General features: G+C 50.1%; 38 protein-coding genes (2 of these 38 running past the window's edge). 15 read left to right on the forward strand and 23 right to left on the reverse strand.

Annotated elements, in window-relative coordinates; genetic code table 11:
• Together MJO52_RS13090 and MJO52_RS13095 are read left to right on the forward strand one after the other, a co-directional pair.
• Positions 1-450, forward strand: the 3' portion of a protein-coding gene (locus MJO52_RS13090; RefSeq protein ID WP_252082100.1) for a peptidylprolyl isomerase. The gene continues 60 nt to the left of window position 1, outside the view; the window shows 450 of its 510 coding nt (coding positions 61-510); its start codon lies beyond the left edge, outside the window; it ends in the stop codon at positions 448-450.
• Positions 451-485: 35 nt separating this feature from the next.
• On the forward strand, positions 486-1,211 hold the full coding sequence (locus MJO52_RS13095; protein WP_252082101.1) for a UDP-2,3-diacylglucosamine diphosphatase: 726 nt from the start codon (positions 486-488) through the stop codon (positions 1,209-1,211).
• 32 nt (positions 1,212-1,243) lie between these two features.
• On the opposite strand, the gene MJO52_RS13100 is transcribed toward MJO52_RS13095, so the two are convergent.
• The 4 genes from MJO52_RS13100 to MJO52_RS13115 all read right to left on the reverse strand — a co-directional run bounded on the left by MJO52_RS13100 (position 1,244) and on the right by MJO52_RS13115 (position 5,669).
• Positions 1,244-2,173, reverse strand: a complete 930-nt coding sequence (locus MJO52_RS13100) for an NAD-dependent epimerase/dehydratase family protein (RefSeq protein ID WP_252082102.1) — start codon at positions 2,171-2,173, stop codon at positions 1,244-1,246.
• Positions 2,170-2,997 (reverse strand): glycosyltransferase, encoded by an 828-nt coding sequence (locus MJO52_RS13105; RefSeq protein WP_252082103.1) that lies wholly within the window; start codon positions 2,995-2,997, stop codon positions 2,170-2,172. The genes MJO52_RS13100 and MJO52_RS13105 overlap by 4 nt, the downstream gene beginning before the upstream one ends.
• Positions 2,998-3,071: 74 nt before the next feature.
• The gene (locus MJO52_RS13110; protein ID WP_252082104.1) at positions 3,072-4,376 is read right to left on the reverse strand and encodes a condensation domain-containing protein; all 1,305 of its coding nucleotides are present in this window, start codon (positions 4,374-4,376) and stop codon (positions 3,072-3,074) included.
• An 18-nt stretch (positions 4,377-4,394) separates the two neighbouring features.
• Entirely contained in the window at positions 4,395-5,669 is a 1,275-nt protein-coding gene (locus MJO52_RS13115; protein WP_252082105.1) for an NAD-dependent epimerase/dehydratase family protein, read from the reverse strand.
• A gap of 393 nt (positions 5,670-6,062) precedes the next feature.
• On the opposite strand from MJO52_RS13115, the gene MJO52_RS13120 reads away from it, so the two are divergent.
• Complete coding sequence (locus MJO52_RS13120) at positions 6,063-7,214, forward strand: saccharopine dehydrogenase NADP-binding domain-containing protein (RefSeq protein WP_252082106.1); 1,152 nt, start codon at positions 6,063-6,065, stop codon at positions 7,212-7,214.
• Positions 7,215-7,315: 101 nt separating this feature from the next.
• On the opposite strand, the gene MJO52_RS13125 is transcribed toward MJO52_RS13120, so the two are convergent.
• Positions 7,316-8,599, reverse strand: coding sequence for a condensation domain-containing protein (locus MJO52_RS13125; RefSeq protein ID WP_252082107.1), 1,284 nt, complete (start codon positions 8,597-8,599; stop codon positions 7,316-7,318).
• Positions 8,600-8,962: 363 nt separating this feature from the next.
• Here MJO52_RS13125 and MJO52_RS13130 point away from each other — a divergent pair, with 363 nt between their 5' ends.
• From MJO52_RS13130 to adiC, 4 genes are read left to right on the forward strand one after another with little or no spacing between them, the layout of a single operon-like run.
• Complete coding sequence (locus tag MJO52_RS13130) at positions 8,963-10,660, forward strand: FMN-binding glutamate synthase family protein (protein WP_252082108.1); 1,698 nt, start codon at positions 8,963-8,965, stop codon at positions 10,658-10,660.
• A 27-nt stretch (positions 10,661-10,687) separates the two neighbouring features.
• Positions 10,688-12,400, forward strand: coding sequence for a thiamine pyrophosphate-dependent enzyme (locus MJO52_RS13135; protein WP_252082109.1), 1,713 nt, complete (start codon positions 10,688-10,690; stop codon positions 12,398-12,400).
• Between the two features lie 48 nt (positions 12,401-12,448).
• Entirely contained in the window at positions 12,449-14,755 is a 2,307-nt protein-coding gene (locus MJO52_RS13140; protein ID WP_252082110.1) for an Orn/Lys/Arg decarboxylase N-terminal domain-containing protein, read from the forward strand.
• A complete protein-coding gene (adiC, locus tag MJO52_RS13145) occupies positions 14,752-16,248 on the forward strand; it encodes an arginine/agmatine antiporter (RefSeq protein ID WP_286037022.1) in 1,497 nt (498 codons plus the stop codon). The genes MJO52_RS13140 and adiC overlap by 4 nt, the downstream gene beginning before the upstream one ends.
• Here the strand turns inward: adiC and MJO52_RS13150 are convergent.
• Positions 16,238-16,705, reverse strand: a complete 468-nt coding sequence (locus MJO52_RS13150) for a putative molybdenum carrier protein (protein WP_252082112.1) — start codon at positions 16,703-16,705, stop codon at positions 16,238-16,240. The genes adiC and MJO52_RS13150 overlap by 11 nt on opposite strands.
• 79 nt (positions 16,706-16,784) lie before the next feature.
• On the opposite strand from MJO52_RS13150, the gene MJO52_RS13155 reads away from it, so the two are divergent.
• Positions 16,785-17,240: a DUF2269 domain-containing protein gene (locus MJO52_RS13155; protein WP_252082113.1), complete on the forward strand. Its 456-nt coding sequence runs from the start codon at positions 16,785-16,787 to the stop codon at positions 17,238-17,240.
• Positions 17,241-17,286: 46 nt separating this feature from the next.
• Here MJO52_RS13155 and MJO52_RS13160 read toward each other — a convergent pair whose 3' ends face one another.
• The 3 genes from MJO52_RS13160 to MJO52_RS13170 form a co-directional block, all read right to left on the reverse strand.
• Positions 17,287-18,264 carry a hypothetical protein gene (locus MJO52_RS13160; protein WP_252082114.1) on the reverse strand — a complete coding sequence of 326 codons (978 nt, stop codon included), beginning with the start codon at positions 18,262-18,264 and terminating at the stop codon, positions 17,287-17,289.
• A 58-nt stretch (positions 18,265-18,322) separates the two neighbouring features.
• Entirely contained in the window at positions 18,323-18,949 is a 627-nt protein-coding gene (locus MJO52_RS13165; protein ID WP_252082115.1) for a malonic semialdehyde reductase, read from the reverse strand.
• Between the two features lie 73 nt (positions 18,950-19,022).
• Positions 19,023-19,484 carry a DUF3429 domain-containing protein gene (locus tag MJO52_RS13170; RefSeq protein WP_252082116.1) on the reverse strand — a complete coding sequence of 154 codons (462 nt, stop codon included), beginning with the start codon at positions 19,482-19,484 and terminating at the stop codon, positions 19,023-19,025.
• 67 nt (positions 19,485-19,551) lie between these two features.
• On the opposite strand from MJO52_RS13170, the gene MJO52_RS13175 reads away from it, so the two are divergent.
• Positions 19,552-19,812: a DUF3081 family protein gene (locus MJO52_RS13175; protein ID WP_252082117.1), complete on the forward strand. Its 261-nt coding sequence runs from the start codon at positions 19,552-19,554 to the stop codon at positions 19,810-19,812.
• Positions 19,813-20,021: 209 nt separating this feature from the next.
• Here MJO52_RS13175 and MJO52_RS13180 read toward each other — a convergent pair whose 3' ends face one another.
• Positions 20,022-20,648, reverse strand: a complete 627-nt coding sequence (locus MJO52_RS13180) for a tRNA-(ms[2]io[6]A)-hydroxylase (RefSeq protein WP_252082118.1) — start codon at positions 20,646-20,648, stop codon at positions 20,022-20,024.
• Between the two features lie 276 nt (positions 20,649-20,924).
• Here MJO52_RS13180 and MJO52_RS13185 point away from each other — a divergent pair, with 276 nt between their 5' ends.
• Positions 20,925-21,860, forward strand: coding sequence for a hypothetical protein (locus MJO52_RS13185; RefSeq protein WP_252082119.1), 936 nt, complete (start codon positions 20,925-20,927; stop codon positions 21,858-21,860).
• A 27-nt stretch (positions 21,861-21,887) separates the two neighbouring features.
• Here MJO52_RS13185 and MJO52_RS13190 read toward each other — a convergent pair whose 3' ends face one another.
• The 3 genes from MJO52_RS13190 to MJO52_RS13200 all read right to left on the reverse strand — a co-directional run bounded on the left by MJO52_RS13190 (position 21,888) and on the right by MJO52_RS13200 (position 23,346).
• A complete protein-coding gene (locus tag MJO52_RS13190; protein ID WP_252082120.1) occupies positions 21,888-22,280 on the reverse strand; it encodes a hypothetical protein in 393 nt (130 codons plus the stop codon).
• Entirely contained in the window at positions 22,202-22,747 is a 546-nt protein-coding gene (locus MJO52_RS13195) for a diacylglycerol kinase family protein (RefSeq protein ID WP_252082121.1), read from the reverse strand. The genes MJO52_RS13190 and MJO52_RS13195 overlap by 79 nt, the downstream gene beginning before the upstream one ends.
• A gap of 149 nt (positions 22,748-22,896) precedes the next feature.
• The gene (locus tag MJO52_RS13200; protein WP_252082122.1) at positions 22,897-23,346 is read right to left on the reverse strand and encodes a DUF1289 domain-containing protein; all 450 of its coding nucleotides are present in this window, start codon (positions 23,344-23,346) and stop codon (positions 22,897-22,899) included.
• Positions 23,347-23,652: 306 nt separating this feature from the next.
• Between MJO52_RS13200 and acnB the strand changes: the two genes are divergently transcribed.
• Both acnB and MJO52_RS13210 read left to right on the forward strand, forming a co-directional pair.
• Complete coding sequence (gene acnB, locus MJO52_RS13205) at positions 23,653-26,268, forward strand: bifunctional aconitate hydratase 2/2-methylisocitrate dehydratase (RefSeq protein ID WP_252082123.1); 2,616 nt, start codon at positions 23,653-23,655, stop codon at positions 26,266-26,268.
• A gap of 293 nt (positions 26,269-26,561) precedes the next feature.
• Positions 26,562-27,416 (forward strand): sulfotransferase family 2 domain-containing protein, encoded by an 855-nt coding sequence (locus MJO52_RS13210; protein WP_252082124.1) that lies wholly within the window; start codon positions 26,562-26,564, stop codon positions 27,414-27,416.
• A gap of 35 nt (positions 27,417-27,451) precedes the next feature.
• On the opposite strand, the gene MJO52_RS13215 is transcribed toward MJO52_RS13210, so the two are convergent.
• Positions 27,452-28,846 (reverse strand): MFS transporter, encoded by a 1,395-nt coding sequence (locus tag MJO52_RS13215; protein ID WP_252082125.1) that lies wholly within the window; start codon positions 28,844-28,846, stop codon positions 27,452-27,454.
• A 475-nt stretch (positions 28,847-29,321) separates the two neighbouring features.
• A complete protein-coding gene (locus MJO52_RS13220; RefSeq protein ID WP_252082126.1) occupies positions 29,322-30,704 on the reverse strand; it encodes an MFS transporter in 1,383 nt (460 codons plus the stop codon).
• A gap of 211 nt (positions 30,705-30,915) precedes the next feature.
• Between MJO52_RS13220 and MJO52_RS13225 the strand changes: the two genes are divergently transcribed.
• Positions 30,916-31,662, forward strand: coding sequence for a sulfite exporter TauE/SafE family protein (locus tag MJO52_RS13225; RefSeq protein ID WP_252082127.1), 747 nt, complete (start codon positions 30,916-30,918; stop codon positions 31,660-31,662).
• Between the two features lie 210 nt (positions 31,663-31,872).
• On the opposite strand, the gene MJO52_RS13230 is transcribed toward MJO52_RS13225, so the two are convergent.
• The 5 genes from MJO52_RS13230 to MJO52_RS13250 all read right to left on the reverse strand — a co-directional run bounded on the left by MJO52_RS13230 (position 31,873) and on the right by MJO52_RS13250 (position 35,678).
• The gene (locus MJO52_RS13230; RefSeq protein ID WP_252082128.1) at positions 31,873-33,009 is read right to left on the reverse strand and encodes a hypothetical protein; all 1,137 of its coding nucleotides are present in this window, start codon (positions 33,007-33,009) and stop codon (positions 31,873-31,875) included.
• Between the two features lie 293 nt (positions 33,010-33,302).
• Positions 33,303-33,566, reverse strand: coding sequence for a DUF7660 family protein (locus tag MJO52_RS13235; protein WP_252082129.1), 264 nt, complete (start codon positions 33,564-33,566; stop codon positions 33,303-33,305).
• Complete coding sequence (locus MJO52_RS13240) at positions 33,563-34,648, reverse strand: fibronectin type III domain-containing protein (RefSeq protein WP_252082130.1); 1,086 nt, start codon at positions 34,646-34,648, stop codon at positions 33,563-33,565. The genes MJO52_RS13235 and MJO52_RS13240 overlap by 4 nt, the downstream gene beginning before the upstream one ends.
• 309 nt (positions 34,649-34,957) lie before the next feature.
• Positions 34,958-35,167, reverse strand: coding sequence for a helix-turn-helix domain-containing protein (locus MJO52_RS13245; protein ID WP_252082131.1), 210 nt, complete (start codon positions 35,165-35,167; stop codon positions 34,958-34,960).
• Between the two features lies 1 nt (position 35,168).
• Positions 35,169-35,678 (reverse strand): hypothetical protein, encoded by a 510-nt coding sequence (locus MJO52_RS13250; protein ID WP_252082132.1) that lies wholly within the window; start codon positions 35,676-35,678, stop codon positions 35,169-35,171.
• A gap of 139 nt (positions 35,679-35,817) precedes the next feature.
• Between MJO52_RS13250 and MJO52_RS13255 the strand changes: the two genes are divergently transcribed.
• Positions 35,818-37,893: an alpha/beta hydrolase family protein gene (locus tag MJO52_RS13255; protein ID WP_252082133.1), complete on the forward strand. Its 2,076-nt coding sequence runs from the start codon at positions 35,818-35,820 to the stop codon at positions 37,891-37,893.
• Positions 37,894-38,284: 391 nt separating this feature from the next.
• Here the strand turns inward: MJO52_RS13255 and MJO52_RS13260 are convergent, their stop codons facing one another.
• Positions 38,285-38,668: a hypothetical protein gene (locus MJO52_RS13260; protein ID WP_252082134.1), complete on the reverse strand. Its 384-nt coding sequence runs from the start codon at positions 38,666-38,668 to the stop codon at positions 38,285-38,287.
• Between the two features lie 428 nt (positions 38,669-39,096).
• On the opposite strand from MJO52_RS13260, the gene MJO52_RS13265 reads away from it, so the two are divergent.
• Positions 39,097-39,492: an IS30 family transposase gene (locus MJO52_RS13265; protein WP_252086002.1), complete on the forward strand. Its 396-nt coding sequence runs from the start codon at positions 39,097-39,099 to the stop codon at positions 39,490-39,492.
• 844 nt (positions 39,493-40,336) lie between these two features.
• Here MJO52_RS13265 and MJO52_RS13270 read toward each other — a convergent pair.
• Positions 40,337-45,562, reverse strand: a complete 5,226-nt coding sequence (locus MJO52_RS13270; protein WP_252082135.1) for an OmpA family protein — start codon at positions 45,560-45,562, stop codon at positions 40,337-40,339.
• On the reverse strand, positions 45,562-57,671 hold the 3' portion of the coding sequence (locus MJO52_RS13275; protein ID WP_252082136.1) for an isopeptide-forming domain-containing fimbrial protein. Its footprint extends 928 nt past the window's final position; only the last 12,110 of its 13,038 coding nucleotides appear in the window; its start codon lies off the right edge, out of view; it ends in the stop codon at positions 45,562-45,564. The genes MJO52_RS13270 and MJO52_RS13275 overlap by 1 nt, the downstream gene beginning before the upstream one ends.

Raw genomic sequence — 57,671 nt, forward strand, 5'->3', positions numbered from 1 at the left:
CCAAAGACCGCAGCCAACTTCCTGCAGTACTGCCGTGACGATTTTTACACTGGGACCATTTTCCACCGGGTGATCGACAACTTCATGATTCAGGGTGGCGGCATGACCCCCGACATGGAGCAGAAAGAAACCCGCGAGTCCATTGAAAACGAAGCTGACAACGGCCTGAAGAATGATACCGGCACCCTGGCCATGGCCCGCACCATGGACCCCCACTCCGCCAGCTCCCAGTTCTTTATCAATGTAAAGGACAACGACTTCCTGAACTTCCGCAGCAAAGACACCCAGGGCTGGGGTTACTGCGTATTCGGCAAAGTGGCCGACGGTATGGACGTGGTCAACAAGATCAAAAGCGTAAAAACCGGCAGCAAGGGCTTCCACCAGGACGTACCCATGGAAACCATCGAAATCACCGGTATCAGCATTTCTGACGACTACGCAGACAAGTAATTTTTCGAGCCCATTTAGGCTCTAAGGCGGGGACATTGTCTATTTATTTTATTTCCGATCTGCACCTCGATGAGAACCGACCGGAGATTACCCAGGCTTTTTTTGATTTTCTGCGCGGCCCCGCCGCCGGTGCCGAAGCACTGTATATTCTCGGCGACTTCTTCGAGGCCTGGATTGGCGATGACGACGATGCCCCCCTGATTGAAGAGGTGGTACGGGAGTTAAGCCACTACAGTGGCACCGGGGTGGAACTGTACCTAATGCATGGCAACCGCGATTTCCTGCTCGGTACCGATTTTGCCCAGCGCACAGGTGCGGTGCTACTGCAAGACCCAACTACCCTCACCCTGGCTGGCCGGCAGGTTCTCTTAATGCATGGCGACAGTCTCTGCACTCGCGACGAGGAATATATGACTTTTCGGCGCCAGGCGCGGGACCCCAATTGGCAACAGGGGTTGCTGGCCAAGCCTTTGGAAGAACGCCGCGCTATCGCCGCACAGATTCGCGCCGCCTCCAAAGCCATGAATAGTCGCAAAGCGGAAGACATCATGGATGTTACCCCTGAGGAAGTGGAAAGAGTGATGCGTGAATACAACGTAAATACCCTGATCCACGGCCACACCCACAGGCCCGGTCGCCACCCCTTCTCACTTGATGACGCTGCAGCAGAGCGCATTGTACTGGGAGACTGGGATCGCAATGCCTGGAGCCTAAAAGCGAGCGGGGAAACATTGGAACTGATGCACTGGCCAATCGGCTGAAGCAGGGCTACCCATATCCAGCCTCCCAATAGTTAGTGACAGAGCTTTTGTTCGAGCTTCACAGCCTCCGCCAAGAGGCGCAGGCTGTGGCGCAGACGCTTCGCCCCACCAAAGCGGAACCCTTTGGCCTGTAAATAGGCGCAATCCATTATTGCTGGCCGCTCTCCCTGAGCTTCTGGGGGCAGAGGGCTACGCTTACCCAACATGGACTGCAAAATCTCCGCCACCTCTCGGTAACTCACCAGGCGATCACTGCAATTCACCGCCCTCCCCTTAGCATCCGCCTCCGATAGGACCAACTCCACTGCCCTGGCGACATCTTCCCCATGTACTTCTGTGGCAACTCTGGTTTGAGTGAAGGGCTCACCGCTCACCACTGCGCGAGCAATGTCATACCACTTACTACGCTCGAGGGGATTCACCACACCATAGACTCCGGTGAGACGCAGGGAGACCGCGTGCCATTGACGCTGCTGGGCCCAAGCGGAAACCATCGCTTCCACCGCCGATTTGTAAGCCCCATAAAATGTATCGGGCAAGGCCGCCTGATGCTCGTACAAGTTGCCTCGCAAACACCCCGTCGCGTACACAGCCCTGCTGGAAATAAAAACAAATTTATCCACGGAGGCAGTATGAGCCACTTGCATCAGTAGCAGCGTACTGTTCAGGTTAGATTGGAGATAACCGGAAAGATTCTCCCCTTCCCCACCACGATAACGCCCAGGCAAGTGATCATAGGCACAGTGCACTATCGCATTCAAACCACTCACAAACCTAGTTAGAACTGCACGATCCGCCATATCGCCAGCAACCCACTCAAAGTTGCTACCTGTAGCAAAAGGAAATAACCCAGATTTATGACCTGTGCGGGATAGTGCTCGCACTTTATAACCATGATCGAGAAAGTAACGGGCAATAAACTGCCCCACATAGCCACTGGCGCCAGTGATGCCGATATTCACTGGGCACTACTCACTGATTGACTCTGCTCATGGGTCAACTGCTCGATTCTCGCACCGATATCACGACCCTGATTGACTGCCCACCACAATTCGATCAAGGGTCTGAGCTGCTCCATTTTCGTATGGTCCTTTTGCCAGGGTTTTTCGTATTGATAGTGAATCACATGGATGCTACTCCACAACCATAATTGCGGTAGATTCAGATACAGATATTGCAAGGCATTGTAGATATAAGGCATACCGTGCCAGCGAGGGAAAAATGCCTGCAGAAAAGTCTGGTCCGTGCGCCGCCAAAAAGCGCCCGGCTTGTCTAACAAGGTCATCATTGCTCGGTAGGTTTCTACACAAGGTATGGCAGTAAACAGGCCAGAATTCATTCGACCAAAGCCGTCCAAGTTTTCATAGAGATTGGGCGCGGCACAAAATTCAGGGTATCCCATCAGGTGGTCGATATTGCGCAGTACCAACATATCTGCATCGAGAAAAATTAGCTTGTCATATTCCTCCAGCTGCCAGAGGGACAGCTTGCAAAAATTATTCAGTGGAATATGGAACCGCGGTTTTTCCCCCTTATCAAAAGGCGCGCGCATGTGAAGTCCTGCGCGCTCGTGGCGCTGAATAAATGCCTCAGAAAAATCTGGTGGGCTGACCTCCCGCACCAGGCATCCAGATAATTCCAGCGGTTCCGTATCCACAGAATCGGCAACCACCATTGCTATCAAAGGGTATGCAGCCCTCACCCTTTCCAGCGAACGTTTTAGCGCAACCGCACCAATCACATAATCCTGGCTGTTTACGAGGGTAATAAAGGCACAACGAGACATGGTGGCTACTGCAATCTGTTTAACACTAGTTAGGTATACGCACTGCCTGACACTCAGAAATGCCCGTGGGAGACTCACAGGGGAGGCATTTTCTCATCCGCTCCATAAATTGAGCGAAGGCACCAGCGATCTGCAATGCTCTCCACCTGCTTAAAGCTGAAACAGTTCACATTATAGATAAAGCTCGCCCGTAACTGGCCGCCATAAACTGCCAGTGAGAGGTAAATTCCGTAAGGGGTGAGACGCGTTGGCAGCGGGGTCGTATGTATTTTCAAATTCTCACTAATTTCTACCCACTCTGAAGTTTCGCCGGTATACACAGCGGTAAACCCTTCATGATGCTCCTCCGCCTGAAGAAAAGTAATTAGAAAGCAGCTTGAGGCGTTAAGGTTGTGACCGATACTGCCGTGAGGGCCAATTGAATCAGCAGCGTAGGCCGTGCGCATCGCATGCCGGATCTCTCGTGACAGGCGCACGAGTTTTTCTGACCAGGATTCATTTCTGCAAACTGACAAATTGCCATAGCGAAACATGGGACCAAGAATATAGCGGTGCTCTCGCTTTAAGCGCAGAGACAAGCTGGTATTTAGCCAAAAATCATGATGAAGAAATTCACATAAAGTTTGCTCGTAGGCGGCGCATAAGAAGACAAACAAGCTGATTTCTGCATCACTGACATTGGCTTGAATCTGCGTAAAATCGGCTCCGTCAATATTGAGAATCACCTCATCACAATTAATTGAGACAATCTCTTGGTGCGAAGCCTGCCAAACGGCTTCTCTCTGCAGCTCTAGCTTATTGCGCCAATAGTAACTGGCTTTTTGCCCACGCTCCGTCCCAAGATATGTCTCTTCAAAATTGATATAGTCGGCAAAATCGGTAGACTCCCCGCGGGGTTTATAGGATTTCCCTGCTCCCATTGCCAGGTAGGCAGCTAGGGATTCGGCCCACAACAGAGACAGACTAATGCCATCGGTAATAATGTGGTGGCACTTGGTCAAGAAAATATATTCATCCTCACCGGTGCGAAAAAGGCTGAGGCCTAGCAGCTGGTCCGAATTTAAATCCATGGGGGAGCTACTGAACTGGCGCAGGAAGCTGGTGATATGCGCCTCACTCATATGGCGAATATCCATGTAGTCCAGTTCGATATCATCAAAACTTCGAATAGCCGGCTCATCCCGGTAGCGGCAGCGGAAAATAGGATAAGCGTTTACAACCGTGGGCACAGCCCGCTCAAACAGTTCGACATCTACGTCCCCCTTAATACGCATGGCGCGGGTAATCAGGTCCGCCAGTACCTTGCGGTGATTCAGGTTGTAAATACTCTGCTCCGTAATCGACAGAGGCACATTCGCAGAGCAATCCCAGCCTGGCATAGGAGTTCCAGTCGTCGGCTAAGAGTTAGTGGGCCGAATCAAATTCTGGGCCCCCTCAAGTACCTTGTGCAGGTGTGGTGTCTCAACATCTGGAGTACTTTCCTGGACTTTGTGGGTGCGCCAGTAAGAGCGACACGGGATCAGGTCTGCATTGCAGCGATAGGCATATTTACCTGCTACTTCAGAGATTTCCTCCAGTAATCCCTGGGCCAAAAATGTCGGTTTTAACCCCAGGTTACAGAGGCTGGCATTCTCCACAAATAAATCATTTTCCGCAGCCTCATTGCGCGGATTGTCGACAAATGCCACCTTGGCTCCGCTCACATCGGCAATCATTTTGGCGAGATCACGCACCCGATGGGTTTCGGTCATTTGGTTCATGATACGCACCCGCTCTCCTGCGACAGGAGGAGAGTTAATCGCCAGCTGGATACAGCGCACGGTATCGGAGATATGAATAAATGCACGGGTTTGCCCGCCGGTACCGTGTACAGTCAATTCATGGCCGGTAGCGGCTTGCATCAGAAAGCGGTTCAGTACAGTGCCATAATCACCGTCATAGTCGAAGCGGTTGATTAGGCGCTCATCCAGGGAGGTTTCCACTGTTTGTGTTCCCCACACTATCCCCTGGTGTAAATCTGTAATTCGCACACCATCATTTTTGTTGTAGTAGGCAAAGAGCAGCTGATCCTGGGATTTCGTCAGATGGTAAATACTGCCAGGGTTAGTGGGATAGAGTATCTGCTGGGACACCCTCTGGCCGTCAGCCATCGGTATTTCCACATCCAGATAACCTTCTGGAATCTTCATGCCCGCAGAGCCATAACCATAAACTCCCATAGTACCGAGATGAACGATATGGCAATCGACGCCGGCGTCCACCACTGCGGCGAGAAGATTATTAGTGGCATTGATATTGTTGGAAACGGTGTAGCGTTTATGACGCGAGGATTTCATGGAATATGGCGCTGCGCGTTGCTCAGCAAAGTGCACAATAGCAGCGGGCTGGGTCTCGGCAATCAACTCCATTAGCGGCTCGTAGTCACAAGCCAAATCCAGCCTGTGCAGCCGGATATTTAGCCCGGTCGTCTCCCACCAACACTGCAGGCGCTGCCCAATACTCTCAATCGGTGTCAGGGATTCCACCCCCAACTCCTCATCGATACGACGCCTTGAGAAGTTATCCACGATAGTGACAGTGTATCCCTCCCGCGATAAAAACAAGGCCGTAGGCCAACCGCAAAAGCCATCTCCCCCCAACACCAGAATATGGGCATTACCGTTTTGCCGCATATTAACCTCCCCAGAGAAAAGTCCGCGCCAAACACCAAAAGATATGAATAAATAATATACAAGACCGCCGATCAGGTTACCGTCAAGTAAGTGAATAGTGTCATCGATTAGCCCCTGTAAGACACAAACTAGATAAGGCTAAGGGATAGCGCCTGGTTTTCTTTAACAGTCGATAAGGCGTGAATAACGAACCCTGTCGGGGGTAATCCGTTGACCCTTTTTACGTCATAGTTGCCCCCCTAAGATTACTATTTATTCGTCGGTACTCACCAAGCAAAGGCAAACCGCCAGCCAGTCATTTAATCAATAGTCACTAAGATTCTCTTGATTTACGTCACTACCCCATTGCATGATCCACTCTAACTAACCTCAGGGGAGAGGAGTGCGATCCAGGTGATTAATAACCTGAACAAACGCGTATTAATACTCGGCGGCTACGGCAACTTTGGCGCGCGCATTGCGCAAATGCTGAACTCCGAGCCCAATATTCAGCTGATTATTACCGGCCGCAACAAGGCTCTGGCAGACCAGTGTGCCGAGGGACTCGGCGGGCTCGCCGAAGGTTTACGCCTGGAGAGAGATGCCGTCAACTTGGCTGCGCAACTCAAAGCCCTCCACCTAGATCTTTTGATTCACTGCGCAGGCCCCTTCCAAAAAGAGAGTGATTATCGGGTTGCAAAAGCCTGCATTGAGTCACGCACACCTTACATTGATATTTCCGATGGTCGTCGCTTCGTATGCGATTTTCACCGACTGTCCCCCGCCGCAGAGGCCGCAGGTATTAGTATGGTATCGGGCGCCAGTAGCCTACCCGGGCTGAGCTCCGCCGCAATCGCCGAGATCCAGCTTGAACTGCCAGTGATTCACTCCGTAGACATTGCCATAGCACCTGCACACCGAATAGATCGTGGCTTGGCGACGGTACGCGCTGGCTTTGAATCCCTTGGCCACAGCTTTCCACAGCTGCAGAGCGGCTACTGGCGCGAATCCCACGCAGGAAAAAATCTACGCCCCATCAACCTGGCCCACCCAGTGGGCAAACGCTGGCTGTGCGACTTTGATGTGCCCGACCTAGAGCTCTGCCCGAAGTATTTTCCCAAGATGCACAGTGCTCGCTTCGCCACTGGCCTTGAGCCTCTGACCCTGCAAATCGGCCTGTCCGCCTGCGCTCAATTGGCGCGCCTACAACTACCGGCAACCACAGCGCGCCTAGCCCAACTTGGCCATAAGATCAGTGACCGCTGGCCGGGAGGCACGCCACACGGCGGCATGATCGTGCGCGCTACAGGGGAAAATGCCCATGGAGAAAGCGCTTCGCGCAGCTGGCAGGTATTAGGCCTAAATGGCGATGGCCCCTGGATTCCTGCAGCCCCAGCGGCAGCACTAGCGCGTAAGTTTCTACGCGGAGAAATGGAAGAGGCAGGAGCAAGAGCCTGCTGGCAGTTACTGAGTCTGGATGAGATTCTGCTTGAACTGAATGATCACTCTATCGTTACAGCTATAGAAACCCACTCCCGCGAGCGAATGCCAGCACTTGCTGGCTAGGGCGGTAACCAGGCCAACGCTTGTGCAAAGTGAATGATTTACCCCCGTGCCCAATGAGAGTTTGCTGATATTTTTGGCGCAGTAATTCAAGCAAACTCGGCCTAACAGCCATTCTCCAAGATAAAACGCCACCGATCGCTGAGTTTTTGCACGGTGTCGCGGCTGAAACAGTTGGCGTTATAGACAAAGTTACTATGAAGGTGCCCACCGTAGGCCGCCAGAGAAAGATAGATTCCATAGGGTGTAATTCGGGTGGGCAAACTCATTGAGCGCATTTTTACTCTCTCATTTAAATTGACCCAGTTCGAGGAAGCATCGTTATAAATCGCTTGCAGTCCCTCCTGCTGTACCTCTGTTTGCAGAAAGTTTATCAAATAGGTACAGGGAGCAGGCAGGTTATTGCCAATAATGCCATGGGGACCAATCGAGTCAGCCACGTAAACTGTTCGCACGGCATAGTGTATTTCTTTGCACATCCTACGTAGTTTTTTCAACCAGGTTTCCTCAGCTACCACTGCCAGATTTACCTGGCGAAACATTGGCCCCAAAACCTTCCGATGTTCTCTTTTTATCCGCAGTGACAAGCTCGTATTCATCCAAAAATCTTTTTGTAGGAGTTCGAATAAAGCCTGCTGAAATCCTGCGCACAGATAGACAAAGTGACTGACCCCGGCAGCCCTTGCCCGCTCTTTAATATGGGAGAACTCTTTCTTATACAGGGTGCAAACCAAGTCTTCACAATACAGAGAGACTCCTTTCCCTGATGAGGCCACTTCAATCGCGCCTCTTTGTCGGGCCAGCTTATTTTGCCAATGTTGTAGAGCTTTTTGTCCCCGCTGGCTACGGATGTAGTTATTTTCAAAACCCACGTAATCGGCGTAATCAATGATTTCGGGCTGTGGACGGAAACCAGCCCCGCTCTCAAGGTCCAGATAAGTGCTCAGTATCAACCCCCAAAGCAGTGACAAACTAATCCCATCGGTAATAATGTGATGACACTTCGTTAAGAAGATGTATTCATCCTCTCCGGTACGGATAAGGCTTAAGCTCAACAGCTGATCAGTATCCAGTGCTATTGGCGCATTACTGTATTGGGTTAAGAAGCTCTTTACATGAGAGTCACTCATGCCCCGAACATCCAATATATCCAATTCGACATCTGCAAAAATCCGTCGAACAGGCTCGCGGGTATAGCGACAACGAACAATAGGGTAAGTATTGACAGTTCGTTGAACCGCCTCTCTGAACAGGTCGATCTGGAGCGCGCCCTTGATACTGATTGCACGGGCGATCATATCTGCCAAGGCTTTTCGGTAATGTAAGTTGTAGATACTCCTCTCGGTAATCGATAAGGGTACATCCGCAGCATGCTTCCATCCCGACATGCTTATCTCCCGTGAACGCTCAATCAATCTTATTTCTGCCAGAATCTTGTTAGGCGACTACTGGAATGCTCAGGCAAAGGACTCATCCATTCGCAAAGACCCACCCCCATACCACGCGACCTTCAAGCCTCAATTGAAATTACTGAACTATTCAGAGGCCCGTTCCCTTATTAAGTATTGCAGGCCTCCCCGCATGGAAATAAACAGCTGCATACACTCAATGCCTAAAGCCAGTATTTACGCGCCTACAAACAGTAGATTGGCAAGATTCATACTGGGGGTGGTCAGTTTTGCGGCAGATCGTGGACCGATAGCGGCAAAGCCCCCTGTGATGATCTAGGTTCATTATCGGAACTCCCAGTAATGAGATTGAACCCACACACTATGATCATCTCCACAGCCTGGCGCGCCTATGCCAGTCGGAATGGAATCAAGCGCGCCATCATTCCAGTGACCGCCCTGGTTCTGACACCGATATTTTTAATACTCACCATTGCTGTCGATGCCTGGTGGGTGATCGCATTGCTACTCAGCCTGTTCTTGGTGCTACTGGGCATTTATGACATGCTCCAGCCCAACTGGAGTTTGACACGTAACTTCCCCGTTGCCGGGCGCATACGCTGGTTATTTATGAATCTGCGCCCCTACTTCCGCGCTTACATAGTGGAGGGTGATGAGGAGGGCAGACCATTTAGCTATGAGGCGCGCCGACTGGTCTACGCCCGCGCCGACGGTTTCTCGGATATGCACCCCTTTGGTACGGAGCTGGATGTACGCAGTGATGAATACATGTGGCTCACGCACTCCATTAACCCGGCCAAAGAGGCTGATATAAAGTCCCGCATCGAAGTGGGTTCTGGCCGCTGTGCAAAACCCTATTCGGCAACGCTATTAAATATTTCCGCCATGAGCTTTGGCGCCTTATCCGCCGCTGCGATTGAGGCACTGAATCAGGGCGCAGCTATCGGTGGCTTCTACCACGACACCGGAGAAGGTGGCATCAGCCCCTATCACCGCAAACACGGTGGGGACCTTGTGTGGGAGCTGGGAAGCGGCTATTTCGGTGCCCGTAAGGATGACGGCAGCTTCGATCCCGACCTTTTTCGCGAAGCCTGCAATGATCAGGTAAAAATGACGGAAATTAAGCTGAGCCAGGGCGCTAAACCTGGCCATGGCGGTGTATTACCCGGAGCAAAAGTTACCCAGGAAATTGCCTCAACCCGCAAAGTCCAGCCGGGCGTCGACTGCGTATCTCCACGCGCCCACTCGATGTTTTCCACCCCTATTGAAATGCTCGAATTTGCCGATCAGATGCGCAACCTGTCCGGTGGCAAACCGGTGGGCGTCAAACTGTGCGTGGGGCAGGTCTTTGAAGTACTGGCCATTATGAAAGCCATGCTGGAAACAGAGAAATATCTCGACTTTATCGTGGTTGATGGCGCCGAAGGCGGGACGGGTGCCGCGCCATTGGAATTATCCAACCATGTGGGTATGCCACTGCTGTCGGGGCTGATCGTAGTCCGCAATGCCTTAGTCGCTACCGGCTTGCGCGATAAAGTGCGCCTGGCGGCGAGCGGTAAAATCTACTCTGCTTCTGAACTCGCAGCCTGTCTGGCAATAGGCGCCGATTGGTGCAATGCCGCGCGGCCTTTTATGTTTTCCATCGGCTGTATTCAGTCGCGACGCTGCCACACCGACACCTGTCCTACCGGTGTCACGACCCAGGACCCCAAGCGCCAGCGGGGCCTGGTGGTGGATGTGCAGAGCAAGCGCGCGGCGGCTTTCCAGGCCAAGACCCTGGAAGCCCTGGGGGAGATTGTCGCCGCCGCCGGTTTAACCGAACCGCGCGACCTACAACCCTACCATCTCTATCACCGCATCAATGGTACCGAGTCATATCCTATTGATCGCATCTGGCACTTTCTCAATGAGAAAGCCTTGATAGACGCCCCTGAGGAGACGCCTTACCGGCATTGGTGGCAGGCCGCCAGGGCTGATTCATTCCGGCCCGCAGTCAACCTGGCTCACCACGATGATCACTCCGCACTGCGGCGCTTGTAAGCCCTGCCCCTTACTCTGGAGATTTCCATGGAGACCGTTTCGGAAATTATTGTCGATGCCCTGGTAAAAGCCGGAGCAAAGCGCTGCTATGGCATCGTCGGCGATACCATCAATCATTTCACCTCCGCCGTGCGCCAGTCCAAGCTGGAGTGGGTCCACGTTCGTCACGAAGAGGTGGGTGCCCTGGCTGCGGGCGGTGAGTCTTACTTGAGCGGGGAGCTCAGTGTCTGTGCCGGTACCGCTGGCCCCGGCAGCCTGCATTTTCTCAACGGCATCTTTGAGAGCCACCGCAATGGCGCACCGGTATTGCTGATCGCCACCCGCATTGACCGAGCCGAGCAGGGATTGGGATTCCCGCAGGATGTCGATCAGATCAAACTCTACGAGCAGTGCGCAGTATTCTGTGAAACCCTTTCCGACCCTGAGCAGGCTCGCCGCATTGTGAGCCAAGCTGCTCAGGCAGCTCTCAACCACAGAGGCGTTGCGGTGGTTGAGGTCAGTGGCGATATCTTCAAGACCAAGATCAAAGACTCAATTCCCTGGGCTGTTCACCGCCCCCAGTGGTTAGCGCGCCCCACTGATGAGGAGCTGGATGCGCTGGCAGAAAAGCTCAACCAAGCAGGGAAAATTGTTATCTATGGCGGTATCGGCTGCCGCTTCGCGCACGATGCAGTAGTTAAGCTGGGACAGCAGCTGGCAGCACCCATAGTGCATACCACCCGCTCCAAGGAATATCTGGAATATGACAATCCTTGCAACGTGGGCATGAATGGTATCCTCGGCAACCCTGCCGGTTATCGCGCAGTTCAAACCTGTGACCTGCTGTTGTGCCTGGGTAACGATTTCGCCTACACCCAGTTTTACCCGGAAAAAGCCACCATTATTCAGGTGGATATAGCGGCTTCCCACCTCGGGCGACGCACGCCCATTCATATGGGCCTGGTCGGCGATGTCGGCGCGACCATTGAAGCCCTATTACCGAGATTAAAAGACCGCAGTGACAATGCATTTCTTCAGGACCTGCTCAGTCGCTATCAAAAAGACCTGGAGCAGTTGGAAGAGCGCGGCCACGAGCCAGACCCCAAACTGATTCACCCACAGTACGTTGCCCAAGCCCTGGACAAACTCGCCAGCGACGAAGCTGCATTTACCGCCGATGGCGGCTCTCCCATGGTTTGGCTGCTGCGCCACCTGCGCGCCAATGGCAAGCGCTCCTTCCTCACCAGCCTCTCCCACGGCACCATGGCCAATGCCTACCCCCAGGGTCTGGGTATGGCTAAGGCAGACCCCAACCGCCAGGTAATTGCGATGTGTGGCGATGGCGGAATGACCATGCTAATGGGCGATCTATTGACCCTGGTGCAGGAAAAAATCCCTCTCAAACTATTGGTCTTTAACAATCATTCCCTCGGCTTTGTGGAAATGGAACAGCGTATCGAAGGACTGCTGGATAGCTACACCGACCTGCAGAACCCCGACTTCAGCCGCATGGCGGAAGTGATTGGTATTCCTGGAGAAAAGGTCGAGAAAGCGGGTGATCTCGAGGACGCGATGAAACGCTGGCTGGCAGTCAAAGGACCTGCCTTACTGGACGTCACTGTAAACCGGCTGGAACTGGTGATGCCCCCAGAGGTGACAGCGCAGCAAGTGTCTTCCACCGCGCTATTTGGCCTCAAGGCCATACTCAACGGACGCGCAGATGAAGTGGTCGACCTGCTGAAAGACAACTTTCTGCGCTGACGAGGAGCCGGCCAACTCGACCCGAGACGCAACCCAGGCGGGAGGTTCATGCACCAGCTCGGAAAACAAGTGCCCACCAATATGTTGGCCCTGCTCGCCAGTGGGGAGATCGCCAGCAACAGCGCTCCTGGCCGCGCCGCCACACGCCTGCAGGAGGAGCTGGCGCAGCGTCGCATCGACCTGATCACCACAGTTTCCAGTGACGATGCCAGTGCCATGTTGCGCGCCAACCCGGCAATACAATGTCTGCTACTGAACTGGGAACTGCCCGGCAGCGGTCACCCCCCAGCGCTGAATGTGCTGGAGCAGTTACGAGCACGTAATCTGCATCTGCCGGTATTTCTGCTCGCCGACCGCGAAACCGTCAGCAATATGCCACGCCGCGCCCTGGAGCTGGCCAATGACTTCATTTGGATTCTGGAGGACACCCCCACTTTTATCGGCGGGCGTATCCAGGGTGCAATAAGGCGCTACAGCCAGGCAGTGCTGCCGCCCATGTTTGCCGCCCTAACCCATTTTTCCCATGTGCATGAATACTCCTGGCACACGCCCGGCCACACTGGTGGCACCGCATTTTTAAAGTCCCCTGCAGGGCGCGCCTTCTATGACTTTTTCGGCGAAAATATGCTGCGTTCAGATTTGTCCATCTCTGTGACAGAGCTGGGCTCCCTGCTCGATCACACAGGCCCCATCGCCGCAGGGGAACGCTACGCAGCCAAGGTATTCGGCGCAGATCGCACTTACTATGTCACTAACGGCTCCTCCACCTCCAATCGCGTGATTGTGATGGCCTCTGTAACCCGCGGCCAGCTGGCCCTGTGCGACCGCAATTGTCACAAGTCTGTAGAACATGCCATCACCATGTCCGGCGCTGTTCCTACTTACTTGATACCGTTGCGCAATCACTACGGTTTGATTGGCCCGATTCCCCCAGATCAGTTGACGAAAGCAGCCATTTCAGAGGCCATTGTTAACAATCCCCTGGCGGGCAGCGCCGATAGCCCGCGGGCGGTACATGCGGTGATTACCAACTCCACCTATGACGGCCTCTGCTATAACGTGCGCCGGGTGGAGGAATTACTGGGTGAGTCCGTAGACCGACTGCATTTTGATGAGGCCTGGTACGCCTATGCGCGCTTCAACCCGATCTATCGGGATCGCTTCGCGATGTACGACAGCGAGGACGATGAGCCTCACACCGGCCCGACAAAATTTGCCACCCAGTCCACACACAAACTGCTGGCGGCCCTATCGCAGGCCTCCATGATTCATATCCGCGATGGGCGCAGCCCCATCGAACACGGTCGCTTTAACGAGGCGTTTATGTTGCACGCCTCCACTTCACCCCTCTACTCCATCATGGCCTCGAATGATGTCAGTGCGGCGATGATGGACGGCCCTGGCGGCACTGCGCTCACGGGCGAATCTATCGCTGAGGCGGTGGCTTTTCGCCAAGTGTTGGCACGACTGAAACGAGAGTATGGGGAAAAGGGGGAGTGGTTTTTTGATGGCTGGCAGCCGGATCAGGTAACAGAACCTTCAAGCGGCCAGAAATACGCCTTTCACAGCGCACCTACAGAGCTACTGTGCAGCGAAGCCAGCTGCTGGTTGTTGAATCCCGGAGACTCCTGGCACGGATTCGGCGAGCTAGAGAAAGGCTATTGCATGCTCGACCCCATTAAGGTCTCCATCACCACCCCGGGCATGCAGCGCAACAGTCAGCTGGCGGAATGGGGTATTCCTGCCGGCATTATCAGCAAGTACCTGGATAACCTCGGCATTATTGTCGAGAAGACCACTGATTTTACCATCCTGTTCCTGTTTTCCATCGGCATAACCAAGGGCAAATGGGGCACGCTGATCAACGCACTACTCGCCTTCAAACGGGACTACGATGCCAATCAGCCTCTCAGCCAGTGTCTGCCCAATCTGCTGGCCAAACACTCTGGTTATGCCGATATGGGCCTACGCGACCTGGCGCAAAAAATGTTTAACCGTATGAAGGAGTTGCGCAGCACAGCAAAAATGTCCGCTGGTTTTTCTGCTCTGCCACAGGCCGACTGCAGCCCCGTTCAGGCCTATGAAGCCCTGGTGCGCGGCGAAGTGGAATTGCTTCCCTTGAGCCAGTTGGCAGGGCGCAGCGCAGCAACCGGGGTTATTCCCTACCCACCGGGTATTCCGCTATTGATGCCGGGAGAAAATTTTGGCAGCGAGGGCAGTCCTGCCCTGGAATACTTACGCGTGCTGGAGTCCTTCGACCGGGAGTTTCCCGGCTTCGGCCATGACAACCACGGAGTCGAAGTACACAAGGGGCACTACCATGTCTACACCCTGAACCGGGGGACCGCGCCATAACCCCCCAGACGGCGGAGAGTAATAAAATCGGCCTGGTGCCAGCCACGCTGATGGTGGCCGGCAATATGATGGGTTCCGGCGTATTTATGCTACCGGCCAATTTGGCAGTTATAGGCAGCATCTCTCTGATTGGCTGGTTGATCACCATCGTGGGCGCCGTATCACTAGCACTGGTTTTTGCCCGCCTTGCCGCCCTGGACCCGGCCGCCGGAGGCCCTTATGCCTACGCACGCAGGGCGTTTGGCGACTATATCGGCTACCAAACCAACCTCGTGTATTGGCTGGCCAATGTCATCGGTAATGTCGCACTGATCACCGCCGGGCTGGGCTATATCACCCATTTCTTCCCCCCGCTCCAGGACCCTATGACCTTTGCCCTGGCCCAGGTGGCCATGATCTGGCTACTCACCTACGCGAATATCCTCGGGCCGCGCATGGTTGGTCGTATCCAATCGCTCACCACCAGTTTGGTATTTATTCCCATTCTCGGTACAGCACTCTTTGGTTGGTTCTGGTTTGATAGCCAGACATTCAACGCCAGCTGGAATGTCTCCGGCAAGAGTAATGCCAGTGCAATTATGGCCACGCTCACCTTTACCCTGTGGGCATTTATCGGCGTGGAAACCGCATCTGTATCCGCCGCAGTGGTGAGAAACCCCAGCCGCAATGTGCCGATCGCCACTGTTGGCGGGGTATTGTTGGCATCGGTAGCCTATGTCCTGAGCTCTTCAGTCATTATGGGCATGCTGCCCAACAAGGAACTCATCGCCTCTTCGGCACCTTTTGCCGACGCCGCACGTTTGGCGTTAGGTAATACCGCCGCGAATATTGTTGCAGTCTGTGCAGCAGTAGGTTGTATCGGCTCTCTCGGCGGCTGGATTCTTTTGGTAGGGCAATCTGCCAAAGCCGCAGCTGATGACGGTCTCTTCTCTAAAGCCTTTGCCAAAACCAACCCTAAAGGGGTGCCCTCTGTCGGCCTGACATTGGTGGCCATTCTGATGTCCCTATTGGTACTCGCCACCATTTCTCCCAGCGCCAGCCAGCAATTTGGCAAGATCGCCTCAGTGGCGGTCATCATGACATTACTGCCCTATATCTACTCGGCAATTGCATTGCGGGTACTCGCTTACGGCAAAATACCGCAGCAACAATACACACTGTTTACTGTAATACTGCTAATTGCCGCAATCTATTGCCTGGTGGCACTGGTGGGCTCCGATGGCCAGCAGACACGCTGGTCGCTGATATTTGTTATTGCCACCGTTATTTTCTATGCGCTGATATTGAATCGCCGCCGCAGCGTCGAAGAGAAACACTGGCTACCAGGGGGGCCGGAGCCAAAGTGGGTGCAATACTTTACCCTCGGCGCAACAGTCACTGCGCTGTGCGTTTTTTTCTGGTTTTCCGTGGGCCAGCATACAGACCTAGAGCTACGCCTGCGCGCGCCACAACCACAAGTCTCGAACCAACAGTCGCAACCAATTAACCACTAAATACCCGCTGTATGGTCTCGGCCGTGCGCCAGGTAATTCCCTGAGAATTTGATTCCCTATTGCCGGCCACATTTAAAATATAAGGTTTATTTTTACCGATAAAATCGCGAATTTGTTTGCAACAGTCATCCCAGGGATCAATCACTAAAAAGGGTTTCCCCAGCTCCCGGCAAAACTTAATGGTATAAGAGGTACCATCACTGCCGGGATTGTCGGTAAAAATCAAAGTTGCATCAGAATTACGGATATTCTCCCGAGTGCGCTCTGCTAAATTCCCAGATGCCAGCTCAATCAGCCCGAAGCTTTTGAGGAAATCGGCGCGCTCTCCAGCTTCGGTCCAATACCCCTGCGGGGCAGTACCACCGGTGGCAATACCCAATCGTTGCCCGGCAATCAAGCCACCAGTATCCGCACCGGTCTGCCCACCGCTGATAATTTTTTCTGGTTTGAAACTCATAGCCAAATCAAACCTATAGGATTGAAAGTTCTGCGCTAAAACTCTACCTTATTGCCGGTTTATTTTGGTCTGCCGCTTTATGAATTACTACCTCGCACTCAAGACACTACATATTCTCTGCGCCATTATCGTACTCGGAACCGGTACCGGGATTGCCTGGTATACTTTGCGCGGCTGGCTGTCCGGTGATTCCCAGGTGATTCAGTGGGTGAGCAAGGAAACGGTGCGAGCAGACTGGATATTTACCGGCAGCGCAGTACTCGGTTTACTGGGAAGTGCCTTGGGGATGCTGGTGATTAACCCGGCATGGATAGAACAAACCTGGCTGCAATTGGCTGCCGGGCTAACCCTAGCGGTTTTCCTATTGTGGCTACCGGTTGTCTACCTTCAATATCAATTGCGCGCACATGCAAACCAAGAAAATAGCCACAGTCAAATCCGCTGGATCATGCGCACCTGGTGCCTGCTAGGTGCTCTGGCCTTTCCCTTAACGATTGCTATCGTTTACCTGATGGTTTCCAAGCCCTCCTTTTAAACAGCATCACGAAAATTTGATGATGGCCAAATACACGTTTTCAGCCTTAACTCCCTCCCCGCAGTATTTTATAGCTCGCTCTCTGCCCCATATCTTTCCACTGCCGCTTAAAGTCCTCCAGCACAACCCCTGCGATAATATCGGCAAAACCGTCAGGGGTTTTACTCAACCGCTCTAAGGCTTTCTTTTTACATAGTGGAATAATAACCGCAGATTTCTCGCTCCTATCACACCTCAGCAAGCGACTGCGAATTTGCTCAGCCTCGCCACCGGAACAACTTGCATCGGTAATGACAAAAACATTGGTATCACTATCGAGATCAGGGCAGATCAGGTCCCACCCAAGATCAAACTGCCGGAATACAACCCCGCGAAAGCGCCCCCTGCCCACCTCACTACCTGTGATAAAGGGCCAGGCATGGGCTAGGGTCCAAAGATAAGATTTACTGAGCACATATTGCAGGTGTTGGTTTCTCACCAAACCCAACTGACACTGCTTCTTGAAAGTTTCATCATCCAGTTTTGCCTTGCTGCAGATTGCCTTGGGAATAAGCTCCCCTTTATAACTGGTGGTAGGAATTACCACGACAAAGTCATCGGCCTCTTTCTTTTTTTCCAAGGCTTTAACAATGGTGGCCTGTAAGTGCAGAATAAATTCTTCGGTAGAAATCACGTCATGGGGTAAAGACACCCTCTCTTCCCCCAGATTCATGTATCGCGTTTCATTTCGATACGCCGAAATAATTGGCTCTAGCTCCTCCTTGCTGAACAGCAGTTTTTTACCCAAAACCGCTTCTTCATTAATTTTTCTGGCATAGCAATCCAGAAGCATTTGGTCAGCCCGGTAAATTCCTTTATTTTTAGATGAGACACAGCGTAAATATTCAGTATCCTGAAACGCGAGAAAACGCTCAACTACCGGCCGGCTGATATCCCTGCCAAACAACTCATACAAAACCTCTTCATCTCTGGGTAAAAAGTAATTATTCGGGCGAAATAGATTTTGCAATTGCCTATGAGCCATTCATCCAACTCACTTTTAACCTTCCTCTTAAAATCTTGGTGGCATTCACACAGTGCCCTCAAACAACTTGGCATACCTCATCGAATTCAAAGCGCGGGTTGCGCGGATGTAACTTGGCATCCACACCGTATCCCAGATTACAGAGAAAGTTGGATTTAATATGGCCTGGACAGTGTTCCTGTACAAAGGCTAGGGTTGAGGACTGATCACTGAAAAATTCATGATCTACTAGGGTATTATCAAACCCAGACATAGGACCGCAGTCCAGGCCCAGAGCCCTAGCCGCCAGAATAAAGTAGCCACCCTGTATTGAGCCATTGCGAAATGCCGTGGTTTCTGCCAACTCTGGATTATCGGCAAACCACTCACGCGCCGGTGTGTGGGGAAACAACTTGGGAAGATATTCGTAAAAGCGCATATCAAATGCGATGATTGCTGTCACCGGTGCCGACATGGTTTTCTCAATATTGCCCGCATTCAAAGCCGGTTTAAGCCGGGCTTTTCCCTCCTTGCTCACAATAAAAACAACCCGCATCGGGCAACAGTTAGCGCTGGTGGGCGCCATCCTGACAAGATTGTGCAACTTTTTCAGCAACTCTTGCGGCACCGGTTTATCTTGCCAGTAACTGTGTGTTCTAGCTTCAAAAAATAATTGATCCAATGCTGGAGGGGCAATCGACTTCATACCTGGCACTCTCGTGTCGCTTTCTGGTGAAAGTCTAGCTTTCAGAACGACGGAGAAACGGTTACTCCAAGTGTTAACGCAGCAGTATCATGCCGATATGGCAAGCAATCACCAGATAGGTCACGATACTGCGAGTACGAAAATACTGCTCCCGACCAGGCAGATTGGGATTTAAGCGGGCCTCCATCCAGGCCACAAAGGCAAAACCTATTGCGAGAATGGGCAACCCCCAAGCACTTTGATAAAGCATTAATCCCACCCACCCGGCAAGCGCAACCACATTACTGAGCACGATCAACGCCAACCGGTGAGGATGGCCGGGCCGGTTCAGCGCGCCCCCCCACCAGATACCACACAAAAAGCTGAGAATCACTGCGCTATAAGCGGTAAAGAATAGGCTGGCATCAATACCCAGGAGGGAGACTTCAGTTAGCTGCAACAATAGACCGACAACAAAAGGACAGAGCCCCAGGTAAGCCAGGGCATCAAATAAACGGGTATCCACCACCGGCTGCTGATAGCCGCTACTATCCATGCTGTCTAATCTTCCATACAGTAAGGGAGAACAGAAACAACAAGTTTAGTGGCACGGGGAAGCCTGCATGGAAGAGGAGAGCAAAATTGATGTCAAACAGGCCTTGCGGGTATTTGATCGTGTCACCCGGGAGGGACACAAGGAAACAGACGGCTGGCACTACAAGGGGCTGACAGTGAGCACCGACTTTGATGGCTACACCGTATTTATCAACTCAGCAAAAGTGAAGCTCACCGTCTTTTTTCACAATAAATTTTCTATCGATTATTCGAGCGACAGAGAGCTACAGGATTTTATACGCCTACTGGCTAGTCTTGATCAGAAATGAATACCTTAAGCGCCGTTGCTTCCCAGTGGACTAGCATCAGGGTAGCGCCTAAACCGCGGTAGCTCCTAAGTAGCACCTAAATAGGCACACAGCATTTTGGTGTCCAATGTACTGCCTGCAACTGATGTAGAACAACTTCATAGCCCTCCTGTCTAGTTAGGCAAGAAAGTGATCTCCATCAGTGACGGTTCAATGATTTTTAACGGACCCTAGCCCTGCGACTTTCCCGGCACACCGCTATGGAAACGAAACTCACCATCGCCACTCAGCACGAGCTCTTTCTCCAGCGCTAACAACGCTTGCACCCGCGGCTCAATATCTTCATCTGCGGCTTTTTGCGCAAGATGTAGATAGTCGCGGAAATGGCGAGCTTCAGATTTCAGCAGAGACAGGTAAAATTTTTGCAGCTCTTCATCCAAGTGTGGCGCTATACGGGCAAAGCGTTCACAGGAGCGTGCCTCAATAATGGCTCCACAAATCAGAGTATCCACAAGGCGCCCTGGCTCTGCGCTGCGCACCTCGGCACGCAACCCAGCCGCGTAGCGGGAGGCGCTCACGTGGGGATAGGCAATGCCGCGCTTTTCCATAATAGCCAGTACTTGCTCGAAGTGGCGCAACTCCTCACGAGCCAAACGCGACATCTTGTGCAGCAGCTCAAAATCCCCCAGATAGCGAAACATCAGGTTGAGCGCTGTACCGGCCGCCTTCTTTTCACAGTTGGCGTGGTCCACCAGCATCATTTCCGGCTCAGCCAGTGCTGCCTCAATCCAGGCATCCGGGGTGGCGCACAGCAGGAATTCGTGAATCGCGGACAAATCGGGAACTTGGGCACTCATGGGATCAGTATTTCATCTGGTATCATCATTTGGCGCGGGATTATAGCGGCACAACAGCAGAAAGGCAGGCCCCAACAGAAATCAAGCGCTGCTCTCCAGGGCAGCTTTTACTGTAAATAGCTATCTATCCTTTTCTCTGTGACGCACCCCCTTCAGTCAACCTCTAACCAACTTCACACGCCAGGCACCTCCAGTTTTAAACAGTTCAAATAGAAATTTGTTAACGGTTTATTAAGTGCATTAAAATATTGATCTTTTGAATAGTGGAACTCGGCGATGAAAGACCATCGGCAATTGGCACTCAGCATCCCCCCCTTACTGGAGCAGATCCACAGCAGCGCAGCAGAATTACGCGACTCTCTTGAACAACTTCAAACTGCCGGTAAGCCCTGGCAACACTATCTGCTGCAGCCACCTTTTGCCTTGGAAGCAGCCCAATCCTTGCAAGAAAGCTTTGAGCGGCCCTTTTCTCTTGCTGGCGCCCTGTATAACCAGCTGGATTATGCCGAACCTCTAGGAACCGGAGGCGATGCCCGTGCAACCCTGCAAATCCCGGGTCTATTGGCGGTTCCAGACAAGACTCTGGCACTGGCAAAACAACTCAACAGCGACAAAGAGGCCTTTGCCAATGCTATCGCCGAGTACCGATCAGCCTTAGCAGAGCGGCCCATGGCAGAGCGAGACCGCAACGTACGCGAGGTACTGGCGCAAGCGGGCTACCCCCGCGCGCACCTGCGCCAGTGCTACCGTCTGGTTTTACTCTGCGAGCAGCATCCGGATGCCATCACACTCTCCTGGATAAAGGCGCGCAAGTCCATTCGCAAAGTCACAGTGCAGTGGTGTGAAAAAAAGTTGGTCCAGATGGACCCAACCGGTGCAGATCCCGGCATCCAATACCAACGGCAACTGCTTGCCGGCCTGCACAAAAGCCAACAGGAGGACCTGCGCCAGGTACAGGTGCAGAGCCGCCCCAATCTACAGGTCGCCGAAATTTTCTTCGCACAGGAAGCTGGAGGGGAAGACCAGTATCGACAAGTGGGTTACTCCTCCATGCCGATACTAGTGGCTGCGAATGAAGCCGGGCGATTGCCTGAATTTACTCGGGTCGATCATCAACCCAGTGTTAGCCGGCGCCGACAAAGAAGGGACCTGGCTATTTCCACAGAGCCATTCCTACCTGCCCTGCGTGTCTTCTTGCGACAGCAACGCTAGCGCCGGTTAACCGGAACGCCCAAAGGGCTACCGGAGCCTTTGAGCCAGCTCCGCCAATGTTTCTTCGAGTTGAATCCGGCAGGCTTCTTTAAGCGCCTTGTGGGATTTATCAAGAGCACTCAACTCATCATCGTTAAGACGCGCAAGTAGCCCACGATCGGCGTCTTGGCGCTTTTTGAAAATCTCTTTGGTTTTGTCCTCAGCCAGTAGGGGCGCAAAGCTCTGTAGCAGCTGTTCACCAGCCTTGAGGTCCCTATCCGGCTCAGAGGGTAAACTATCTTCGGCACGAATTGCCCGCTCTAACTCGTCCGCAAGCACCTGCCGGCGTTTGGTAATTGTGTTTAAGAAATTAGCTGCCGACTTTTCTTCAAGTTGCCCGGCCGCTGCACGGTAATCCTCCTCGCTACGGCTAATAAGCATAAAAAGAAGGCTCTCAGATAACTTAGAACCCCCCAGAGCTTTTTAATCTCGGAGTCTTGTGCTTCAGTCACTTTTACCCCAAGCCCCATATTGGCCACATTGAAAAAATAGTGACCATTGACAACGCCGAGGTCGATTAGCTGGCGATGGTTGCCGATAATGACATCAAAAGCCTGCTCCAAGTCGACAATGCCAAGGGAGCGCGCCAAATCATTCGCGGTACCCAGCGGTAGAATTGCCAGGGCCAGTTGGCACTCTTTCAATACCCGAGCGGTGGAGCTGATGGTGCCATCTCCGCCACCGACTATCACAAGGTCGAGGTTCTTGTGGCTCTGCCGGATCACAGCCTCGGTCTCCTCTGGACCCTCGGAGTGCAAGATTTCAACCTCTATTCCATCAGCGCGTAAGCGCGCTAGGCCGCTGTCGATATCCGCCTCGGCACCATTCCGGCTTTTTGGATTAACCACGAGAAGTACTCTACGCGGATTTTTGTGAGCTGAGCTGATAGCCGGTTCTCCATTACCGGAAAGATGAACATCAATTCTAAAGGGGTAAATCGCCTCGGGAAATACAGTAGCCCAGGCACGTAAGAATAAGTTGAGGTTTTAAGTCAGTCTTATATCAAGCCAGGGGCGATAAAGCGCTGATAGTAAGCCACAGACAAGGCATAAAAATCTTCATCGATGCGCCGGCGAATTTCCACCAGACTCACTCCCCTGGCCTGAGCTGTCGGGCGCAGGCCGTAAGCACCCAGATCGCCAATCTGGCTGGCACCGGCGCGCAGCAGCTCAAAAACCCAGCAGTAGGCACTTTGGCTTTCATCAAAGCGAATTTGTTGATGGCGCAACTGGGAAAGCAGCAACGACTCATCAATGATTTCCAGCTGGCTGCGTACAGCATTGGTTAAATAGCCCTCCCGCCTGGAGGCAATAATACGGCGCTGCTCTTCGGTATAAGCATTCCAGTCGATCACCTCGTGGGCAAAACGCTTGCACCCACGACAGACATCATCACCTATTCCCGTTGAACAGACACCAATGCAAGGTGTACGGACTTTTTTGTACATCAATTAACCAGATTTAGCCGATCAGGCAACGCGGGCCTGGATTAAAATTGCGCGTAGACTATTTTGTTTCGGCCACTAAGAAAAGAGGTGAGGCAGCTGCAGTGGGCACAGTAAAATTTGCTCTGCGAATAGTCGAAATTCACTTAAATTATTGATTTTTCGATAAACTTAACAGCCGTAGGGCTTTGCTGTAGTATTCGCCACCCCGCCTTCAGCGGCCTCGAAAAAAAAATCCCGACAACAGTACAAAGATCGGGAATTCCACCCGCTGTTGGTGCCACCCCACACACCAAGAGGGACTTATCCGTGCTTGAAGCCTATCGTAAACACGTCGCAGAACGCGCCGAACAAGGCATCCCACCGAAGCCACTCGACGCAGAGCAAGTCGCTGGCCTGGTTGAGCTGCTGAAAAATCCGCCAAAAGGCGAAGAGCAGGAATTAGTTGACCTGCTAACCCACCGTGTACCCCCCGGTGTTGACGAAGCCGCTTACGTGAAAGCCGGCTTCCTGTCCGCCATTATCAAGGGCGACGCGGAGTCCCCGCTGATCGACCGCAAACACGCTGTAGAGCTGCTGGGCCAAATGCTGGGCGGCTACAACATCTCCACCCTGGTCGAGCTGCTGGACGACAAAGATCTGGCCGAACTGGCTGCCGAGCAGCTGAAAGGCACTCTGCTGATGTTTGACGCCTTCCACGATGTGGAAGAGAAAGCCAAAGCCGGCAACGAATTCGCCAAAGCGGTAATGCAATCCTGGGCTGACGCCGAGTGGTTCACCAAGCGCAACAAAGTGCCCGAGAGCATCAAAGTTGCCGTATTCAAGGTCACTGGCGAAACCAACACCGACGACCTGTCTCCGGCACCGGATGCCTGGTCTCGTCCGGACATCCCCCTGCACGCGCTGGCCATGTACAAAATGAAGCGCGACGGCCTGGAGCCAGAAGAAGCTGGCGTTACCGGCCCGCTGAAGCAAATTGAAGAAGTGAAAGCCAAGGGCCTACCCGTTGCTTTCGTTGGCGACGTAGTAGGTACCGGTTCTTCCCGTAAGTCCGCCACCAACTCCGTGCTGTGGTACTTCGGTGAAGAAATGCCTGGCGTGCCCAACAAGAAGGGTGGCGGTATTTGTATCGGCGGTAAAGTTGCTCCGATCTTCTACAATACCATGGAAGATGCCGGCGCCCTGGTATTCGAAGCCCCCGTTGACGAACTGGGTATGGGCGACGTGATCGAGATCCGCCCTTACGACGGCAAGATCCTGGCCGAAGACGGCAAAGTCCTGTCTGAATTCCAACTGAAGTCCGACGTCCTGCTGGACGAAGTTCAGGCTGGTGGTCGTATCAACCTGATCATCGGCCGCGGCCTGACCGGCAAAGCCCGTGAAGCCCTGGGCCTGGCGCCTTCCGAGCTGTTCCGCAAGCCTGAGCAACCTGCCGACACCGGCAAGGGTTACACCCTGGCGCAGAAGATGGTTGGTAAAGCCTGTGGCGTTGAAGGTATCCGCCCGGGTACCTACTGCGAGCCGAAAATGACCACTGTGGGCTCCCAGGACACCACTGGCCCCATGACCCGCGATGAACTGAAAGACCTGGCCTGCCTCGGCTTCTCCGCCGACCTGGTAATGCAGTCTTTCTGTCACACTGCAGCCTATCCGAAGCCCGTTGATATCAGCACCCAACACACCCTGCCGGACTTCATCATGAACCGTGGCGGTGTTTCCCTGCGCCCGGCTGACGGCATCATCCACAGCTGGCTGAACCGCATGCTGCTGCCGGACACCGTAGGTACCGGTGGTGACTCCCACACCCGCTTCCCCATGGGTATCTCCTTCCCGGCAGGTTCCGGTCTGGTAGCTTTCGCCGCTGCTACCGGTGTTATGCCGCTGGATATGCCTGAGTCCGTATTGGTGCGCTTCAAGGGCAAAATGCAGCCCGGCATCACCCTGCGCGACCTGGTGCACTCCATTCCTCTCTACGCCATCAAGCAGGGCCTGCTGACCGTTGAGAAGAAAGGCAAGAAGAACATCTTCTCCGGCCGCATCCTCGAGATCGAAGGCCTGGAAGACCTGACTGTAGAGCAGGCATTCGAGCTGTCCGACGCCTCCGCCGAGCGCTCCGCTGCTGGCTGTACCATCAAGCTGTCCGAAGACACCATGTCTGAGTACTTGCGCTCCAACGTAACCCTGTTGCGCTGGATGATCGCTGAAGGTTACGGCTCCAAGCGTACCCTGGAGCGCCGCGCGCGCGCCATGGAAGAGTGGCTGGCCAACCCGAAACTGATGGAAGCGGACGCCGACGCCGAATACCTGGAAGTGATCGAGATCGATCTGGCCGAGATCAAAGAGCCGATCGTATGTGCTCCGAACGACCCAGACGACGCACGCCTGCTGTCCGACGTTGCTGGCGACAAGGTAGACGAAGTCTTTATCGGCTCCTGTATGACCAACATCGGTCACTTCCGCGCTGCCGGTAAACTGCTGCAAGAACACAAAGGTGGCATCTCCACTCGCATGTGGATCTCCCCGCCCACCAAGATGGATGAGCACCAGTTGATGGAAGAGGGTTACTACAACATCTACGGTTCTGCCGGTGCCCGCACCGAGATGCCCGGATGTTCCCTCTGTATGGGTAACCAGGCGCGTGTGGCACCGAATGCTACCGTACTGTCCACCTCTACCCGTAACTTCCCCAACCGTCTGGGCGATGGTGCCAACGTGTACCTGACCTCCGCTGAGCTGGCTTCTGTAGGCGCCATCCTGGGTAAACTGCCGACTCCGGCTGAGTACCAGGAATACGCACAGAACCTGGACTCCATGTCCAGCGAGATCTACCGCTACCTGAACTTCGATCAGATTGAAGACTTCCAGAAGTCTGCCGAAGAAGGCAAGCGCATCGCAGCGACTGAGATCCAGGAAGTTAGTGTATAATTAACCGCCCTATCTCACTAAAAAGCCCCGCCATTTGGCGGGGCTTTTTATTTCACACAAAATTGTATATAAACTTTAAAGGCAATTCGCGCCAAATTAAGTTTGTGATGGATATAAGCCTTATTCCCCTTAAAAACTATATTTACAAAAGTTAAAAAGCAAACTAGCTTTAATGCACTACCGTTATGGCATAACCTGCGAATATTAGGCAGTACAAACAACTTATTACTCAATCTCAATCTCAATCTCAATCTCAATCAAGTAAATTTTTCATTATCATTACAAAAATTCAAATGAAAAAGCTCTTACGAAAATTGACCTTTACTCCCTCTACTGAGGATATTTCAGACGGAAAAGTTTCACATAGCCAAATACTCCCCCAGAGTTCCCCTCCCCCCCCAAAAATCTATTTCAGCCATGTCCCTAAATGCGCAGGCTCATCAGTTTACTTATCTCTTAAAAAGGATATTTATACTCCCCATAGACTGGGAGAGTTCGATATCAAACTGCAGGAAAGTAAATATGCAGCCGACATATTAGAAACCTCAATGATGTCTGTAAGAGAGACTGTACTTGCTTACAATCTATCCATTAAATCAAACTTTTTTGGCCGGGGGCACTGCTTCTGCCGTCCCAACCTGATAAGAAACTTCTATCACGAATGGAATTTCTTAACAGTATTAAGGGACCCTATCGAAAGATGGATATCACTCTATGTTTACAACAGCTTCAAAGAAAGTAAATGGTCTAAAAACACACTCCCCTTAAATAAATACATCCAATCTAACAAAGGAATTGTTGCCGGCCAAACCTTTCTCTACTATTTCTCAAATTTAAGCCTAACCCGTAATCCAAGCCCTGCAGATTACATCGAACAAGCACTTTCCAACCTGCAACAATTTTCAATTGTTGGCACAACCAAACACTTACACCTGCTGGCAAACCAGGTCAGCGAAGACTTTAAAGTCAATTTAAACATACCCCAAATAAACATAAGCCCAAACAGTGAACTTGCTCAACAAATAAAATCCGAAACGGGGACATTGAAGAAAATTGAAAAGATTTGCGAGTATGATATAGAACTTTACAATAGGTTTCTTGATAATCTTGGGCCAATCTACTCAAAAAAAACTCAGAGGAATACTTAGAAGTAATCAACGAATAAAATATAAAAGCTCCTATTTCAACAGCAACCATTCCCTACAATTCGCTTCCTTCCATTAATAAAAAACACACTCACCACCACACCCAACAAAGCCAAGTGTGCATTCATCAAAAAGGCCCTACTCATACCTGTTGCTAGATCTGGAGCCAGTGCAACGATTGTCGTATTCAAGCCCAGGCCAATAGCACCGCCAATAATCTGAAACATATAAATAATGGCTGCTGCGAGGCTTGCACGGTTGAAACGAAGGATCAATATCGCTGCCGTCGTCACAGTTGGATAGAACAAGCCCATACCAACCCCCATCAATATCAGGCCCGGGACAAAAGTAGTTGGATCAATTTGAGCACTAAGCCTCGAAAGAACCAACATACCGGCCCACATAAATAAGGCCCCTAGACTGGAAAGGCGCTTGGCCCCATACCGCCCATAGAGATGTCCAGCCAGAAAAGAGGTGGCACCAAAAGCAAGCATCATGGGGAGCAATGCAATACCACATTGGATCGCAGAAAAACTCCAAATCTTGCTTAGAAATTGGGGGATAAACATAAGTGCAGCAATAAATGCCACAGAGACCAGCAGGGTCGCCACTCCCTCCGCTAAGAACTTCTTATTCTTCACCACATCGATGGGAATTAGCGGCTCTTCTGAGGAGTGGTAATCCAAACAGATAAAAACTGTAAAGAAAATCGCAAACGCCAAAAATAAAAGTATGGTTCGATAGTTAGCAAATCCCATATCTACCGACAGGTCCAATCCAACCAATAGCGCAAGTAATGCCAATGAGAGGAAGAGTAGCCCCATTAAGTCTACACGCTCAGAGGGAGCCTCAGGCAAGTCACTACCAATCAGTCGCCAACAAACCAACATTGCTACCAAAGTTATCGGGAGGTTAAGAAAGAGAATCCACCGCCAGCCTAAAGAATCAGTCACAATACCGCCAATAATTGGGCCAAGTGCGTTAGCGACAGCACAGCCAAGCATTAATAACCCACCAGCCACCCCTGCGCGTTTACTATCCAGCAGGTGGTATGTCATTCCAATCACGGCGGGCCACATCAAAGCACCACCAATGCTCAACATTACGCGACACCCCATCAACATCCAGATGTTAAGGGAAAAGCCCCCCAGCAATGAGAATAGCGAAAAAAGTGAGGCGCCCATGAAGAAAGTTCGGCGCCTACCCAACATATCGGCTAAACGCCCACACGATATTACAGAAACACCAAAAGCCAAGGCATAAGCATTAACCAGCCACATTGTTGTAGTAAGATCGATATTAAAGGTTTTTTGAATCGCAGGTAAGGCAACTGAAAAGGCCGTATAGTCATACCCAATAAGGAAAATAGAGAAAATTAACGCCGCCAGCCCCAAACTGCGGGTTTCAGAAACCGTTAACCCCTTTAAATTCATTATTTTTACTCACCTAGCCATAAAACACGTTTTATCGACTACTCCATTTTCTGCCCCCAACAAATACAGCAACTTTAAAACTTCGCTACTTTGTACTCCAAGCATTATTAAAGTCCTTTCTACAAGTCGTTAAATTTTACCTGCCAAGTCAAAAATCACACTAAAACAGCATTCCCCTCTCACTATTTCATTAGAGCATTCATTAGTGACCATCGCTTAAAAATAATCCTTAGCCCCCTTCCACAACTGTAAATCATGAAGTGAATCATTCATTAGCCAAGCACAATAGAAAAATACTGAAAAAGAAGCTGATGTTTACCCAAACACAAAGCCTTCAATCTTCCATTCGGCAAAAAGAGTTAGATCTCACACCCCGCAAAGCACTGTTAAATTGAATTGCTCCTCAAACAGATCATCAAAAGTGATCTTGAAATTTTACCCAGCAGACAAGATATATAAAGCGTCAAAACAAACCTCAAGAAAAACGTGCATCAACACCTTTCAAAAAATAAAGCGGCAATAAAAAACCAAGAAAAGTTATAAAAGCATCCACCTCAAAAATCCTGTAGACACCTTCAGCAATATCATCATAATAGGCTAGGATTATTGCGTTGAACCCAAGAGCAAGCGCACCACCCAAAAAACGGAACATATAAACAATTCCCCCCGCGAGACTTGACTTACTGGGATCAACCAAAGCAACGGCAGCAGTAACCGCGGCTGGTGAATAGACTCCTAAACTTGCCCCTACCAATGCCAGCCCAGGGATAAAAAAAACATAACTTGTGGATTCATTGAGTACTGACAGCCAATAGAGCCCGACACTCATACCAAGGGCTCCGCTACAAATTAACAACCTTGCACCACACTTTTCGTGTATCAATCCAGATACAAAAGAAAAAATACTGGAGCTTACCATCATTGGCAAAAGTGCAACCCCTGCCATAAGGGCACTATATTTATGAACCTTAATAAAAAGTAGAGGTATATAAACAAGGACAGCAAAGAAGGCTGTCGCAACCAACAAAACACTAAACACTATAGATAGAAAACTGGCATCTTTTATCAACTCAACGGGTATTAGCGCAGCAGATCCCTTACTGATCTCTCTACAACCAAACCCCACAAGAAATAACATTGAAGAACACAACAATAAAGTGGAAAATAATCCAAAAGCATGCTTTTGAGCCAGCACTTCCATAGCCAGCAAGAAACAAAATAGTGACACTGAAAGCAATAATGCACCCAGATAATCAACATCCTCCTCAATTCTCACTACTTCATCAGCTGGGTACTTCCTACAACACAAAAAAATTATTATAAATGCCAATGGTATGTTGACAAAAAGGACCCACCTCCAGGTTAGGTACTCACTAAAAAAACCACCCAATATGGGCCCTAGGGATGTCGACAAACCAAGGGCAGCCAGTATTAACCCTCCCGCCAAACCGGCTCTCTCTGGAGGTAACAGGTTATAAGCCATCCCAAGAATCGCGGACCAGATCAACGCTCCAGCAAACCCCATTAATGCCCGACATAAGAGAAGCACCCATAGATCTTGTGCCAAACCACCCACAAGCGAGGACAACGCAAAGACAATAACGCCAAATATAAATAAGCGCCTACGGCCGTAAACATCTGCCAGTCGACCACCAGTCACAATGATCACTCCATAAGTAAGAGAGTAAGCATTAATTACCCAGTGGACTGAAGTAAAATTTGAGGAAAAATTGGCAGCAATCGCCGGTAATGCAGGAGAGAAAGCTGTAAAGTCCCCTGCAACCAAGAAGACGGCAAGAGAGAGAACAGATAAGCCCCAATAGTGAAGTGATGTGAGTGTACTTTTATCTGCCATCATAAAAAACTATTGAGTGATAACATTCTATTATTTACCAGCCTAAGAAGGCAGATTTGACGTGAAATAATGTGAGGAAACTGTAGATATTTTCATATAATTCGACTTGCTCCAAAATAGATATCCTTTACCACAACCACTAGCCTTAAAATATTTTTATGCTTACCTTTAAGAAATAAAAATCCCTATTGTAGGCACGAAAATCCTCTGACACATGATCATTACCCTCCTTCTAATTCTCGGCCTGATTACTGGCTACATTTCTATTATGGCTGCAGGTGGTGGCGCACTGCTGCTGGTACCACTAGTAGGATTTCTAGTTGGCCCCCATTTAGTCGCCCCGGTATTAACAACAGGAAATGCGATTGCATCCCCATTCGGCGTGTATTTATTTTGGAAGCACATAGATTGGAAGGTGGCATTATGGCTAATCCCAGGCATCATACCTGGAGCAATTATTGGCGCCTACGTTTATACCCAGATGCACCCGCTATTAATAGAGTTTACTGTCGGCTTATTCTTAGTTTCGACCATATTTCAGTTTGGATTCGGGCATAAGAAACGTTCATTTGTTATGTACCTGCCGTACTTTCCCATGCTCGGATTTGTCACCACACTCTTCTCTTCAATTATTGGCGCTGTAGGCCCCGTACAAAATCCTTTTTTCTTAAATTACGGACTTAACAAAGAGGAGCTAGTCGCAACCAGAGGGGTAAGCTCTTTAATGATGCACTCGACGAAACTTGTCGCTTACTTCCATTTTGGCGCGCTTAACACTGAATTAATCACTTACGGCTTGACCATTGGACTGGGAATTATGACAGGCATGTTTATAGCAAAACATTTCCTAAAGATAATAAGCATACAAAAATTTAACAGCTACGCACTTTCGATCATGTTTGTATCTGGATTGATTTTAATTTTTCGAGTTAGCGTGCAGCTATGGGAGGCAGTTTCATGATCCACAAAATCATAATTAAAACTGACAAGCAACAATTCAATTTTGAAGCCTTTGAAAACCTTAAGACCTTATGATTTCACCTGACACAAAAGAACACCCCCTTCAACAAACCCAGCCACAAAAAAATCAAAACATCTTATAAGCCCCACACCAACATAAAGACCACGAGATTATTATCTTTAACTCTTTGGATATACTCACAATTAGACATTAACCCTCATTTCCTTTCCCTTTCCCCTTCCCTTTAAGATATTCTTCCTGAGATATTTCTTGCCCATGCCGGAGGGCATCATTAAACAGTCGATTATTGCTAGGAATTGGAGTTTGACTTTCCTCTTCACCATAAAATTTTCTGTATATATTTTTAGTCTGATGATCCCTCCTAAACATGACTGACTCAAAAGGATAGTCAATAAAAATATGCCTTAGATTTAAATATTCACCTGTTTTAATCGGCATCAGCACAGACCTCAAAGACGTATAGTAATTTTTACTTTCAACTTCAATCTTCTTTCTTCGTGGATCATCTTCTTTCAAAGAGCGCCATTTCTCGTATAACTCATGTCCTTTTCCACCTTCAATTGTGGTTCTCTTTGCAATAGATGCATATGCATCCTTACCCAGTAGAGCTACTGCAAACTCAGGAGATTCTTTTGCATATATCATCTCAGGAGAGTTCACTTGTATTTCTGCAACCAAACCACTACTCGTTTTAATTTTAGAATTTACTCCGCTATAACCTAACGGATCGACAGATCCATCAATAACTTTTACCATTGCCCCTTTTTCCCTAAGCATTCCAACCACTATAGGGATTTTATCCTGCGGTACAACAATGGTATTCCTTGCAAGATCTTTGATTCGAGTTGGGTCACCGCCGTAATCATTAATAACTTTTTCCTTAGATCTCTCTAATGACTTTATCGGCACTTTAGCAACACTCCCCTCATTCATAGCCGCTATTTTATCGGCCAGAAGGTCAATTTCTTTCTTCGCTGCGGGAGCTTTTGCATATAACTCATCAAAGCCTTCGATCTTCTCTGAGTGGAACGATGACTGATCGCTTTTTGAAGCCTCATTTGGTGCATACTGATGAGACTCAATCCCAACAGGCAACCAATTTTTATTTTTCTTTGAGCTCCCAACAAATAAATTAATGACATAACATCTAGAATCAATAACGCAACTGTCTTTAATGGCACTAGATTCCTGCCAGAACGAATTAGGCCTTGAAAAGCAGGACTGAGCCAGTGTCGCAGAATCAACCTTTAAAGGTACCAACAAGCCACATACTAAATAAATGACATTATAAAGAGTCAAATAACATAAAATTGAGCGACTACTCATGTATCGACCCCAATAGAAACGTTTACTCACAGTTTATATCTGGAGAGTAAAAAATGGATACTTTAAGGTAATCAGCGACAAGAGTCAGAATAAGATTACCCAGAATTACTATATCACTTAAATAACTTTGAAGGTGTAAATATGGATTTCACCCAGCACCATTTAGACCATTATCAGGGAGTGCCATCTTGCCTGCCTAATCACCAATGGAAAACATTTGGCAAGCTCCAGGATAACCGCTTATTAATTTCCAAATATATTATCCTAGGAGATAAGTAGGATTCCCTGGCAAATCATTCATAAATTCTTGCTGCATAAATAATTTCAGCAAAGACTTTCCACTGAACATTTTCAGGCATACCCTTCCCTTGATTTGCATAAAATCCATCCATATCTTCTGTCCATGCAGCCATTGCTTCGAGAAAATTGGCTAAATCAGTATTTTCCCAGGTTGATGCGTTATTTTTGAAATCCTCAAGTACATCCAAGATGAAACTGGAAAAATCAGCCCTTGTTTTAATTTCACCCAGCTTATTTGGCAGATCTAGTGATTTCATCGATCTTCACCTTCTTCACGGATACGAATAGATGTACCATCGTTACGACTGGTAAACTTAAATGATCTGGTGGATAACTCCTCTGATGTGGCGGGAATTATTCTTATCGGCTTACTCGCCTCTTGGAAAGCTTTGAGTCTTCTATTATCCAGGGAGTAAATCTTTCCGTCACGACCAAAAACCCGAATAGGAGGGACATCATACGCAGTTACTTTACCCTCTTTAAGGTTTTGAATTAAATCTTCAACTTTACGACCATTTGAAAACGTCGGCTTAATGCTATCCTGGGTAAATCTAACTTCTTTGGGATTTATCAGACCCTTTCGGATCACAGCAACCCTTGGGGATGCTACCCACTCACTGTAGGACGTAAAACGACCTCCCGTAGCATAAGACCGAACTCGAAACTTGTAAGAACCACTCTTTAATCGATTATTTTTTTCAATTGGGAGGGTTACTGAAACAATTTTTGCTCCCATATAGACTGAGGACCATGTTGCGCAATCATCTTTACACTGCTCAATTTCATACCCCGTTACTTTTGCTCCAGTATCTGGAGCCTCCCATTGAACTTTGACCGTTCCATGAGATTCTGGGTTGTCTGAAGCAGTAATCACTGATAAGGGGGCTGACTGTACAGGAGGCTGTACCTGCTGAACTCGCTCTCCCTCGCCACCAGAAACGGTAACATTTCTTGGCGAAGAAGGTGGGATAGCTACATTTACCCACTTTTCATTGGAATAAGTGCCACATCCACCATTATTACAAGCCCGGACCTTAAATCCCCAAGATCCTGTAGATAGCTTTTTAACCCGATAAGAATGCCCAGCAATTTTTATGGGCTTAGACCAAAATCCATCATTTTTTTGCTTTACAAGCTCATAGGTGTCTACCGTCTCTGGGGGAGGATGCCAAGTTAACGTTATATCCCCAGTTCGACTTTTCATTTCCGAGACAGCTATTTCAACTTCTGAGGGCGGTGCCACCCCAAAGGCTGACTGACCAGAAAAGTTATTAGCAAAGGTTATAAGAGAAAAAGAAAGTAAATATAAATATGTAATGATATGCAGTTTAAAAGCCACTACTATCACCCGAAAATTTATATTGGTGAGTGGGAACTACCAATTGCCATATTACGGCTGACAATTATAGGGTATAGCTTAGCTATAAAAGAAGATAGCTGCTGAATTACTGGTCAGCTTTTAATGTGGAAAGTTGATGAACCACTACAGAAAAAATTTTAGGAAAGTAATACAATGCAAGAAGATATACGGAGTCCAAAAGTTTATTCTTAAAGGTAACCCCGTACACTAATGTTAGATTCTGGCGAAATTTTAATTGACTATAACCTAGCCCCTTTAGCTTTTCCTATGAAATATCCAGTGAGTAAGTCACTCATCTCGCCTGAACTCTAAAATATCACCGGGCTGACACTCTAGTGCCTCACATATTGCCGATAGGGTGTCAAACCTAACTCCCTTCACTTTACCACGCTTCAGCAGGGAAAGATTAGCCTCAGTAATTCCTATCTCTGCTGCCAACGACTTTGAACTGACTTTTCGCTTAGCCAGCATTACATCCAAATTGACAATGATAGCCATGCTAAACAAACTCTTTGTTTTCTTGATCGATTTGTTTTGCTGCACGCAAAATATAGAGGACGCTCACTAGCACGAACAATGTAAATAGCCTGCCGATATCAAGTGCAAGGAATAGAGTAAACTCATTATCATGCACATACGATAGATAACTAAGCCACAGCGACTCCAACATACCTAGTGGGATTGAAACTCCATAAAGCCAAACTAGCCATAGATAGCATCGGTCACTCTCCTTACCAAAATAATCACCCTTGGCATACTGCCCAAAAAGTCGCCAAAGCCAGTAGATAAACAAACCGGAAAGCACAAAAGTTGGTAATTGGCCGAGGAATAGCATCGGTCTGAACTGATCACCTAACCCCCACAACTCTTGAAAAACTGGATTACTACTATTGAAGCCATTTATATCATAGAAAAAATAAATGATTGGTAAGCTAGTAATAGCAATAAGGCTAATTACCACGATTGCCCAACGTAGACGCGTACTTAAAACCTGGATCTTGTAGTTCACAATTTTGCTCCCACTGGATAGGCAGGCATTATACAACAATATAATATTTCTGCAATTAAGCAATAAATTATTGCTTTACAATAATTTATTACTCATCTACAGTATTCCGCGTAGTCATTGTTGATAAGGAGTAAAACTCATGGAATTACAAAATCATCGCTGGTCAGTACGCAAAGCCATCTGTTGGCTGAGTCTTGCAGCCGCATTTAGTGGCTGCAGTGTGAACCTTCTCGTGGAGGATTCAGCATCGGCAGAAATTCAGCAGGAGCTACTCCCAGTTGAGAGTTTCTTTAATGACTCTGTAATTAGTGGGGTCAAATTATCTTCAGATGGGCAGTGGCTGGCCTGGTTCCAGCTGTACAATGGAGCACCAAATATTTATGTAATGCCGAGTAACGGGAACATTGAAGACGCTTTCCCACTAACCACTTTTACTGACGGAGTCGATGGCTTTTCTTGGGATAAGCATCAGCTCGGTATGTTTGTTTCTAAAGACTCCAATGGGAACGAGCAACATCAGATCTATCGGCTGGATCTGGAGGAAAGAGCAAAACGTCTAAATCTGCTCAATACCATAAAATTAACATCGAAAGCTGGCGTAAATTATACCCTAGCGGGACAGGCTTCAGGAAATGCTAAAAGCCTCACTCTTATGGCTAATCATGACGATCCAAAAAGGTTAGATATTTATCAACTGAATACAGAATCTGGTGAGTTAAGCTTATTAATGTCGAACACTCAGCATTTCCAGAGCATACTAATTGATGATGAAGGAAAGCCTGTAGTAGGAGTCAGGGATAACCCTGACACCTCAGCAGAGATGTATATTCTCAAAGATAATTCCTGGCAAAAAACTCTAACAACAAAACCAGGAGAAATATTAGAACTTACTCAGTATAATTCAGATCTTGAGAGGGTGTACTTCGAATCCAGCTTTGGCGAGACTGATACTTCAGGGTTAAAACAGCTGGATTTAAATTCAGGGATAATTGTTGACATTCACACCGATCCCAATCAACGATCTGATGTTTATAAGACATTGTTCAACAAGGATGGTGAACCTCTATTGGTTTCTTACTACTATGGATACCGCGAAGATTACCCAATTAGCAAGGAGTTCCAAAAGCACTGGCAATATATCAATGGTCAATTCTCACGCAGAGTAGAAATTGATGTTGTCTCTATAAATGAAAAATCGGGAACTTGGCTGTTGGACATCGCTAGCGATATCGATCTGGGAGCTTTTTATACCTACAGTCAAGTAGACCAATCGCTAACACGCTTGATTGATAAAGATACGAAGCTAGATTCTCAGTCTCTAGCAGAAAGACGTTCTATCACCTATCAGGCCCGTGACGGTATCAGCATCCAGGCCTATTTGACGCTACCCAACGGCAAGAGTAGTCAGTTACCGCTAGTGGTATTGCCGCATGGTGGCCCATGGGCTAGAGACTATTGGAGACTGAGTGATAGCTTTTTCAACCGTGTGTCCCAGCTGTTAGCAAATCGTGGATATGCCGTTTTGCAACCTAATTTTCGTGCATCGACTGGCTTTGGTGAAACCTTTATCGCTTTGGGTAATCGCCAGTGGGGAAACGGTGCGATGCAGCATGATCTGACGGATGGTGTTGAGTATTTAGTAGAACAAGGTATTGCAGACAAAAATAGAGTGGCAATTATGGGAGGCTCTTATGGAGGCTATGCAGCACTTTCTGGGTTAACTTTCACCCCAGATGTATACGCAGCCGCGATATCTTTCGTTGGCCCCTCGAATTTAATTACTCTAACAGAGTCATTTCCTGAGTATTATCGGCCAAAACTTTCCCAGTGGTTCAAAGCAGTCGGTGACCCTTTGATTCAGTTTGATCGAGAGGATATGCAAACCAGATCACCTATAAACTTTACGGATCAAATTAAAGCTCCTTTGCTATTAGTGCAAGGTGCAAATGATCCTCGTGTTACTCAACTTGAATCTGATCAAATTGCTATAAAAATGTATCAAGAAGACTTGGATGTCGAGTATATTTTAGCTAAAGATGAGGGGCATGGATTTAGCAAGCGCATTAACCTGATGGCTTATTTAATAAAGATGGAAGAGTTTCTTGCTGAGCACCTTGGTGGTGAATTGAATCCTGAAATCCCTGAAGAGCTTACTGCTCACCTGGCAGGGCTTGAAGTTGATATATCAAAATTAGCCGAGAAGCATTCTAAATAGATTAGCTCTGAACTTACGCTAACCGCTCTTATAGGCCACCTGGCTTTAGCTAACAACCCTCATCATTGGTTAAAGCCAGGTCACTATTAATGAGAGAGAGTTCAAGTTGAAAATATACAAAGTTTAAGGCACAGCTATATATAGAATCTTAATCAGCCCATCTTGAGAATACCAACCTCTTAAATTTATCTCCGTTCAGACAGGCATCATGGTAAAATGTATTGTGGTCACACACCGATGGCAACCCTCGTAGAGGATAAAAATATCGGGAAGGATAAACTCATAAACTGAATTTGACATGACAGAGAACCTCTGAAAAACTGGTAACGGTCAGGTCAAGCCTGACTACTATAGAACTCTGAACACTACTCCATTAGGCAATTAATCGCTACTATGGACGAACTCTTGATGCTTGATTAAGTCTTCTAGAGTACTCAGTAAAAGTCATCTCATCCTCATCCAGCTGTGCAGAATAATCAAACTCACATTCAAATGTCTTTAAAGGTGGAGACGCAATAAAATGAACAATATTCCAACCCCCCATATCTCTATCTAAACAATACTCTTTTAGCTCATTTACAAGCATTGTAAGCTTTCTAAGCGCCTCCACTGATAGATCAAATGCTCCGTCTACAGATCTTAACTCTCCGACCCAAACAGAAATAAAAGAAGGCTTTTCAACATGCATAGCAAGAGCATGTATTTCACTCGAAACATCTGGAGCCTCACAATATAGCAATTTTGCAACTTCAGAATATATTTCTTGATCCGTCATAGTAACTTAACCTTAAGCCTAGATTCCTTTAACAATCAATACACTTGGCAATAGTAAAAGGGATCAGTTGACCGTAGGCTGGTTAGATTCTACATAAACAAGTCAGAAATCCCATGGGAACCCATTCCAACCAGCTGATCTTGAAAGAACTATATCAGATAGAAGCGTTCATGGGACAGAACTGTTCAGCCCGAGCCATTGCTCAACACCTCCATTGAGTCCAATAAGACCATCTCTCGTGAGCTTGGTCGTCGCAGCCATTACTGTGCCGAGAGTGTATATCGTCTTGCACTGCAACGGGGACGCGGAGCCCTTAAGCATTCCAAGCTCGACTTTACCATGCAAGTACAAATTGACCACCAGCTAAAAATGCAAGTCCTGAACAAATCGCTGGGCGAAAGCGGTTAGCTGCTCAACTTTTTCGCGGGATCAGTCAACTTAACTGGAGGTCACGATTACGAAAGAGGGGTAAACCTTACCATAAACGGAGAGGTTCAGAGGCAAGCGCAAAGCTTATTTCAGAGCGCATAGATATTGTTCAAAGACCTGTGATTTTTGATGAAAACACTGAGATTGGTCACTGGGAAGGTGATACAGTTTATGGTCAAGATGGTTATCTAGTGACACTGGTTGAACGAGCTTCCAAATTATTGCTCACTCGCAGAATCCCAAATAAGAGCAAGAAAACAGTGGGGCGGGCAAACAAGCGGATATTGAAGCCATATCAGGCCATCTGTAAAACCATCACCTCCGATAATGACGGAGAATTTACAGATCATCAATTGATTACGCAGAAGCTAGGGTACAGAATATACCACTCCTGAGAGCGTGGGCTGAATGAAAAAACAGATGACCTTTTGAGACGCCTCTTCCCGAAAGGAGTGGGAATTGGCAAGATACCCAAAAGCCGTATTGATGATGCAGTGTTTCGAATCAATACTCGACCAAGGAAGGTGTTAAATTACTCGAGTCTAAATAGAGTTTTTGGTGGGTAAGCGTGTGTCACTTATGGTGGCAATCTAGGCTTTGGGTCATCGACTTATTTTTTAACTCAGAAACCATATGACTTGTCACTATGCATACACCTATATATGGCTGGCCTTAAAACTCCGTAAAATAGCACAAGTGCCCCCAAAACTAATATATCAATAATCATAGGTTCCGTAAGCCTAAGCACCCAAAGCACGGGCATTAACACTCCAAATGGAAGCCAATAGTTCATAGATAGCTTACTCGTGTGAAGAACCTTTTTCCTCAAGACTCCCTCAACAAACAATAAATCCAGAGTAATTAAGTCCAACCAATAAATAAGAATGTTTATATAAGTTAATGATGAAATCCAAATAAAAAATTGATCGACCAACGATTCCATAATAATAAATACAGATTTTTAGGCGTGAGGCCATCGATATTATTTACGAAGGCTAAGGAGGGAAGTCGTAGAGAGAAGAACGATCTAACAATTCACAAGCTAAGAAGTACAGCTACTACCGAAAATAAGTATGTCAATATCAACGGCGTGCATTATCTAAGGATTAGATAAATTGTCAATTCTCCTGGGATAAAAACATCTAATAGTCATTAGACAACCACCTGGCAAGACAGGCCCCGAGTTTGCCCACTTAGGCTGTCATCAGCCCGGCTCCCGCCGGGCCACACAATCAACGCTCACAACTTCCCAACAATATTCACAAACAATCCCTGGCTGTCGTAATCCAGCTGAGTAAGATCATCAGAGAAATCCGTAAAGTTGTAGCCCACCCCCAGCTTGAGGTGATCACCGATATGGCGATATAGGCCAATTAATGCACCGCTCTTGCTGTCCTGCGCGTCGGGTAAATCAAGCAGGCGCCCTTCGATGAGGAGATCCCAGCGTTTTACAAAATGCCAGTCTGCGCGCAGTACATAGAGGCTAGCACGGCTGTCAAAGAATTCCGGGTCTTCTCTATCCAGGCTTAGCTGGCCAAGGCGGTAGGCGTATTTGCCTCCCAGGGTCCAGCGCTGGGTGAGATCGTAGCTGGCATCCACGGAGAAAATATGACTCTTTTGAATAAATTCAGCCGAGGTGTTTTCTACGGTTACCTGATCTTTGGTGGGCACGTTATAGAAATAGGTGTATTTCAATAGCGTGTTGAGGCGATCGTGATTCACCGGGCGGTAGGCGTAGCCCATTACCGCTTCAGTAAATTTGCCATCATAAAACTCGCCCTGGGAACTTTTGCTATCGGAGTAATTGAATTTGCCAACCAAGCGCCAGTCTGGGTTGAGCTGATAGCTCAGGGTATTCTTCAACAGCCAGGTATCGCGCTCGGATTCCAGCACGGTGTTTTCATCCACTGCGGTTTCCATGGCATCGGTACGGTATTCTACCGCCGAGGCCAAACGGATCGCATCCAGGCTATAGCCCATATTGAGCCCCAAAGCGTTGCGCTCGGTTTTGGCACCGGTGCGTGGGTCTTCCAGGGTGCCCGCCTCTACCGTGGTGCCGTATGTCCAGCGGTCGTTGGGTGCCAGGTCCATACCCAAGGCATGCGTCAGGCCGGTGGAGACATCGCCGTGGCTGTAGCGCTCCTCACCATACATGCTCAGGGTATCGGAATAACGGCTGCGGAAGCCGGTACTCATATTGCCTTTGCGGGCACGTACGCCGGTATCGCTGCGCTCGTTATCGAGGGTGTAATTCAGGTATACGCTGGTTCTGTCGCTCACCAGGAAGTCAGTGCCCAATCGCGCGCCCATGCCGGTATCGCCGCTGGAGACTTCACTATCCATGGTGAGTCTGTCGCTCACCCGGTAGGCACCGCCGACACCGACACGATTGTTTTCCTCACGGGTGCCGGTCACCTCTACGGTACCCTGCACAAAGCCGAAAGCACTCCAATTTTCGCCAGAATCATAACTGGCCTCCACTGCCATATCAGTGCGGTCGCCCTGGGTCTGGGTGGCCGCTACAACTTGGGAGAAATCTTCGCGGCTATCGCTGCGTACACCGGAACTGAGATGCCAGTGATCGTTGAGACGGTAGCCGAGCATCAAGTCCGTTGCACTGGTGTGCAGACCGAATTCCTCTTCTTTACTATCCGCTTTCAAGCCCACATCGAAACTTTCACCGAGAGGCAGGTTGATCCCCGCTCCGAATTGGGTGGTTTCACCCCGGGCAAATTGACCGGGGCCAGAGAAGCCCGCTTCCCGTTGCTGATGATAGAAATTACCGGAGCCGCGTAGGCTTTCGAAGAAATCACCCAGCTGCAGGCTAGCTTCAATTTTGTTGGCAGCAGCGCTAGCCTCAGGATCAAAAGTTTGACCGCTATCAAAAGTAAAACCACCATCTAAGGAATTGGTACTATCGAGATTACCGCCTTCACTGTTGGCCACTTCTACTTTTAGCCAGCTGCCTGCCGTTTTACGTAACGTTAAGTCAAAGCCTTGCAGCGCGGTTTCGTTGTCATCCTCATCCTGTTGGGTAGCACTGAGCCCCAGCTTTACGTGATCTCCAAACCAGTAATGGGCGCGGCCACCAAAGGCGAGGGTATCCATCTCTTCAAAGCCGGGGGTATATTCGTAGCGGGCTACCAGATACTGCGGATTACCGTTGTAGGAGCCATCCTGGATTAACAGATTATCGTTAGCCAGGGCAGACAAGGGCTTGTTCAGCAGTACGCGGCCTTGAATGTAATCGATATCGTAATCGATCACCGGGGAAAGATTTTTTACGGCCAGTACCAAGCCGGAGTCTTTATCCCGCACTTCAACCCGCAGGCGTTCCGAGCCGTTTAGAATATCCTGATGACGCATGAAATAGAGGGAGCCACCGGTTCCACGATACTCATCGCGCCCGGCAATAGTGCCAGGTTCCGCACCAAAGGCATCCACCTGAAAGCGTTTTTCCCCGAAGCTGGTCATGGAATCGCTTTCGAAGTGGCCGTTGGCACCATAGAGTGCGCGGTCTATTTGCGCCAGCTCGTTATCGGCATAGGTCGCTTTGAAATTACCCCACAAGCCGTAGTCGTCGTACTTGGACAACTTCACATAAAACTTGCCGGAGGTGGGTGCGTCTTCCACTACGGTAGAGTCGTCACCAAAGGTGGGATAATAAAGATCACTATCTAAACGGCGGAACAGGGCATCGGGCGTTTTTTCCATAAAGTTGGAAAATAAATCATCCACCGGCCCCTCTTCCGTATCCGCACTGGCAGAGAGGCGCCAGCCCTCACCGAAACCACCGCTGGTATAAAACGCCAAGCGGCCATCGTAGCTAACAGAATTGTCGTAGTGGGTTTCATCGCCGGTAACCAGCGCCGCTGGGCCGTTGGTTTTGTCATAGCCAATCGTGAGATCGGCAATACCCACGGTAAACCAATCGTTTTTGGCAAATTCCAGATCGCGCAGGAACAATTCGCCATTGCCCTCTTGATCCAGAACCGCCACTTCCACGGTGTGCATACCGGGGTCGAAAATTTGTTCGGCGACAAACTGGCCCTGTTCGTTGACCGGTACCGGGTTGCCCGCCAGCCACACAGTGTGCCCTGGCGGTACCTCGGCACCGTTCACCAGCACACTGTTACCATCCAGAGGAATATTTCTTCGCGCTAGGCGATTTTCACCGTAGCCAACCAATAATTCCTGTGAAACGTTTACCTCTTTCGTTGACTCTTCAACCTTATCCACCAGCCACAGAGTCTGCTCGGCAGTTTCATCGAAGCGGCCTTTTTTATCGTACACCCGCAAGACATAGTGCAGTTTTTTTAGCGGTGCCTGGAAATGGGAAAATTCTGCAAACCACTCCCCTTCTCCGGCAGCCAGCGGGACTATGTCAACCGGCGTGTCTCTCAGGGACTGCCCTTCTTCAAACAGGCGTACCTCGGCCCGCTCAATAAAACTGGGATAGTTGGTGTAGCTGCGGAAAACCACGCGGTTCTCGCTGTGCTCGGTATCCGGGTTATCCGCGTAGCGAATGGTATTGGGCCAGGCTGAAATATTCAGACGCGGCTGCATTTTTTTGTTATCGAAGCGGAACTGGATATTGGCATTATCCAGCGCCACATCGGTACAGCGCTGCAGATCGGCAGAATTTTTATAGGGATCGTATTCGGGGCTGCCATCCACAGTAATACGCATTAAATTCAGTGAATAGGGGTTGTTAGCGATGGCTTCGCGGTTAATACGCTCGATCTCCAGACGGTCGCTCTCCGCCAGAATCGCCAGCTCATCGTAGAGCACCTGCACTTCAACCCTCGCGCCTTCATCCAGGGTGAAACCGTTGGCCACTACATCATCGGACTGCACATAACCGCGCCCTTCAAACTCCACTTGGGAGTCTTCGAGGCTGAGAAGCTCTTTTACCTGCTCCATCGCACGGCGCGCGCGGGCACCAGAGAGCCCAACATCATCGCCGTAGACCATGGCTTCCCGGCGGTCCATGCGCTTGTTTTCGCTATAGCCAATAAAGCTCAGGCGCACATTGGCTTTGCTCGAAATTTCCCCCATGGCAGCGCGAATTTGAGTCAGCTGCGCCTGGGTAATAATCGGATCGCCATTATCGAAACGGATAGGCGCTATATCGCCACGTAGAGATTGATGGGCAATGGTAATGGTTTCCGCGGCTGCCGCCTCTGGGCAGGCCTGTACGCCATCCACCGCCACTTCGAGGGGATCGTCGTACCAGAACTCCACTTCCACACGGCGGTTTAGGGTGCGCCCCTTGGGTGTGTCATTGGCGGCTATGGGCTGACTGGCGCCCTTGCCGCTGCTGGAGATCATGGCGTCCGGTAGGCCCAGGGCATCGCGCACCGCCAGAGCAACACGGCGGGCTTCGCTGTGGGACTTTTCCCGATAGGCATTCTGTTGCTGCTCAGAGCTTTCACCAATTTGCAGAGGCAACGCATCGGTATGACCAACAAAATGAATCACCAGATTATTTTTGTTGGCCAGATTTGTGCGCACTTCGCGGATACGCCGTAAGAACGCCTCGGGTAAATTCGCCTGCCCCGGCTGCCAGCGCAAAGGATTAACCAGGTTTTTTAAGCGCGCGCGCTGTTCAGTGCCAGCGGTATAATTCAATCTACAAACCGTTTCCTGCCGACACACTTTGACCCGGTTAAGTGCCAGGGCTTCAGCGCGGGCACGGGCTGCCATAGCCTCTGCATCCAGAGCATCGTAACTCACCTGCACTTGCACACGACGGTTCAGTTCGCGTCCGGCAGTAGTGATATTGTCGGCAATGGGCTCTGCGTCACCGCGGCTTTCCACCGCGATCATCTCTTCCGGCAGTTCCAAAGCCTGCTGGAAAAAATCTGCCACGAATTGAGCCCGAGCAAGGGTAAATTCTTCCTTACTTGCGTAATCCGCAACGAATTCTTTTTGCATCGGGTCCGAATCGGTGTGACCAATAAAATGCAATTGGAAATTGGGCGTTTCTCCCAGCTCATCCAGCTTTTCACGCAATAACGCGATGGCCTCAGGAGAAACTTCATCAGCCACAGCGAAAAACTGTAATGGCTCGATAAAGTCTTCCACCACAATCGGCTCGGGAGGGGCAATAAAAGTGCCCGCATTCTGAAGCCATTGATTGGAAGGGGCGCGCAGCAACATCGTTTCCGTATTGCTGCCTATGGATTTTTCCTCAAACTCCGTCTGCGGCTCCTCTACCTCTGGCGCCAGTCCGGGAATTTTTTGCCACACCTGCCACCAGCTGGTTTCCAGGGGTTCGGCTACCTCGGTGTCAGTTTTCTGCTGCGCGTGTACAGGCATTGCCAAGGCCAAAGTAATCGCTGTGGCCAGGCAACGCTCACGCCGACGAAATGTGTGAGTGTTTTTTTTCGCAACAAGCGCTGTGCCAGATCTGTGCGAACACTCCAGGTTACTGCGCTTTTTATTGCCATCTGCAAAGGACATTACTGCCACCCTCCTTTGCTGGGCGGCGCACCACGCCGCCAGAACACTTCCGTTTCAATCGTCAGTTCGTAGTCGCCATAACTACGCGCCCACTGCTCGGCAATATCCGCCTTGATCGTTTGCAAACGCTCTTCCACCAAATCCGGGTCTTCATTTTCCGCGAGGTAGGACAGGCGCAATACCGAGGGCGCTTCACTGAGTTTTTCCAGCAGCAGCTCAATACGGGACTGCCATTGGGGACGCATCTCGGTAGTTGTCGGTTCGAAGACCGCCTCGGCCATATCCAGGCGCACTACCCGGTGCAGGCTGGCGCCGAAGTTAAACTTCACCATCTTGCCTCGGGTCGCACGCACCACGCGCGGGTTTTCTGTGGTGAGACGATAGCCGCTTGGCAAACTGCGGTCGTCGAGCTTGAGCACAAAATTGGAACCGCGCTCGGGGTTTGGCACCACCGCACAGGTGATATGGAATCGACCGTGGGCATCGGCAGTGGCATTGAGACCCGTTGCACTGACGACCCTCGCACCGGCCAGCCCACCTTCACCGGCATCTTGGTAGCCGTTCATATTTTTATCGTCGAAGACCTTACCGATCACATCGGTACAGTCGAAAGTGGGGTCCGGTACCACACGCACGGTCGCCGAGGCTTCACCAGACGCCGTCTGCCCGGAGAGCTGGTTGAACATACGTGCACGGTTGACATACTTGCCCTCCCCCACACCGGAACCTACAACGAGTAGCAGTTTCAACTCGCGGGTCTGATCCGCCTCTACACGTAGGTCCGACCAGATCAACTGTAACCCTTTCATCTCCGGTTCCACCGGTTCACCATCGAGACGCGCCGAGCCGGCCACGTATTTGAAGCCAGCGGGGAAGAAGTCCACCAGCTGCAAATCGGTAAGCGGTACCGGCAGGTTATTGCCGAAGGTAATGGTGTAAGGCACCAGTTGGCTACGGGTCACATTCAACATGGCCGCAGTTTTAGTAATAGAGAGCGCCCCCTCTAATTTCGGGTCCAGGGGGATATGGTTGTTGAACAACTGGCTATCCCCTGGAATTTGTTTGTTATCCAGAGTCAGACGCAGGTAATAGTTGGTCAAGGTATCACGCGCTTCTATATCCAGCGGCGGATTAGTCGGGGACAGTTGCGCCTCGCAGTGTTGCGCAGTACCCGGCACCATATCCGCATTACTGCCGAGGCAGGCACCCACATCGAATCCGGCAGTCTCCTCATTGGTCTGCGCTGGAATAACCAGGGATTCACCACCGACATAATTGTCATCGGCCAGTTCTACCCGAATCAGGTAGTCCGCATTGGCCGGACAGGCGGCATCATCGAAATTAATATCAAACTTGAAGTAGCCACCGGCACGGGTTACCTGACCCTGCTGCTTTTCATCATCGAAGCAACGATCCGGCAACTCCTGGCCTGAGCTGGCACGCAGCATATTCAGCGTCGCGCCGGTAATCGGAGCACGCAGAATGGAGTTGTAAATAACTCCGTTTGGCGTGAGCGGCAGGTTTAAGTCTTGCGGATTAGCACCAGACTCCACAAAGATCTCACTGATACGCTGGGGACCATTGGTGAAATCGGAAACCGGATTACCCAGAGATGCGGTACTTTCGCTGGCATCCGGCGCGGTGTAGCGCATCTCGTAACTAAGACCACCATAATTGTTGGGTACCAGTCCCTGGAAATGGAAATAGCCATTTTCATCGGTCTGAATTGTTTCCAGCAATGCACCGTTGAAATACAGATCCACTGCCCAGTTCAACAGCAGGCGTTCATCGGCATCGGCCTGATTATTGAAGTTCACATCGTGCCACAGGTAACCGGCCAAATTAGCGATTCCTGGTGTGCCACCGACATCGATAGCAACACTGGCCTGGTTGCTTGAAGGTGGATCATTCCAGTGCACTTCCGCGGTATTCACCACGGTGTAGCCAATTTCCAGGCTGTCGGAAAGTTTTGCCTGGAAGCGCAATGTCACACTTTCACCCGGCAGCAAATCTCCATAAGTTGTGGAGTAGTCAGCAGTAATTACCGTACCGGCAACGCTGACTCCATCTACTTGGCCATTGAGCATGGCAGAGTCTGCAACGTAGGTAAGGACACCATCGCCAGCAACCATTAGGTCATCAATAATATTTACCATGGTCGCCGGCACACCACTGATATTTTCAATGGTCACCAGATATTCCAGCACTGCTCCGGCTTCGGCTGCACCACCGCCGACAACGGCAACTTCTTTTACAATTGAAAGCAGCTGTGCATCACCCACCACCACTAGTGTCGGTTGGGCGCCATTGGCCGGATTGCCATCTGCATCAGTAAGTACCAATGGCAGTTTTTCTGCAGTAACACTGCCCTGGTTACTGATTACCGTACCCCTGGCAGCATCCATATTCACCATTACATCAAAAGTTACGGTGGCAGTTTGTGCAGAAGTAATCACCCCCTCGTTGGCACCTGGCAAAGGTGGGGTTAGGTCATCAGAAGATACCGGCAATGCAGTATTCAGCAGTGACATACCACCGGCATTATCAGCAACCGCGATACCATTTAAGGTGGTACTGCCGGCAACATAAGTGGTATTTGCAGGCACTTGGTCAGTGAGTGCGACCTGCAGCGCATCAACCCCCCCCATATTGGTAATCGCAATGGTGTAACGCAGTACATCACCGGGGTCGACAATACCCGTAGAAATATTATCCACCGTAATTGCCACCGTCTTATGAGCAACCAGCAGGGGAACATCGCCAACAATATCTATTGTTGGATCGTTGGGGGCATCTGTAGCGGGGTCATCCGATGGGACTTCATCGAAGGGGCCACTACCAGCACCTTCGCCATTAACAAAGCCTTGGTTTGAAATAATAGTGCCGTCATTGACATCATTAATGGTGACATCAAAGGTAACCATCACAGGCACAGCGCCAGTTGCCGCTGCAGCAATAAAACCATCAGCTTCGCCAGATGTATTAATGTTCATACCCGCTTCAAGCGGCGAAGCACCACTTACATCTGTAAGCGCAGAACCATTCAAGGTAGTGGAGCCAGCAACATAAGTAGTGTTCGCTGGGATCTGATCACGCAACATCCCGTTAACGATATTTTCGTTACCGGTATTTTCCACGCGAATGGTATAGCGCAGGGTATCCGCCACCATCAGCAGGTCCGGGTCACCGGTCATATCTGCTGAGGTTTTATGAATTACCAGCAGTGGTTCAGATTCAATTAATACCTGAGTAGGATCTTCATCCCCCGCAGCGTCAGGATCATCAGTACCGTTAATATTGGGATCATCACTGTTTTTCAGTAATTGACCGGGCAACTGTACCTGAGCCTGATTCAACACAGTTGTACCGCTGTCAATTACAGAGGCGAGACTTACTTCATAGATCAACTGAATGGAATCACCCGCACTGCCACTTGCCGCCAGGTCAAGATTGGTCACCTTCAACAAGCCACTGCCGTGGGTACCAGCAGAAGCATCTGTCCCGCTACTATCGCTACTCGCCGGAGCAGTAACCAGTTGCAGGGAGCCCGACTGGAACAATGGCAAGCTGTTTAGGCGGCCCAAGTCATCAGTAATCTCAATACCACTGACATCCACACCGCTGATATTTTTCAAAGTGAGGGTGTAGCGCAATACCTCTGCAGGGCTGGCCGTGACAGCCGGGTTTTGTCCACGAGTAACATTCTCGACAGTCTTGTAGAAAGTTACCTTGGGAACTGAAGCACTCAGGGTATAGGCATCCTCATGATCGAGCACGCCAGGTGTACCATCGGTAGGCGCCGGACGAGTGTACTGACGCGCTTCAGGCGCACTGCTATCCCAACTGTGCCACAGCGTTACCCCGGCAATATTAGTGAGCGTATCGCCATCGCGGGTATCTGCATCCAGAGTAGCGTCGTAACTTAGCAGCAGATGGTGATCCGCAGCCAACATTGCCCCAGCGCCAATTGATGTGATGGTAAGAGTACAACTGGCTGCATCAAAGGCCGTATTAAAATCGGTACCTTCACTCAGGGTGGCAATCGCAGTACCGGCCGCATCGGTGATTTGAGCCGCAAAATTATTTGGTGCGGTTTCACACATGCCACCGGGATTATTATCCGGCAGGATATCGGTCACGCTGATATCCCAGGCTGGGCCGGTACCAATATTGTGTAAGTCCAAAGTAAAGGTGCCGGGTAAACCGGACTGCACACTGGCCGGGCCGGTTTTTGTCAGGGTAATCGCCGTAGGTTCTACCACCTGCATATCCAAGGTGGAATTACCCGCACCAGCACCCTGCCCCATGGCCGGGTTGTCATTATCGTAGTTGTAGCTGTAACTGGCACCGTTGCTAAACATGAAGCCATCCACATTGGGTGGATTGCTGTCGCGCAAGCGCAGCGTTACATCAATAACCACCTGCTCACCAGCGGGCACATCGATGCCGTTGGTAGTATCGGCAATCACCAGTGCAGAAGCGGAACCGGTATTTTGCGGAGTAAATGTATTTTTGCCGGAAACCTTGGCCGCACCAATAAATTCCAAATCCGCCGCGGAAGCACTGAGGTCAATCAACACGCTAACATCGTGCAGGGCTGCTGGCTGCGGCGTTTGCGGAATAGTAATGCGGTAATTGAACGGCTCGCCAATAGAAGCTGTGGGCTGAGTATTTTCAATGAGAAGCGGCGCGGCATTGGGAGTATTAAACTGCACACTCACCGGGGCTGTGGGGCCGTAGTCTTCGCGCATATCCGCAGTCACGGCCGTCGTACCGAGAGAAGGCAGATTGTCGCCATCCAGAGAGTAATAAGTCTCCACATAAGCGGCATTTTGCAGATTGAGGCCCGCGCCCAAGTTAGCATCCGCCTGAACGCGGTACACCATTTGTAAAGTCTGGCCCGGGTTAATGGCGTAATCGGTACCCGCGGAGAAATCCCAAATCGCTGCGCCAGTGCTGCTGTCGAAAGTTGGAGCAACAACCGTTGCAGTAGCGCCATTGACAGTTACTGACTGCATATTGATACCAGCCTGGCGCAGGCCGATGGGAATCAAATCTTTAAAGAGCGGATCATAGGCGGGCGCAGAACCATTATTGGTAATCGTAATGGTGTAATCGACCCTATCACCGGCGGAGAGAGTGGTACCCCCAGCAGGATTCGAACTGATTGCTATTGCCAGGTCTGGCTGTAGCAGATCCAGAGTTTCACTGTCATTGCGTGTTTCATTACCGGTAGCGGCATCGAAGCTGAAAACAACATTATTAGTGAGTGCAGTATTGTTGGCTGGCCATGGGTGCACATCGCGGTTTAATACCCGCGCGCGATAGCGCAGCACAAATTCATCATTAGCTGCGTTGTTATCGCCTTGGTTGCGCAAATCAGCAATATTCCAACTCAGTGTGGTCGGGCCCGCGGCCGGATCACCGGTCTGCACCGGCTCGGCGATAGCGTTGTGGAGGAAAGGTGCCACAGCCGCGAAAGGTGCATTACTATCTCCATTGATCGACACAGTGCCGGCAAAGACCATGCCCTGCGGCAAGGTATCGACAATCTGCGCCTTCGGTGCTGTACCTTCTGGCAGGGCCAGACGCAGCTCGTATTCCACCAGATCGCCGATACGCAACTGCACATCAGTGCTACCGTAGCTATCGTCAACACGGGTTTTGCTCAGTACGCTGTCATTGGCGGCGGTCAGCTGTGCGGCAATATTTTCCAGTACATAATCATTTAAACCACCGACACCGTCAGCACCATTGCGCTCATGGGGACTGCTGTTATCTTCATCCAGGCTGGTCCACTCGATGCGCGCAGTGGTGGAAAGTGTGGCAGCTGCCAGCACTTCATCCAGTACCAGAGCATCGAATACCAACAGGCTGTTATTACCGGCAGAGATATCCAGATCGCTGTTGGCACGGCTCCACTCGAGAGTTTGCGTAGTATTAACACCATCGCCGGTTACCGTGGGATCGGCCTGGGCGGCACCTGCAAAGGTGACGCTGCCCGGTACGAATTGCAGCCCCAGAGAGAGCTGCTCAAGGATAGCCAAATCGAAAGCGGCGGAATTCTCCGGGCTGCCCGCAGCGGCTAGGTCCAGGGTAAAGCGCAGAATATCGCCCGCATCGGGGTCATTACCGGGGGTGGTCTGGTTGACCACCGTATTGGTTGCGGATAAATCCGGCTCCACAATAGTAAGCACCGGCGCAGTACCGACACCGCCGGCCTGTGCAGCCCCACCTTTAGTGGCGGCAAAGGTATAACTGGCTTGATTGGCAAAGTTGTGCCCCGCTTGCGCGGTTGCATTATTGGCAACCCGTGCGCGCACTTCAAAAATTGCCACTTCGCCGGCCGGAAGCATGTCAACAGCCAGGGCAATATTGTTACTGCTGGTGTTATCAGTAAATGCGCGGCCATTAATTTCCTGCAGCTGCATCAGTGTCAGGCTGGGGTCGAGCACATCGGTAATCACCAAATCGTGAATCGCCGCAGTAGTGGCGCTACCCGGTACTTGAATGCGGTATATCACTTCCTCACCCACTGCCGCTGTGGGGGCAGTAAGCAGCGTTTTCTGCGGAGGCGTTACCGTAGTGGCAACAGTACCCATCGGGTAAGGCGTTGCCAGGGGAACTGCAGCATACTGTTCACCGCTCTTGCTGGGCAGTGACCAGAATTCATTTGCTGTAAAAGTGTTTACCCAGTTTTCACCGCCGCCGATATCAGTATAAAAGCCAATTTCATAATAAATATCCAAGCAGGCACCAGCGTCGATAGGCACCTGTAAAGTAAAGTGCATATCGTCACCGCGATTGACCGGTGCAGTGTAGCTATAATCAGTACCTTGAGTCAGTACTGAGCCATCCAGGGAGACCCGTAAATTGGCGATGGAACTTTGCTCCATCTGCGTCGCCAGATCATCGGTCAAAGACAGATCGTACGCTGGAGCCAAGCCAGTGTTACAGGCTTGTAAAGTAAACTGCATCACATCATTGGCCGGATCCACATTCATATGGGAACTGGGCCAGTTGGCATCGGTTTTAGTCAGATTCGCAAGGCGCGGCTGCAGTACTGTAATACTGGCGCTGTCCTGCAATGTGCTGGCAGCACCGGTGTAATTCAGTTGCGCAGTATTGGTGAGGGTGGCAGTGGGCACCGCAATGCCCGCGCCGGCTTGTACCTTAGCGGTGTACTCAATAATAAATTGATTGGTATTACCGAAGTTACTGAGGATATCGCCCAGATTCCAGGTCACGGTACCAGTATCCCCGGCGCCAGGCACGGCAATCGCCGCATAGGTGTAATCATTCAAGTTGTCATCGTAGGGCGCGGTGGTATCACCGTTCACGCTGACAATGGAATCAAACTCCAGTCCGCTCGGCAGCGTATCGGTAACGGTTACCGCCGGTGTGGTGCCCGCCTGCAGATTCAGAACCAGCTGATAGGTAACAGTGTCACCAACTCGTACCGTACCCACTGGAGTGGCGCTATCGGAATCCGCAATGACTGTCTTGGAAATAGTGGTGTTATCCACCGTGTCGATACTGGCACTGGCCGGGCCCACACAGTAATCATCCGGTGCCGAAATACTTGGGCAGCCAGCACCATCGCGTTCATAGGCCTGATCATTTGTACTGCTGTTGTCGAGAGAGGTCCAATCCAACATCACACTATTGCTAATGGGAGAACCAAATACCCCATTCACCTGAGTGCGGTAGGTAATCACCAGAGTTTCACCCAACTGCAGGTCCAGACTGTTATCACCGTTCTCCCGCCCCCAAACCAAGGGGCCATTGGGCGCTGCCGCCGGTGTTGAGACAAAACCTGCCACAGCACCACCATTAATTAGTGCCGTTGGGGTGAAACTGCTGTCCAGGCGCAATTCCGAAGGTAGTGTATCCACCAGATTTAAGTCGTAAGCAGCTGCTGTGGAGCCACCATCGTGGGCCACGGTAATTTCGTACTCCAGTACATCACCACCCACAGGCAAATTGCCGGGGTTGGTCGCATTACTGACAGTTTTACTGACCGCTAGCAAAGGCTCTACCACGGTAACCGCAGCGGTGTTGTCATTGAGATTTTCCCCGGCTCCGGTTTCGCCATTGCGGTAAGACAGGGTGGCACCATTGCGACGGGAATCGCCATTATTTGTAACCAAATCATTGGCGATACGGGCAAAGTAGGTAATACGAATCAGTGGTTCAATAGTACCGCCAACCGTGTCATTTTCACTGGCAGTATCCACGGTGCCAATATTCCAGGTGGCATTGCCGGCAGTATTATCTGTGGGGAAACTATTGAATGCTGTTTCAGATGGCGCTACGCCGTTAATGGTTTCGATACCGACAAAATCATAAGTAATATCGAAATCGGCATTATGGCTGAGCACATAGCCTTCCGGGCTGCCGAGCTGATCGGTAACCGCTACATTTTGGCTGATTCCTTCTGGCAAGCGGATTTCCAGCTGGAATTTTTTATGAGCACCAATGGTGGGAACTACAGCGGGCTGTAAATCGGTTTTGTTTATCTGTAGCGGCAAGACCTCTGTCTGGGCACTGGCATTGGTTTCATAATCATTAATCGCGTCGCCACCATTGGGTAGCACGCCGATACGCATACCGTCAGCAGCTCCATCATTGCCGATAGTCTTACTGCTATTCAGTGAAATATCTTTGCCCGGCAGGGACTGCCAGCGGGCCTGAATGGTGTTATCCAGAATCTCATGGGGCTCTACACCCTGCTCTACCCGCACATCAAAGGTGAATGACTTGGTAGCGCCCATAGCGATGCTGTAATCCGCATTACTGCGATTCCAGCTAAAGATCGGTGCATTAGCACCTACGGAAGTGATATCGACATTTTGGGGTGGATCATTACCTCCAATATTGCCGATATAAACCAACTTGGAGCCGGTAAGGTCATCGAGTACCTGTAGGTTATAGGCGGCGGCGGTACCGATATTTTCTGCAGTGACAGTTACTGTGAGAATATCATCCGCATCGCTGTTAGTTACAGCGAACGATTTGTTCAGCTGTATCTTGGGTTCCAGCACGGTAATTTCGTGGGAGGCAAAAGGTACCGTAACGTTTTGATTAGCCTCATCCACATAGCTCACCTGGGCAGTGGTATAACTACCACCATTACCCAGCACATCACCGTCATCGGTATTGCTGCTATTTTCAATGCGCGCAATAAATTCCACCGGGAAATCAAACAGGCTACCGGTTACCGTGGTGAGTTCCTGATCGCCAAAATTCCACTCCACGTAATCAGCGCTACCTGTGCTGGTACAGGTAGCGCTAAAAGTACCACCGGGAATAAAACCAGCAGCATCGTAGGGCGATGCATCGAGGTTTACGGTTTGCCCTTCAATACAGCGCATTCCCGCCGGCAGTTCATCGCGGATAATAAAGTTACGCAATTTAGCTGCAGGAATTTTTGCGGTCAGCTGATAGTGAATTTCCTCGCCCACAACCGCAGTATCTTTATTGGTGCCGCTGGCAGCACCATTGGATAATTGCAAAGCCTGCTTCGGTTCCGCTTTCACCTCAATAATCTGCATTCGCGCTTGTGCATCCGCAGATTTATAGTGGCGCGCACGCCCTGCTGCGGGAGTGCCATCGCCAACGCCATCATTGTCCACGTCACTATCGATCTGTGTGGCGGTCTGTTGGCCAAAGTTGCCTTCCAGGCTATCGTAGCGGGCATAAAAGGTATTGTTAAAAATTTGTAGTGGCGCTACGGAGCGATGTGGCTTAACGCGGTAGTAAAGGGTTACCGAGTCACCGGGATTAATGCGCTCCAGTGCTGTGGAATGTTCATAAGAGAAAGTGACAATCGCCGGAGTTCCACCACTACTACAATGGCTGGCTTCAGAATAATTATTAGCACCTGTAGTGGTGCCTACCCATCCATCATCACCGTTATTCGTTTCCGCTGAGCCATCACCATCGTTATCCAGGCCATCGCTGCTCAGGGCCTGCACACACATTTGACCGGAAGGGTCGAGCGTATCGGTGATCACCAGATCGTAGGCAGGAGCACGGTTTACACCGCTATCGGCTGTGCGATTAGTCAGGGTCAGGCGGAAAATGTAAGTCTGGTCCCGGTGGCCTTCATTAGTAAAGTCCACGAAATTTGTACAGCTGGTACCTATACCGTAGAGATTTTCGTTACAGACTTTTTTATCAACTTCGATATGGGGCTCGGAGACGGTTACAGTTTCCGACCACTCGGTAATATCCGGGAAACCCGGTACGGTAGTAGGCACACCATCAATATTGGTAAAAATACCGCTGGTATTGTAGTTATCCACCACAATAGTTTCGGTGTCGAAAACCGCGGTAAATTGCGCGCGCGCGTAATCGGTGCTGGGATTGGCATGCTGATTCGGATCGGTGTTCTCAGTATCCACCGGATCATTGAGTAAGCGCGTGGTCATATCTGCAAGGAACCAGCGGTCGCGCAGGGTTATCTTGGAGGTCACATCCCAGAGAAAGTCTGCTTCGCTAAGGGGAATATTCAAGCCCCCGGTCTCCACAATATCGCCACTGGGAATCACTACACAATTTGCCTGAGAAACCGGGTGCGGCAGGATGACATCCGCACAAGTAAGCGGAGCATCGGCGATATAGCCCTGACCATCCGGCAGGTCATCGCGCACATCAATATCGCGCACTTCAATCAGGGTAAATCCGGGCGTGTCGAAACCAAACCAGCCTCCGGCCTGGATTTCAAAGCGACACTCTTCACCAATCAACACATTGCTATTGGGGAATGCAGCTTCGGAAGTTAATTCATTACACTGATCAGAGCGCTCCTTGATCAGGTTAAAACCCATGACCCGCGCGCGCATACCGTCGAGGGTGTAGTTATTGGCCAACTGCTTCTGGGGCGTTGTTTCATTCAACACCGCTGGATTAGGGAAATACAGCGGAGTGCCATCGGACAAGGTTATCTCTCCCACCACATCGGCGCGGAAGGTAAGATCATCATCGGTGGCAGAATGGTTTTTTTCTACCTGGAAAATAATACGCTCGGTTCTTCCCGGTTCAATGACACCATCTAGACTGGTACAGCGATAAACCGCAGCCGAAGCTGGCAGAAAGTCCGGTTGGTTCCAAAGCGGGTGTGCGGGCACGGTGCCGGGGTTAGGCTTGCCAACTGGAGTACAGGCGCGGTCATTTGACAGTACGCGCATGGCTTCACCAAAGGTGACATACACATCGTAGTTATCCGCATCGTGTCCACCATTGTTGGTTACATCTACCGTCAGCTCAGACGTACCGCTATCCCGCACTATGTACAGAGGATGCACGGTGCTGATATCCAGATCTTCCGGGTTCGGGGTAACCGACTGATTTTCAATCTGCGTGGGAGGATTGGTACTGGGGCAGAAATCCTCGTAGTCAACCGTTAAAACATTATTGGCGAGGCTAATATTACTGTTCGGGTCTTTGCCGTTACCTGCCGATTCTACTTCCACATCGAGATCGGCCATTTTGTCGAAAAAGTCAGGCTCAGTGGTAACAATACGGAAACGGATTTGTATCTCATCGCCCTGGCGCATCATATTGCGCTGGTCCGAATAATTCGGGTGCGTGGTGCTACTCAGCAGGCGGAATTCCGGCTTGTTATTTTGCAGTGGGTCAGTGTGCCATTGATTCCAATTGCTACCCACACGCCATTGCAGGGTATCGGCCTTACCGGGGTAAGTGGAGCTGTAGTTGGCCCCATGTCCATCAACGCCACGGCGCTCGCGGGTAATCTGTGGTGTATAGGTGGTATCCACCACATATTCATCCGGAAGATCACTAACGAACTGGATATCCTTAACCGAGCCACGTGTCTGGTTATTGATGGTAATAGTTACAAAACCGGCCGAACCCAGTGGTTGATTCAAATTAGTGCCGGTAATGGCCTGGGTAATATCGAGTGCATCGGCAACTCGGGCATACATTGCTTCGGAATCTGAACCGGGCCCTGAGCCTACTGCAGGAGAGGAAATCCCCCCAACACCGGTATCGTCATCAATTTCGCAACCCCACTGTATATCTGAAACCGTATTCGTGCCGTCACTACAGGAGGTGTTTACCTTACCTACCAGATAGATGTTCA

The sequence above is a fragment of the Microbulbifer variabilis genome (genome assembly GCF_023716485.1).
Taxonomy (GTDB): domain Bacteria; phylum Pseudomonadota; class Gammaproteobacteria; order Pseudomonadales; family Cellvibrionaceae; genus Microbulbifer; species Microbulbifer variabilis_B.

Excerpts from the sequence above, each read along its gene's own strand:
- MJO52_RS13115 (WP_252082105.1), bottom strand. The coding sequence starts at position 5,669 with ATGCGGCAAAACGGTAATGCCCATATTCTGGTGTTGGGGGGAGATGGC.
- MJO52_RS13245 (WP_252082131.1), bottom strand. The coding sequence starts at position 35,167 with ATGGCTATCATTGTCAATTTGGATGTAATGCTGGCTAAGCGAAAAGTC.
- MJO52_RS13135 (WP_252082109.1), top strand. The coding sequence starts at position 10,688 with ATGGAGACCGTTTCGGAAATTATTGTCGATGCCCTGGTAAAAGCCGGA.
- MJO52_RS13130 (WP_252082108.1), top strand. The coding sequence starts at position 8,963 with ATGAGATTGAACCCACACACTATGATCATCTCCACAGCCTGGCGCGCC.
- MJO52_RS13165 (WP_252082115.1), bottom strand. The coding sequence starts at position 18,949 with ATGAAGTCGATTGCCCCTCCAGCATTGGATCAATTATTTTTTGAAGCT.
- MJO52_RS13220 (WP_252082126.1), bottom strand. The coding sequence starts at position 30,704 with ATGATGGCAGATAAAAGTACACTCACATCACTTCACTATTGGGGCTTA.
- MJO52_RS13225 (WP_252082127.1), top strand. The coding sequence starts at position 30,916 with ATGATCATTACCCTCCTTCTAATTCTCGGCCTGATTACTGGCTACATT.
- MJO52_RS13190 (WP_252082120.1), bottom strand. The coding sequence starts at position 22,280 with ATGCTTATTAGCCGTAGCGAGGAGGATTACCGTGCAGCGGCCGGGCAA.
- MJO52_RS13110 (WP_252082104.1), bottom strand. The coding sequence starts at position 4,376 with ATGCCAGGCTGGGATTGCTCTGCGAATGTGCCTCTGTCGATTACGGAG.
- MJO52_RS13260 (WP_252082134.1), bottom strand. The coding sequence starts at position 38,668 with ATGACGGATCAAGAAATATATTCTGAAGTTGCAAAATTGCTATATTGT.
- MJO52_RS13175 (WP_252082117.1), top strand. The coding sequence starts at position 19,552 with ATGGAAGAGGAGAGCAAAATTGATGTCAAACAGGCCTTGCGGGTATTT.
- MJO52_RS13270 (WP_252082135.1), bottom strand. The coding sequence starts at position 45,562 with ATGTCCTTTGCAGATGGCAATAAAAAGCGCAGTAACCTGGAGTGTTCG.
- MJO52_RS13255 (WP_252082133.1), top strand. The coding sequence starts at position 35,818 with ATGGAATTACAAAATCATCGCTGGTCAGTACGCAAAGCCATCTGTTGG.
- MJO52_RS13160 (WP_252082114.1), bottom strand. The coding sequence starts at position 18,264 with ATGGCTCATAGGCAATTGCAAAATCTATTTCGCCCGAATAATTACTTT.
- MJO52_RS13170 (WP_252082116.1), bottom strand. The coding sequence starts at position 19,484 with ATGGATAGTAGCGGCTATCAGCAGCCGGTGGTGGATACCCGTTTATTT.
- MJO52_RS13230 (WP_252082128.1), bottom strand. The coding sequence starts at position 33,009 with ATGAGTAGTCGCTCAATTTTATGTTATTTGACTCTTTATAATGTCATT.
- MJO52_RS13200 (WP_252082122.1), bottom strand. The coding sequence starts at position 23,346 with ATGTACAAAAAAGTCCGTACACCTTGCATTGGTGTCTGTTCAACGGGA.
- MJO52_RS13125 (WP_252082107.1), bottom strand. The coding sequence starts at position 8,599 with ATGTCGGGATGGAAGCATGCTGCGGATGTACCCTTATCGATTACCGAG.
- MJO52_RS13235 (WP_252082129.1), bottom strand. The coding sequence starts at position 33,566 with ATGAAATCACTAGATCTGCCAAATAAGCTGGGTGAAATTAAAACAAGG.
- MJO52_RS13185 (WP_252082119.1), top strand. The coding sequence starts at position 20,925 with ATGAAAGACCATCGGCAATTGGCACTCAGCATCCCCCCCTTACTGGAG.
- MJO52_RS13215 (WP_252082125.1), bottom strand. The coding sequence starts at position 28,846 with ATGAATTTAAAGGGGTTAACGGTTTCTGAAACCCGCAGTTTGGGGCTG.
- MJO52_RS13150 (WP_252082112.1), bottom strand. The coding sequence starts at position 16,705 with ATGAGTTTCAAACCAGAAAAAATTATCAGCGGTGGGCAGACCGGTGCG.
- MJO52_RS13105 (WP_252082103.1), bottom strand. The coding sequence starts at position 2,997 with ATGTCTCGTTGTGCCTTTATTACCCTCGTAAACAGCCAGGATTATGTG.
- MJO52_RS13155 (WP_252082113.1), top strand. The coding sequence starts at position 16,785 with ATGAATTACTACCTCGCACTCAAGACACTACATATTCTCTGCGCCATT.
- MJO52_RS13210 (WP_252082124.1), top strand. The coding sequence starts at position 26,562 with ATGAAAAAGCTCTTACGAAAATTGACCTTTACTCCCTCTACTGAGGAT.
- MJO52_RS13140 (WP_252082110.1), top strand. The coding sequence starts at position 12,449 with ATGCACCAGCTCGGAAAACAAGTGCCCACCAATATGTTGGCCCTGCTC.
- MJO52_RS13180 (WP_252082118.1), bottom strand. The coding sequence starts at position 20,648 with ATGAGTGCCCAAGTTCCCGATTTGTCCGCGATTCACGAATTCCTGCTG.